Source organism: Acidipropionibacterium thoenii DSM 20276 (genome assembly GCF_000423445.1).
Lineage (GTDB): Bacteria > Actinomycetota > Actinomycetes > Propionibacteriales > Propionibacteriaceae > Acidipropionibacterium > Acidipropionibacterium thoenii.
This window is the reverse complement of record NZ_AUHZ01000018.1, coordinates 1-42,685: the sequence shown is the minus strand read 5'-3', so window position 1 is coordinate 42,685 and position 42,685 is coordinate 1. Positions and strand designations below refer to the sequence as shown.

32 protein-coding genes and 1 pseudogene are annotated in these 42,685 nt (G+C 65.1%); 11 read left to right on the top strand and 22 right to left on the bottom strand.

Translation table 11 applies throughout. The features are described from left to right. The 8 genes from G554_RS17620 to G554_RS18520 form a co-directional block, all read right to left on the bottom strand. The coding region (locus tag G554_RS17620) for a transposase (RefSeq protein ID WP_425393348.1) at window positions 1-239 on the bottom strand (239 nt) is incomplete at its 3' end. 100 nt (window positions 240-339) lie between these two features. Beyond that, window positions 340-543, bottom strand: a complete 204-nt coding sequence (locus G554_RS16740) for a hypothetical protein (protein ID WP_027587426.1) — start codon at window positions 541-543, stop codon at window positions 340-342. A gap of 868 nt (window positions 544-1,411) precedes the next feature. Continuing rightward, window positions 1,412-2,899, bottom strand: a complete 1,488-nt coding sequence (locus G554_RS0107510) for an SCO6880 family protein (RefSeq protein WP_027587425.1) — start codon at window positions 2,897-2,899, stop codon at window positions 1,412-1,414. After that, a complete protein-coding gene (locus tag G554_RS0107505; protein ID WP_211220428.1) occupies window positions 2,896-4,401 on the bottom strand; it encodes a TrbL/VirB6 family protein in 1,506 nt (501 codons plus the stop codon). Before G554_RS0107505 ends, G554_RS0107510 begins: the two co-directional genes overlap by 4 nt. Before the next feature lie 51 nt (window positions 4,402-4,452). Beyond that, a complete protein-coding gene (locus G554_RS0107500; RefSeq protein WP_036925045.1) occupies window positions 4,453-4,773 on the bottom strand; it encodes a DUF6112 family protein in 321 nt (106 codons plus the stop codon). A gap of 276 nt (window positions 4,774-5,049) precedes the next feature. After that, window positions 5,050-8,238 (bottom strand): hypothetical protein, encoded by a 3,189-nt coding sequence (locus G554_RS17615; protein WP_154654218.1) that lies wholly within the window; start codon window positions 8,236-8,238, stop codon window positions 5,050-5,052. A gap of 132 nt (window positions 8,239-8,370) precedes the next feature. Continuing rightward, the gene (locus tag G554_RS0107485) at window positions 8,371-8,637 is read right to left on the bottom strand and encodes a DUF6112 family protein (protein WP_027587421.1); all 267 of its coding nucleotides are present in this window, start codon (window positions 8,635-8,637) and stop codon (window positions 8,371-8,373) included. 5 nt (window positions 8,638-8,642) lie between these two features. Next, the gene (locus tag G554_RS18520; protein ID WP_281167956.1) at window positions 8,643-9,449 is read right to left on the bottom strand and encodes a M23 family metallopeptidase; all 807 of its coding nucleotides are present in this window, start codon (window positions 9,447-9,449) and stop codon (window positions 8,643-8,645) included. Here G554_RS18520 and G554_RS18370 point away from each other — a divergent pair. Next, window positions 9,420-9,657, top strand: a pseudogene (locus G554_RS18370) (hypothetical protein); the annotation flags it as partial. The gene G554_RS18520 and the pseudogene G554_RS18370 sit on opposite strands and share 30 nt — an antisense overlap. A gap of 610 nt (window positions 9,658-10,267) precedes the next feature. Here G554_RS18370 and G554_RS0107475 read toward each other — a convergent pair. From G554_RS0107475 to G554_RS17815, 9 genes are all read right to left on the bottom strand, one after another. Then, on the bottom strand, window positions 10,268-10,957 hold the full coding sequence (locus G554_RS0107475) for a hypothetical protein (protein WP_027587420.1): 690 nt from the start codon (window positions 10,955-10,957) through the stop codon (window positions 10,268-10,270). Between the two features lie 45 nt (window positions 10,958-11,002). After that, window positions 11,003-12,049, bottom strand: a complete 1,047-nt coding sequence (locus tag G554_RS15315; RefSeq protein ID WP_051232684.1) for a ParB N-terminal domain-containing protein — start codon at window positions 12,047-12,049, stop codon at window positions 11,003-11,005. Then, a complete protein-coding gene (locus G554_RS0107465) occupies window positions 12,046-12,942 on the bottom strand; it encodes a hypothetical protein (protein WP_051232682.1) in 897 nt (298 codons plus the stop codon). The genes G554_RS15315 and G554_RS0107465 overlap by 4 nt, the downstream gene beginning before the upstream one ends. A gap of 102 nt (window positions 12,943-13,044) precedes the next feature. Then, window positions 13,045-13,590, bottom strand: coding sequence for a hypothetical protein (locus G554_RS0107460; RefSeq protein WP_051232680.1), 546 nt, complete (start codon window positions 13,588-13,590; stop codon window positions 13,045-13,047). After that, window positions 13,587-14,402 carry a DUF2637 domain-containing protein gene (locus tag G554_RS15310; RefSeq protein WP_051232678.1) on the bottom strand — a complete coding sequence of 272 codons (816 nt, stop codon included), beginning with the start codon at window positions 14,400-14,402 and terminating at the stop codon, window positions 13,587-13,589. The genes G554_RS0107460 and G554_RS15310 overlap by 4 nt, the downstream gene beginning before the upstream one ends. Window positions 14,403-14,419: 17 nt before the next feature. Further along, complete coding sequence (locus G554_RS15305) at window positions 14,420-15,337, bottom strand: bifunctional DNA primase/polymerase (protein WP_036925028.1); 918 nt, start codon at window positions 15,335-15,337, stop codon at window positions 14,420-14,422. Further along, window positions 15,334-16,419, bottom strand: coding sequence for an ArdC-like ssDNA-binding domain-containing protein (locus G554_RS17610; RefSeq protein WP_027587417.1), 1,086 nt, complete (start codon window positions 16,417-16,419; stop codon window positions 15,334-15,336). The genes G554_RS15305 and G554_RS17610 overlap by 4 nt, the downstream gene beginning before the upstream one ends. 194 nt (window positions 16,420-16,613) lie before the next feature. Next, window positions 16,614-17,006, bottom strand: coding sequence for a helix-turn-helix transcriptional regulator (locus G554_RS18675; RefSeq protein ID WP_027587416.1), 393 nt, complete (start codon window positions 17,004-17,006; stop codon window positions 16,614-16,616). A 297-nt stretch (window positions 17,007-17,303) separates the two neighbouring features. After that, entirely contained in the window at window positions 17,304-17,630 is a 327-nt protein-coding gene (locus G554_RS17815; RefSeq protein WP_161626473.1) for a TfoX/Sxy family protein, read from the bottom strand. 49 nt (window positions 17,631-17,679) lie between these two features. Here G554_RS17815 and G554_RS18670 point away from each other — a divergent pair, with 49 nt between their 5' ends. Next, entirely contained in the window at window positions 17,680-18,297 is a 618-nt protein-coding gene (locus tag G554_RS18670; protein ID WP_161626472.1) for a helix-turn-helix transcriptional regulator, read from the top strand. Here G554_RS18670 and G554_RS17195 read toward each other — a convergent pair whose 3' ends face one another. Further along, window positions 18,298-18,681: a VOC family protein gene (locus G554_RS17195; RefSeq protein ID WP_084648396.1), complete on the bottom strand. Its 384-nt coding sequence runs from the start codon at window positions 18,679-18,681 to the stop codon at window positions 18,298-18,300. Window positions 18,682-19,131: 450 nt separating this feature from the next. On the opposite strand from G554_RS17195, the gene mobF reads away from it, so the two are divergent. Continuing rightward, a complete protein-coding gene (gene mobF, locus G554_RS18515) occupies window positions 19,132-22,683 on the top strand; it encodes a MobF family relaxase (protein ID WP_281167955.1) in 3,552 nt (1,183 codons plus the stop codon). A 45-nt stretch (window positions 22,684-22,728) separates the two neighbouring features. Here mobF and G554_RS0107430 read toward each other — a convergent pair whose 3' ends face one another. Then, window positions 22,729-25,722: a DEAD/DEAH box helicase gene (locus G554_RS0107430; RefSeq protein WP_161626471.1), complete on the bottom strand. Its 2,994-nt coding sequence runs from the start codon at window positions 25,720-25,722 to the stop codon at window positions 22,729-22,731. 385 nt (window positions 25,723-26,107) lie between these two features. Between G554_RS0107430 and G554_RS15295 the strand changes: the two genes are divergently transcribed. After that, on the top strand, window positions 26,108-26,494 hold the full coding sequence (locus G554_RS15295; RefSeq protein ID WP_051232676.1) for a hypothetical protein: 387 nt from the start codon (window positions 26,108-26,110) through the stop codon (window positions 26,492-26,494). Between the two features lie 190 nt (window positions 26,495-26,684). Beyond that, the gene (locus tag G554_RS0107420) at window positions 26,685-29,249 is read left to right on the top strand and encodes an AAA family ATPase (protein WP_027587413.1); all 2,565 of its coding nucleotides are present in this window, start codon (window positions 26,685-26,687) and stop codon (window positions 29,247-29,249) included. A gap of 52 nt (window positions 29,250-29,301) precedes the next feature. On the opposite strand, the gene G554_RS0107415 is transcribed toward G554_RS0107420, so the two are convergent. Next, window positions 29,302-29,628, bottom strand: a complete 327-nt coding sequence (locus G554_RS0107415) for a hypothetical protein (protein ID WP_245569992.1) — start codon at window positions 29,626-29,628, stop codon at window positions 29,302-29,304. Between the two features lie 320 nt (window positions 29,629-29,948). Between G554_RS0107415 and G554_RS0107410 the strand changes: the two genes are divergently transcribed. The 3 genes from G554_RS0107410 to G554_RS0107400 all read left to right on the top strand — a co-directional run bounded on the left by G554_RS0107410 (window position 29,949) and on the right by G554_RS0107400 (window position 33,146). Beyond that, on the top strand, window positions 29,949-31,037 hold the full coding sequence (locus G554_RS0107410; protein ID WP_027587411.1) for a DUF4238 domain-containing protein: 1,089 nt from the start codon (window positions 29,949-29,951) through the stop codon (window positions 31,035-31,037). Window positions 31,038-31,490: 453 nt separating this feature from the next. After that, window positions 31,491-32,234 (top strand): hypothetical protein, encoded by a 744-nt coding sequence (locus G554_RS0107405; RefSeq protein ID WP_154654215.1) that lies wholly within the window; start codon window positions 31,491-31,493, stop codon window positions 32,232-32,234. 87 nt (window positions 32,235-32,321) lie between these two features. Further along, window positions 32,322-33,146 (top strand): abortive infection family protein, encoded by an 825-nt coding sequence (locus G554_RS0107400; protein ID WP_154654214.1) that lies wholly within the window; start codon window positions 32,322-32,324, stop codon window positions 33,144-33,146. 246 nt (window positions 33,147-33,392) lie between these two features. Here the strand turns inward: G554_RS0107400 and G554_RS15290 are convergent, their stop codons facing one another. Continuing rightward, window positions 33,393-35,561 (bottom strand): recombinase family protein, encoded by a 2,169-nt coding sequence (locus tag G554_RS15290; protein ID WP_071162171.1) that lies wholly within the window; start codon window positions 35,559-35,561, stop codon window positions 33,393-33,395. 444 nt (window positions 35,562-36,005) lie between these two features. Further along, window positions 36,006-37,793 (bottom strand): hypothetical protein, encoded by a 1,788-nt coding sequence (locus tag G554_RS0107390; protein WP_154654213.1) that lies wholly within the window; start codon window positions 37,791-37,793, stop codon window positions 36,006-36,008. A 302-nt stretch (window positions 37,794-38,095) separates the two neighbouring features. On the opposite strand from G554_RS0107390, the gene G554_RS0107385 reads away from it, so the two are divergent. The 3 genes from G554_RS0107385 (at window position 38,096) to exaC (ending at window position 42,552) form a co-directional block, all read left to right on the top strand. Beyond that, window positions 38,096-39,613 carry a C69 family dipeptidase gene (locus tag G554_RS0107385; protein WP_027587407.1) on the top strand — a complete coding sequence of 506 codons (1,518 nt, stop codon included), beginning with the start codon at window positions 38,096-38,098 and terminating at the stop codon, window positions 39,611-39,613. 334 nt (window positions 39,614-39,947) lie between these two features. Beyond that, the gene (locus G554_RS0107380) at window positions 39,948-41,003 is read left to right on the top strand and encodes a zinc-dependent alcohol dehydrogenase family protein (RefSeq protein WP_027587406.1); all 1,056 of its coding nucleotides are present in this window, start codon (window positions 39,948-39,950) and stop codon (window positions 41,001-41,003) included. A gap of 25 nt (window positions 41,004-41,028) precedes the next feature. Further along, window positions 41,029-42,552 carry an acetaldehyde dehydrogenase ExaC gene (exaC, locus tag G554_RS0107375; protein WP_027587405.1) on the top strand — a complete coding sequence of 508 codons (1,524 nt, stop codon included), beginning with the start codon at window positions 41,029-41,031 and terminating at the stop codon, window positions 42,550-42,552. The last annotated feature ends 133 nt before the right edge of the window (window positions 42,553-42,685 follow it).

Below are 42,685 nucleotides of genomic sequence, written 5' to 3'. Positions count from 1 at the left end.
GCGAAAAAAGCCGAGGCTGAACGCAGGATCGAGTTCGCCCTGCGCAGCTCACGCACTTCCTTCTCCAGCTCGACCAGGCGCTGGGACTCGCTGGTCGTGGTCCCGGGACGGTGCCCCTCGTCGACCTCGGCCTGCACGACCCAGTTCCTCAGAGTCTCGGGATTGATCCCGAGCTGCTCGCCCACACGGCGAAACGTTCCCGACCTCGTCGATGGATCGCGCCGTGACTGAACTGCCATCCTCGTGGCTCTCTCCCGAAGCTCGTCGGGGTACTTCCTCGGTGCTGCCATGCTCCTCATCCTCCCGTGGATTCAGAGCCTCCACCAGACCCGGGGCGATTCAGAACGCGATGTCGCGGTGATCAGCATGAGCGCGCGACAGCTGGTCCAGCACCTGCCGCAACAGCCGCACCGACCCCGACACCTCACCCAACACCCGATATGTGTCAGCCGGATCCTCAAAGGCCCGGGTGGCGTGCGCCAACCCGCGCAATCCCTCATAGGCCTCAGCAGCATCAGCCACCGGATCAACAAACGTCGCCATCCCAACAGTCCTCTCTACGTAACGGCGGTACGCCTACGAGGGAGGTGTGCTTGCTGTGACTACCGAGGCAGGTTGAACGAGCAACTGATCCGTAGGACCAAGACCGTAATCTGGCTGTCATGACCGAACTGCTTGCAGCCCTGCTGGGTGCGATCGTTGGTGGGGCGCTGTCCGCTTGGGTGTCATCACGGCAGACCGCTCGTGTGCTGCGACATGAAACTGATTTGGCTTCTGAAGAACGCCGAGTAGCCAGCAAGATGCAGGAGGAGAGACGAATCTCAGAAGCTGCGGCTCATTTGATTGCTGCTTTAGCTGACTACTGGACCGTGACTTTGGACTCGCCAGACCAGATGCCCTGCTTCGTTCGAGTTCCAGCAACCGCTGACGTTCATCGAGATCGCCTCGGGCGCGTCGCGCAGCTAACCAATGCAGGAGCTAGGAATGCCCACGCACTCCCAGAAGAGGTCGGACAACGCTGGAAGGACCTGGTATGGCTGGTTCGCTTCGCACACTCCAACCAGCCTGACAGATCGGAAGAGGAACGCCGTCGCGACTATGCCGACTTGCGCACTTACTCTGAGTACGTCCGGCGCTCGCTCCACGCGCTCTCTGGAGACGGCTCCATGCCAGAGGCATTCGAGCCTCCTGACCCTCGTCGAGAGGGGACTCGCCCATGGGGTGTGAAGCCTCCGTCTAGGGCCAGAGAACCTGACCTGACGACTTGGAATCTATCGACGCAACTAGTTGGGAGAGTCACGTTCACCAGCGGGGAACAGCGTTGGTATGGGCCACGTGGATTTGAAGATCTCGGAGCGTCTGTGACCGCCTCTACTTTGGAGGACACGGACGATTCAAACGCCTAAGCTTCCTAGACTTGGCGGCAGAGGGGTAGGGCTGCGGCGGTGAACGCTTTGGCTTGTTGTCCGGCGAGGAGTCGGGTTTCGCAGTTAGCTTGAATGGCGGCTTGTTCGAGGACGGCGACGTGGGCGTCGAGGCCCTCGATCGTGGTGGCGGTGACGGTGATCAGGCCGGTGTAGCGCAGGATGCCGTGGCCGGCGGTGAGGTCGGCTTCTTGCTGGAGGACATCGTGGTACTCAGCCGTCTGGGAGGCGTCTTCGATCTGCCCGATTTTGGCGCGTTGGGCTTGGTCGGAGATGTGCTCGACCTTCTTCTTGCGGATGTCGCGGGCGGCCTGGTCGGAGCGCAGGGGGGTGCAGATCAGGGAGAACGACCGTTGGATCCCGCTGGAGAGCAGGATGGGTGAGAGGAAGCCTGGGTAGACCATGGAGCGCGGCCATTCGCTGATCCACAGCACGGCGTGGTGGGCGGAGTCAGTGCGGATCCGACTCCAGGTCTCGTTAACGGCGACCGGGCCGGCGGTGGCGAGGTCGTGGCCGATCTCGCCGTGGCGTTCCAGGGTGGCGGCGATGGCGGGGTCGTAGGCCGAGCGCAGGATCACGGCGATCTGGCCGGGGGTGAGCCATCCGGATGGGGTGAGGTCGGCTGAGCGGAGCGCGGCGGTGAGGGTGTTCATCTCTTGACGCAGGACGGCGGCGGCGCCGCGGATCCCGCCGCCGGCGGTGCGGATCTGCCTCGCCGCTGCCTTCATGTCAAGGGACAGCGACAGGGTGGTGGCGTGGCGTTCGCCGGCGGGTCCGGCGCGGTCGATGAGTTCGGCGTAGGTGGTGGCCGCCCAGCTGGTGTCATCGGGCTGGCCGTGGGTGGTCCACCATTCGGCGAGTCCGGTGCCGGAGTCGGGCAGGGTGCGTTCCAGGATTTGCAGGGTGGCGATCCTGCCGGAGCGGCAGACGGTGGCCAGGACGCGGCCCCAGGCGGTGACGCGGCGTTCTTGTTCGGCGGGGTCGAGGAGCACGAACGCGGGGTGGGTGATTTCGCACACCACCGTGAGCGTGTTCTGGTGGGGGTCGTGGATCATGCCCGCCCCCGTGGTCGGGTCCTCGTACTCGCGCAGCCGGGCTTGGTCGCCGGGCAGGGCGAGGGTTCCGGCGGGGCGTGGGGTGACGATGCGGCGCCGGTAGAGGAGCTGGCCGATGGTGGTGCGGTAGACCCACCAGCCGGCCACGGGCACCCACTCGATGACCGGCCGTCCAGCGACAGGGACCCAGGTGAGGAGGACGGCGGTGGCCCAGACGGGGGCGGTGTAGGCCAGCCACATCCCGCCCCCGGCATACAGAGCGGTGATGATGGTGGCGATCGCGATCCCGACGGTGACCAGCTGGGCCGCGGACAGGCCCAGCAGGATGCCGCGCCGGGTGAGCCGGGAGAACTTCACCGGCACCAGCTCCGAACCGGTCGCCTCCGGGTCGTGGCTGTTGTTCTTGTTGTGGCGGCTCATGGCTGCGGCTCCTTCCCTGCACTCGACGGCGGTGGCGGATTGTCGGCGGGTGGCGGGTTCGGTACTGGCACGGGCGGCGCGACCTGCTCACCCCCACCATGTGAGGAAGACCCCGGTGGCTGTGGGCTTGGGGTGCTGGGTGGTGTGGGCTCCGCACCGGCAGGTGGGGTGCGCTGTTGCGGTGGCGTTCCACCGGGCGCAGGGGCTGGAGATGTGTTCCCGCCACCATTCCCGCCGCCGTTGGTGGTGGGGGTGTGGTCGGCGGCGTCGGCCGCGGTCTCGGCCTGCTGACCGAGCTCGGCGCCGGCTTTCGGTCCCGCGGTGGCCGCGTCCTTGGCCACCTGCACCCCGATCACGGCTGCCGCCGCAGGACCGGCAGCGGCAGCAGACCCACCCGAGGCCGCCCCCGATCCGGAAGTCCCAGACCCAGCTGCTCCGCCAGTGCCAGCTCCGGCTTCGGTGCCGCCCTGTGAGGCTGAGGGGTTCGGGGTACTCGGTTTCGCCGGCTGCTTTCCACCACCACCGTTGCTGTCACCGCCACTGCCGTCGAGGACCTGCTGGGGGTTGCCCGGCTGGCGGTCGGGGAGCGGGATGGGGCGGTTGAGGGAGTTCTTGGCGTCTTGTTCGGCGCCGATCGCGTGGCACATGTCGAAGCCGACGAAGCTGATGAACCGATACGTCAGGTAGGGGGCGAACGCGGCCATCGCCATGAGCACCACCCCGGCCAGCGGGTCACTGATCGAGGACAGGTCCCCATCGATCGGGGCGGCGACCTGGGTGATCGCGACCAGGAACATCACGACCAGCACGAGCTTGGAACAGATCAGCGCGACCACGAACATCGCCCACTTGCTGATCCACCCCCTCGTGGCGTCCCACGAGGAGCCCGACAGGGCCAGGGGTGCGAACACGATCGCGACCAGCAGCAGGGCCTTGCGGACCAGCAGCGAGAGCCACACGATCGCCGCGGAGGTGATCGCGAGCCCGGCGAGGAAGATCGTGATGATCGCCCCGACCCCGGGGGCGGCGATATTGATCCCCGCCAGTCCACCGGCGAGGATCGTGATCTTCTCACCCATCGATTCGGTGGTCTCGCCGGTGGCTTGGACGATCCCAACACACAGCTGGTCGACCACCTCCAACAGCAGCCCAGTCAGCGTGATCACCACAAACGACCCCAACACGCTCTTGGCGAGGCCGAGGGCGGCGCGGGTGAGGGCAGTGGGGTCACGTCTGATGAGGCCGGTGATGAGTTGGAGGCAGAAGAACAGCAGCATCACGAACACCGCGATGCCGAACAGCAGGTTGTAGACCGACAGGTATCCGTCACTGGTGATGTCGACCAGGGTGGTGGCGTCGAAGACGTTCCACACGGCCTCGAACAACCAGCCCGCGGCCGAGCCCATGGCCTGGGCGAGCCAGTCGAGCGGGGCCGACACCAGTGAGGCGGCAGCCTCACCAGCGGTTTCGCAGACACCTGAGATGACGGGAAGATCGCACACACCCACCGCAATCACTCCTCACACACGCGGGTTGGAACGGTTGGGTAGGGGTTAGACGGACTGGCCGACGTTCCAGAAGAAGTTGATCAGCGTGACCGCGGCACCGCAGATGATCGCTGCCCCGCAGGAGACCAGGACACCGACCTTGCCGCGGCCGGCCAGGTGCGGGTTGGACGAGTTCGCGCCGAACCCCCACACGATCGCGGAGATGATCAGCGCCAGCACCGACAGGATCAGCCCGATCGTCATCACCGCCCCCACGATGTTGCGCAGCTGCGCGATCCCCGGCAGCCCATCATCATTCGGCGTGATGTCCACCTCCATCGGCAGCATCACCGGCAGAGACGACAGATTCGGCACAACACAGCTCATCAGATCAAACACAGCAAGCTCCTTCGAAGCAGACGGCCGTCCCGCTGCTGCGGGCGGGCCCTTGGTTGGGTCTGCCTGTCAGGTGCGCGGGTATGGCCGGGCTCAGGTGCGCGCACGCAAGTCTGCCGGTGAGGCATGGCCCATGCTGGCCAGCAACCTCTGAGTGAGACTCCGTCATCAGCGGTCAGCTCACGAACTATCCGGCCGAGCTCCTTCGCGGTTGATCTTGTCATTGGCCCTGGACGGTTACGTCAGAACGGCATCCGCAAAAGGCGGCTAGAAAAGCCAACCGAAGAGTTTGCGCCACCAAGGCGTCAAAGAGTTCTGATTGTCCGTGCATGACTGGTTCTTTCTAGTGGCCAGGGAAATCCAGCCGCTCAGACGCGGATCTGTGGAATGAGTAATTGCCAAATCTGCGTAGATGAGCGTCAAACCCCCATGGGCGCAAATTTTTTCCACGATCTGGGGTGGAATATCCTCGACGGTTACCCAGGGGGTGCCTTTCGCGTCAAGGATGTTGATCCCGTCCGTGGTGAGTCGGGCTAGCCAGCCAGGGGTGGGCTGCGGCGGTTCGTCGTGAGCGACTTCCGGAAGTCCTGCGCGCTCCATTCCTTGACGGACGGGGTCGAAGCGGCCTGAAGAGCTGACGGTGACGATTGCTGGCGCGTGCACCCAAAGCTCGGGTGTCGCGGGCCCGGTGTCTCGCCACCAGACGTTGAGTTGGTCGCCGCCATCGATACTGTGCGTAACGGAAACGGATGGTGGCGGATCGCTGAAGATCTTGCGGTAGCGCATGGATTCGCGCTGTTCTCGCAGGATCATTCCCAGTTGGGCCCAAGCATCCAACTGGTGCGTGCGCTGCTTGGGAGGCGGCAGTTTCCCAATTACGTCGGAGAGCGGCCCGGGGCCCTCCTCCGTGAAGGCCCTCAGGATCGCAAAGCGGTTCTGGTGATTGCTCTCGTCTAGCGCAGCGGAATTTTCATCCAGCCACACCACGAGCCGCACAGCTGAAGCAATGAGAAGCTCGGGGGTTTCCAGCGGACGCTTACTTGCTTCGATCATCAGTTCAAGCGCCACGTCAAGAAGGCCATCCACCAATTGATCGACGAGGGCTCCTTCCTCCAGAGCTTGGTTCGCGGCGCTCAGCACGGTATCCACCCCGGCCTGCCAGGCACTGTGCTCCACCAGCAGGAGTGCTGCCACTCTTTCGATGTGAAGCTTGTTGAGTAGAGTGTTTCCTGCCCCGCTCACTGCTGGTTCAGGTGCCCCTGGAGGCACCAAGGCGTCTAGCGCCTTTAGTGCGCGGCGAGCGCGACCCGGACTGGAGTCAGGCAGGCACGAATGCAATACATCCCGGATCGTGCGCAACGCATGTTGCGTGGCCACATCGCACAGAGTTTCCTCGTTGCACATTTGCAACACTGTTTCGGAGAAGAGCGCGACTTCGACAACCTCCTCAGCCTTATGAAGACGCGCGGCAGTGATGGCAATAACGGATAGGGTTTGAAGCTGCATCTGTACCCACGTCGCATGGTCGCGAACCAACTCCAGCTGGTCCTGCCGGACCTGGAAGGCCACGCGTGACCAGAGGCGGGCGATCGCAGCCTGCGAGGTGATAAAGGCCAACTGCGCGAAGTTGTGCATAGACACGCTGGCCAAGGTCAAGGTTTCAGGGCTGTCTTTGAATACCTCGACCGTCTGTCGAAGGAAGTAGTCGATGGGGTGAATCAAGGCAGTACCTTCACGAAAGCGCCCATCCTCGGTCAGCTGTCGCACCCATTTGTCGCAGGTGCTTAGGATGGCCCATATCTCGGGCCCGTTCAGTGGGATGCCTTGTTTCGCCATAACTAGCTGGACGAAACCGTGAATTGTTAGAACTTCATCCAAATCGTGGGGCCGATCTGGCGTGAGGAGCTCTTGCCTAATGAATCCGGAGGAAAGGAGGTCTTCCACTGCCTTTTGAGTCATTCCAACCTGAGCGAGGGCGTCAAGTAGCAGGCGGCGGGGAACGCGGCTTCCACCTGTAACCAATAGAAATGAGGCCAGTTTCCTCGCTTCTGGAGATAGTTCCCTCCAATCAGCTAGGATCACTTGGGCTGCAGTTCGAGGATATCCATGTGGGAGCAATTCCTCACTGTCCAGGTCGAGGCGATCCAATCGGTCAGTAAACTGCAACATGGCTTCTTTCGGGCCGCCATGTCGAGCAATCCAGCCAACAGCCAGCTCCAGAGCCAAGGGCCATCCAGCGAGCGCTCTTGATATGGCATCACAAGCGGATAGCTGCTGGGCTGACCACGACTCGACTGCTTGCCCAAACCGTCGAGCCACAAACCGTCGCGCCTCGATCTCGTCAAATGCATCCAGTGAAGTTGTCGGCGCGAGAGAGTCCGGCCAGGTCGCCACTCGTGTGGTTATGAGGACTTGTCCATAGCCGCTGCGTGGTATCCAGGGGTAAACTTCCTTGAAAGAGGAAGCTCCATCTAGGACTAGCAACCAAGGTACCGGCGATCCCGACAAAACATCCACGAGATCGCGTCTCGGCATGTCGGTGGGAGCAATCGCTGCCCCCAGTTCTTGAAGTGCCATCGGAACTTGTGATTCGAGCACCCCTAGTGAACTCGCGTCTAGCCATAGGACGAAAGCCACGTGTTCCAAGAGTGATCGAGCATGTAGATAGGCGGCTGCGGATTTTCCGCTACCGGACATGCCTTTCAAGACCGCGATCTTGGGGGCGCCGTCATATAGAGAGCCGACGGGGAGGTTTTCCCTAAGGAATCGAGAAGACTTCTCTCTCTCGATGTAGTTTCCGACTGGGACCTGAATGCACTTCCCCCAGGCTCGTGATCCAAGGGCGCTAGATAGCAAGGGATTTGAACCTGTTAGGATCTGGCGAATGTCATCGCGGGACAAGCGTTGGTTATGTGTGTTGGAGCCGGCCTCGTGAACGCGATCAATGAGTTGACGCAGAATCAGATACTGCAGTTCGCGGCCAGTTCCGCCCTCTCTGGTGGTGCGCAAGCGTCCGATGGTTCGCAATAGCTTCTCGGCCCCCTGATGAAGTGGTTCCTGATGGGAGGTGAACCGCTCGCCTTGTCTGAGGAGTGTGCAGTCCTGCCGTTCCAGTTCTGTTTCGAGTTCAGCAGTCTTGATTCGGTTGGTGAGAATCTCGCGTAGTCGAGCTTTAGGGTGTTCGCGGCGCAGCCCGTCTAGTATTCGCCGGGTTTCGTCGATTCCGATGGTAGTTGAGGAGCTCGACAGAGACGCCTTTACCTGTATGACGCGGTCAGGCGGGCTGCTTGTTGACAATCGAACAATTATGTCTGCTGAGTTCTGGTCGACAGGGTCAACGTCGATTGACCAGTCAGACGAAGAATTGGCGTACAGTTCCAGCAGCAAGTCAACCGTGGTTAGGTACTGGTACCTGAACCCGAATGCAGCCGCAACACCGCCGCCAGATCGTTTCATGGCGCCCACCCTACGTGGAGCGGCCAGGGCATGGGTAGCCTTCCGTCGCCCACGGCATTGGTCAGGACTTCGTGCGAGTTACGTTGGCTGAGACGCAGTCATTTCAGGGCGAGGCCTCTGAAATGATCGTGTTCAGAACTGGTCGCCAAGCGCGATGAGCCAGTTGAGCCAGGTGATGCCGGCGCCTGCGAGGGTGGATGTGCCGAGGGCGACGAGGAGTCCGGTGCGGGCTTTGGTGGCGGTGGTGTGGTTGCCGTTCGCTGTGGCGATGGCCCAGGTGATGCCGGAGATGAGCATGGTGAGGACGGCGGTGACGAGGACGAACGTCAAGAGGGCGCCGATCACGTTGTGGAGGGTGGTGTTGTCGCCGAGGGCGTCGAAGTCGGGGTAGATGTTCACGGGTATCAGCTACCTTCTTTGACGGTGATGTGGACGTGGTCGTAGTGGCCGCCGGTGACGTCGTTGGGGTCGTGCATGCCGCCGCCGTTGTAGGGGCGCCAGCCTTCGGCGTCGCGGGCGAGGGACCAGATTTGGCCTTGCCAGATGAGGTACTCGACGCCGAGGGTTTCGGCGTTGTCTTTGAGCCAGTTCGTCAGTGCCCACCCGGTTTCGAGCTGCTGGGGAGTGGGTCGGGTCCCGATGGCGTTGCCGAACGTGACGTCACAGGCTCGTCCGAGGGGGTGTTCGGATTTGGTGCCGGGGCGGGGTGAGTAGCAGGCCCAGGAGCTGTCGGGGTATGCGGTGAGGGCTTGGGTGTAGACGTGGAGCATACGGGCGGTGATCTGTCCGTCGGTGGTGGGGTCATCGACCTTGCGGTCCGGGTCCCCGGCATCGGGCCCTTGGGGCGGCGCGGGCTGCGTCGCGGCCGGGTTGCAGCCTTCCTGCTCGACCGGCGTGGTGGGGGCTGGAAGGTTGCCGGTGGTGTATTCGTCGAGCCAGGGCTGGGGGTCGGTGAACTCGCCGTCGCTGCCGCCTTGGCGGAGTTCGAAGTGCAGGTGCGCGCCGGTGGAGTAGCCGGCCGAGCCGACATCGCCGATGTGTTGTCCGGCGGTGACGGTGTCGCCGACGTTGACGTGAAAGCCGGTCTCCCACAGGTGGGCGTAGGCGGTGGCGACCTTCTGCCCGCCGATGGTGTGTTCGATGATGATCAGCCCGCCGTACCCGCCCGACATCGAGGCGTGGGTGACGATGCCGTCGGCGGCGGCGAGGATGGGGGTGCCGTCGGGGGCGGAGTAGTCCGCGCCGGTGTGGAGCTTGTTCTCCCCGGTGATGGGGTGGACCCGCATCCCAAACGGCGAGGTGGCGACCCAGGTGCCCTCCGGCAGCGGGAAGACCACACGCCCGGTCTCCGGTAGCGATGGACTGGTGGTGCTGGGGGTGGTGAGTGTGGTCAGGATCTGTTCGGCGACAGGCTCGTAGTTCGCGTACCGGTCGGGGTAGGCGGAGACTTCCACGGCTTGGGCGGCTTCGCCTTTCGACAGGGTCTGCCAGCCCGGGATGTCGAGCAGTCCGCGGGGTGAGGGGTGGTTGGGGCCAGTAGGGCCGCCGAAGAACGCGCGCCTGGTAGACGGGGTCCATGAGGTCGGCGACGGTGCCCCACCCGGCTTGGGGTCGCATCTGGAACAGGCCGAGGCTGTCGTGGTCGGAGGCGTCCCCGTCGTTGGGGTAGTTTCCGGAGTCGGGGTAGACGCTGGTGTTGGCCAGCATCCGCAGATTCGACTCGGTGAGCGCGGCCATGAGCGCGATCTGAAGCCCGTCACGGGTGACCCCTTCGATCCGGGAGCCGGTCTGGATGATGGTGGCAGCGTGGGTGAGCTGGGTGGTGTTCAGCGTGAAGGTCTGCCCGTCAGCGGTCGTCACGTCCAGCGAGTCCGGCACCGGCCCCACCACCCCGGGGCCTGAAGCACTTGCGGTGGTGCAGGAGGCGTTGGCGCCGGGGCTGAACATCATCCCAACCCCCAGCAGGAGCAAGGCGGGGCTGAACAGCACGAGCACGGCAGCGAGAACGGCGAGCTTCTTCACGGCCAGGTCACCGCAGCGGGTTGTCGAGATGCGACAGGCGCAGCAGGTGGCAGGTGTCGTAGGTCGGCGCGCAGACCACGAACACCGTGAACTCCACCTTGTGGGCCGAGGTGACCGGTTCACCGTTCCAGGTCCCGGCGCGGTGCCGGGTGCCCTCGATGGTGTAGGCGACCGTGCCGGGTGCGAGTTGGCCCTCGGGTGCCTGGGCAAGGGCTTCGCCCCACTGGTCGGGGATGTAGGCGCGGTCGATCGTTAGATGCTGACTGGTGCCGTATTCACGCAGGTCCTGCCAGGCGGTCCGCGAAGGCAGGTAGGCGGCGACGTCGGTGGCGAGGCCGGCTTGTTCGTCGCCGCTGGGGTCCCCGACGGCGAGGATCGCCGAGGTGTAGTCCAGCGGCAGCAGCCCGGTGGTGGTGTCCCACGCAAACAGTGTGGTCGCGACGTTGCGTGCGAACTGTTCCGGAGCAGCGCTCCGCGGCACGGGTGGCACCGCCGGCGCCCCCGAGGCCGAAGGCTTGGCGGTGGTGGTTGCGGAGGTTGACGGGCTGGTGGTGGTCGGTGACGTGCCCGGGGTGCTGGTGGGAGTGTGGGGTCCGGTGGCCAGGCCGTAGATCCCGACCCCGCACACCAGGGCCGTGACCGAGCCGGCAGCGATCAGCACGAGCCGGCGACGCGACGAACGATCAGAAGTGTCCATGCCCAGCAGGTGCACCCACCCACCCCACACACCAGCAGGCAGAAGCTAGATGGCGCGCAGCTGTGGACGCCCACCCGCCGCCTCGTCACCGAGCTCCCCGTCAAGGTCCTCGGGGTCGGATGCGGTGGCGTTGTCCGGGGTGGTGAGGGTGGCTTGGAGGGCGTCGGCGAACGCGATGGTGTGTTGGATGACGCGCAGGAACGTGGCGACCTGTTCGTCGGTGAGTTCGACGGCGAGCACGGCCGGGTCGTAGTGGATCCACCACTGATCCAGTTCGGTCCACGTCACCACGAACGCCCGTACCGGGTACTGCACCGGCGCGTCCTCGGTGTCGTTCTTGGGCTTCTTGGTCGGGGCGGGCTTCGGTCTGCCGGCGGATTGGATGCGGGCGAGGGCATCGGCCGCGGCCTGATGCAACGCCTCATCGCCAGCATCGGGGCTGGCGGTGTGGTTGCGGATGGTCTCGTAGACCGGATGGACCGGGCTGCCCGCATCGATCTCCTCCAACCCCTGCCTCGCTGCTGCCCGCACGTGTTCGGGCAGCGCCTCGTCGTTGGCGGCCTGTTCGAGGAAGCCGATCTTGTCCAGCGTCTTGTACGAGGCCCCACCGGGAATCATTCCGGCAGCCTGCTCACGAGCCTCACCGGTGGCTCCCGACGGTTCCGGAAATTTTCCGGGACCGTCGGTTCCGGGCTGGTTGTCGCTGCGGAACTGGGTCGCGGCCTTGCGACGCGCAGCATCCTCGGCCATGAGGGATTTCAGTTCGCGGTAGAGGGCGGCGGCTTCCAGCGCGGTGAGCGGCTTGTGCAGGACGTTGTCGTCTTGTTCGGCCAGCAGATGACCGAGCCGGTCGGAGATGCCGGAGCGGACCCACACGTTGACGGTGCGCCAGCCGAGCTGCTTGATTGCCGCCAGCCGTCGTGCCCCGCAGATCAGGACCCCGTCGGGGCTGACCGTCAACGGTTGCAACAACCCATCGCGCTCAATCGAGGCCGCCAGCGCATCGATGTCACCCAGGTCGGCACGGTGACGTCGGCCGACATGCAGGGAGTCGACGGTGCGGTCCAGCTCGATGTGCCCCGGGGTAGTCATGACCGCACCCGTTCCCGCCCCGGTATTGCGCGGACGATGGCGGCGACCAGGGCGTCATCACCCAACAGGTCTGCCAGGGTCTCCCCGAGCAGCAGGCGCAGCAGGATCCCGCGCCCGGTCGCTGTGGTGGCGTAGGCAGGTTCGGGATGGCCCAGCAGGACCCGTAGGAGGCACGTCCAGGCCGGGGCAGACAGGTCGAGCAGGGCGCGGGCGTGTTTGTCGCGCCGCAAGGCTTCGTAGGTGCCGCGCCGGGACCCGATCCGGGCCAGGGCGTTGGTGACGTGATCCACCCCGGCCCGAGCTGAGGCTTCCGGCCATCCCAGCAGCACGAACAACCGGGTCGCATCCGCGACTGCTGCCTGCACGCTCGAACCCACATCCGCGCTTGGCTCCGCATCCTCACGGTGGTGGGGGTCTGTGAGATGGAACGCGGGATGGTATTCGTACAGGGGTGTTTCGCGGTCGGAGAACCGTTCGGGGTCGTGGTGGGCGGAGATGTGGGCGCGGCGGGCCTGGTGGACTGAACACAGGAGCCCTTGGGCGCGTTCTTCGTAGATGCAGGTGATCCGCACCGCATGCGTGACCACCGCCCATGGGTCTGCGGCCTTCCTTGCCGCCGGGGTGCGCATCACATCAAACGCCGCCGACGCGGCCTCCCATACATCCAGGCCGTGTTTGCGCGCCAAGGGTGCGAACCGCTCCGCCGCGAACTCCAACAGCTCACTGGCGTGGGGGTTGTTGCGCCATCCGTGCTCGGCCAGATGCTCCAATAGGGCCCGCAGCCCCTCGCTGGTGCGGAAGTCCGAGCTGTCGGGGTGGGGTGTCGACGGCGTTGTCGACTCGCTCCGGGTCTCAGTGGTGGTGCCGGTGGTTGGTGTTGTGGTGTGGGTCATGGTGGTGCCTCCTGTCAAGCAGGTGCGCACCTCCACCCCAGATGTCGGCGGCAGTGTTGTCGTGGTGGTGTTGGCGAGAGTCGTCATTGCTGGTCACCACGCTCAGCTCATCCCCACTGCGGACCGACCCGACACCGACTGGCCTCGCCCGTGGCTGAACGCCGACAACGGCGCCAACCGCGCAGCCCGATCACCGACGCGCCGCGTACCTACCGTGATGCCGTGGCGGGTCTTCTGGCTCAGTGCGGTCTGGAAGTGGATGCCGCGGCCAGCGACTGTGGCGCCACGTCGGGCCAGCAGGTCGGTCGGACGCACCCACTCCACGCCCCGCCCCACCTGCCGACCCACAGGCCGGCCTGCATCCCGGGTGGTGCGGGCCTTGACCGCCTCCGGCACCCCCTCCGCACCCTCACCCAGCCCCGGAGCACCAGCGTCTGCTCCGTCGATGTCGGGGGCGAGCTGCTCATCGAGCTCTTCCACCGGCGCCTTGGGTGGGACAAAACCGCCTCGCTCACTCACTGTCTCCTGGTCGAGGTTCTCGGTGGGGTGGTCGGGGGTGGTCAGGGCGAGTTCTTCGGGATGGGGTGGGCCGTAGTCGTCGTGGACCGGCGGCTCCGAGGGGTGTTGCTCGTGTTCGTGGGTGCTCATGATGTCTCCTTCATCGATGGGTTGGTGTCAGGTTCAGGACTCCTCGTCGGTGTGGAGGTGAGCCAGCGGCCCACCGTGGACGGATGCACGCCCAGCTCGGCGGCAATCTGCTTGTTCGACCACCCCCGCCCCCGAAGCCCGGCAGCCCGCTCTCGCCGACCCACCCCAGCCGTCTCGGGAACGCCTCGAACGGTCTCCTCATCAGGAGCTGTCGGAGTCGAAGCCTCGGGCGCGGGCTTTGCCTCGACGTGCTTCATCGGAGACGGACCGGATTCCGGTGTGGTCGGTCGTTCATCGCCAAGGTCGACGGTGTCGCTGGCTTCGTGCTGTAGGAGTGCCGCCGGCATAGGCTCTGCCTCGATGCCCGGTCTTGGGGCTGGTGTGGGCAGGTCGTTCTGTTGGGCGATGGTTTGCCAGATCACGGTCTGCGTCTCGGGGCTGGTGGTGTGGGTGAGGATGACGGTGAGGTGGGTGATCGCCAGCAACACCACGGGCGGAACCGCCGCGATCGCTGCCGCCAACAAGGCCGGGACGTCGGCGTCGGCGGCGACGATGGCGTGCAGGGCGTTGGCGGTGACCGAGACGATGGCACCGCCGATCAACAGGGCCCAGGGATACCAGGCAGCCTTCTGCCCAGCCAGAGCGACCACGGCGACGGTGGCGACCACGATGATGCCGTCGACGATCAGCGGCCATGCCCACGCCTGACCTGCCCCGATGCCCGAACGGGCCGCGAGATCAGCTAGAGAGGTGAAGGACAGCCAGAGCGCCCCGATCGCGATGAACACCGTCCCCGCGACCGCTGTCCGCACTGCCCACCGCCGCGCCCTCACGCCAGCCCCCACCCCGCGCCCACCGGCACCCGCACCGGCGATGCTGCCGCTGGTTCGGTGGGCTTGGGTGCTGTGGACGTGGTGGGGTGGGCGGTGCGGTAGGCCGACCGGACGGTGGTGGCGATCTCCCGCGGACCCAACCCCGCCACAGTAGCCGCGGCGCCCAGCACATCCACTGCGGTGGTTGGTGTGATGTCGTGTTCCGCGGCCCGGCAGGCTGCCCAGAACAACCCCCGATTCCGCTCGCCCTCACTCAAACCCGCCACCCACGCAGCCAGCCGCGACACCACCACCCCAGGCTCGCTCTGAGCCATGCCGCGATCAGCAGCGCGCGGTCGCAGGGCGGGCCGGGGGTCGAGGAAGTCCCGCAGCGCGTCACTGTCGATCCCGCTCGCCGCGCCCCGCCGGACAGTGGCCAGCCGATACGAGCCGGCATCTGTGTGTGAGGGTGGGATGACGATGTAGCCGCCATCCCCGCGGAAATCCACGCCCGCGCTGGTCTGCGACGACCGCTGCACCACACCTGGCGTGGCCGGGTAGTAGCCATGCCGTCCACCCGAGGGGGAGACCACCGTGAACACCGGCACACCTGCCCGCCCCGCATCGAGGGCGCGGCGCATGCTCTCCCGGCCATCCACGTGCTCGCGGATGTCAACATCCACGACTACGACACCGGAGACCGCCCCGGTGGGAAGCCCGAGATTCGCGTCCGGCCATCGCGCCCACCACTCCTTGATCTGGGCGGGATCGGTGGTGGCGTCGTGGAACCCCCGTGCCGTGAGCGGGCGCTTTTGCCCGGGCGCGCACGGAAACACCGGCACACCCGCCGATGCGAGATCACCCGCCACCCGCCCCAGCGATCGATCCGAGCCAGGAGCGAGAAGCCGGGCCAGGTGGTAGAGGTTCGGGCTCATAGCGCCACCGCCTCACGCCCCGACACCACCCGCCCCACCGGCTCCGACACCGCTGGCGCAGGAGGGGCCTGCCGTGTCGCGGGTTCGCGAGTGGGGGTGTCGCGTTCCAGACCGGGCGGGGTGCCGTCGCCGACCTGCACCGTGTCGAGCTGCTCCAAAATCCCCAGCGCCGTCTTGCGGACCCGTTCCCCGGTGGCTTTGACCACCTCGACCGGGTCCTGGCCCGCCACCCGGGCCGCCCACGTCGACACGTACGGGACGGTGTAGCCGGAGGTGTCCATGCCATGCGCGGTACCCACCATCAACGCGACCGATTCGGCCTCGACCTCACTGATCCCACGATGCTGCCGCGCCTCACTAGCGTCCGGGCCATGCAACAGCACGTGTCCCAACTCGTGGGCCAGGGTCTTCACCTGCGCCGCCGGGTCCATGTCCTCACGGACCGACACCACCCGGTTGCTGTAGTCGGTCAGCCCGTTCGCCCCGAAAATCTCCGATGCATCCGCGACCAGCCTCAGCTCGAAGCCGGCCGTGGCGATTTGTGTGGCGAGGCCTTCCCACAACCCGGCAGGAGCCTGCCCCTCCAACAACCGCGGCGCCGGCGGCTCAGGGATCGGATCGCCAGCGGTCTGGGAGGCGTCCCAGACGTAGGCGGGGCGGACGCCGACCATCTTCGTGCGCACCGTCTCACCCGCACGCGGCTTCTCACCCTTACCCAGCCGCCGCCACGACTCAGCATCCTGCGGGGTCGCCGACGCGAACCTTCCCGTCACCGGCGCCAGAATCTGATACCCCGGCTGCCCCTTCGACACCTGACGGCCCAACTGCTGCCACTGCCGATAGCCCGCCACATGCGACGGCACCGGGTCCGGCACCAAGCCCAGCTCATGAGCCTCTTGGTGCTGCGTGAAAATCAGGATCGTGTTCGCGAACGACCGCGCACGGAACCGGGCCGCGAACTCCAGTGCTCGGGCCCAATCCTCACCCGAGACCAACTGCTCGACCGCACCCGTCAGCCGGTCATGCAGCGCATCAAGCTTCGCCTCCCGAACCGCCCGGGCATCCTCCACACTCCTAGCCATGCTGCCGGCCTCCTTCCGCGAACCTGCACACCGGGCCGAAGAACCGACCCGGTGACCATCAGGTACGCCGGAACCACCAGCAACAAGACGACGGACAACACAAACCCCTACAGTGACCGTCAGGAACCACAACGAACCCGACGTGTCACACCCGGACTAGCAGCAGAAACACTCTCCTGTCAGCTGGGACGGCTTCACATGGTCACATCCCCGCCGAGATTGCGACGATCCCCGATCTCAGCAGCTGTATCACCGGCTGGGATGGGTTGGCCGCACCACAAGCAGTGCCGCTCAGACGCGTCGTCTTGCCGGGCACGATACTGGGTGGGGGTGGCCCCAGCGATTCGCTTGAACTGCTCTGACGCGTGGCCCCGATCTCGCCAACCGACCTGCCGAGCAATCTCTAGGATCGACAGGCCCGTTTCTCGCAGCAGACGAGCCATCTCTTGAACACGCCGACGCGTCAGCCACGCAATCGGCGCCATCCCGATTTCCTCGGTGAACAGCCTCATCAAGTGTGAGCCCGACACGTGCGCCACCCGGGCCAGCTCGGCGATCGACCACGGATGTCCGAGATTCTGTTGCATAGCGTCAATCGCGGCCAAGACCTCCGAGCGTAGTGAAACGAATGCTGGAGCTGGGGTGCCTTGCCTAGAGTTCGGCCGATCGATCCCTGCAGAACTGCACGGGTCAGTATGACTTCTTCTCCGCTTGCGCCGATTCTCATGGGCGGGGCCGCTCAGCCCTTCTGATGCCGAGATCGCCCTATCGTCAAGAGCGCTCATCCGTGCATGATTCTCGCTCTTCTTCGCAGCTTGGCTCATCGCGGGCTAGTCGCATTGCACCCGGCCCTGTAAACTAGGAAGGTGCTCGCAGAAAGGGGGCTAGTTGCCTCTGCTGGCCAGCAGCAGAGTTGTTGCGACACGCTGAATTATGGCGGTCACACGGTCGGGATCATCAGGCACTGCGCCATCAGGAAGTCGCCACGTCGGTCGTGCCCCTGGGTAGGCAGTGTCAAGAGTGGCCCAGCCCTCTAACTCGTGGTCAGCTTGTGAGCGCTTTACGAATATGCTGCCGTCGCAAACCAGAGCAACAACTTTGCCTTCCAAATATACGCAATAGCCGCCGAACATGGCCTTGACGCTGGCATCCGCAGATTCGGAGAGTGCTTCCAGCAGGTCTTCGGCAACGGCGCGGGTTGCGGGGTCCACGGTTCTCTCCTGTCTTCTGGCTGGTTTCTCGAGGGGGTAAGATGACGCTGTGGTGAACGCGATACCGTTGGTCGAGTTGTGGGCGACCTGCGGGCCTGCCACCAGCGGCATCATCCCCCCTGATGGATCTATGGATCTTGTCACCGACGGCGATGTGGTTGTCGTTGCCGGGCCCGACTCGCGTGCAAGGCTCTTCAACCCAGCCGGGGTTCCAAGGCCCATGTGGGGTGCACGCTTTCACCCAGGACTCCTTCAGCAGCTCCTAGGGCTCCCTGCTCATGAGGTGACCGACCGGGTCGTTCCCCTGGCGGATATCGGCGGTCTGCGGATCGAGCCCTCAACTCTGCTGAGCATGTCGATGCTGCGCAAAACACTGGTACTGGAGCAGTGCGATCCTGCTCCACTTCGCGTCGCCGCCGAACTTTGGCAAGGGTGCGCAGTGGAGGCCGTTGCCCAGATGGCGGGGTGGTCAACGCGACACCTCCGGAGGCTGTCCGCGGACTGGTTTGGGTACGGGCCCAAGCATCTCCAGCGCGTGCTCCGTCTTCGACGGGCGCAAGTATTACTTGACCAGGGCTATGCGAAAGCAATGGTGGCTGCGGATTGCGGATACGCTGACGCATCACATCTCTGGCGTGATCGAATGGATCTCGCTGTCGTCTCCTGATCACAATGGGCAGAAGAGATCAACAGGGTTCCCGTCAGGGTCGGCTACAGTCGCATATCTCTGGCCCCAGAACGCGTCCCAAGGTTCTTGGACGGACATACTCCCCGTACTCACAAGCAGGTTATGTATTTCGTCAACGGAAGCAGGGGTTTCACACTGGAAGGCCAAAGCCACGGCATGTCCTCCTGTTGGGCGCGTCCAGCCTTCGTGTAGTTTCTGAATAAGTGCCTCAGAATCTAGCATCACCCGGACGCCGCTGCCAGCGAATCCAGCGTGGTCGTCGCCTGTGGCGCCGTCGCTGAGTTCGAGCCCTAGTCGAGAGTAGAAATCTATAGATTTCGCCATGTCCGCAACAACGATTGAGACGACACCAAGTGTAATCATGGTTCATGATTCTAGGGGTGCTCGCTCGTCAACAGCATGATGAAAACGGCCAAGCCCGCTGGAGCGTCCCATGCTCCCGTTCGACACCACTAGACAACTTGTCGTCACAGAGATTCCATCGAGGTTGGTCGACCGAACCACGGAACGCGGTCGGCAATCGCATCCGATACTCGATGAACGAGTGAGGACGGCAGCATCAGCGATCGGGCACCGGAACCCGCAAGTCAGCGCTTGTTGGTCAGCTTGGGCGGCTATGACCGGAGCCAAGCCCTTTACGTCTGGGCTGACGTCGCCACCGGAGCTGCCTGGGGCCGGACCACGTCATACTAGTCCGAACCGTTGTCTCGTCAGGCTGCCCTCGTCAGGCTGCCCTCGTCAGGCTGCCACGCCTCTTGCAGATCGAGGTTGGGAGGCTGCTGGCTCACCTGTGTGACGACTAGGTGAGGGGTGGTGTGGGTGACGGTGTCGATGCGGGTGATGTCGGCTGGCGATGGCTACAAGTACCTGCTGCGCACGGTGGCGGCTGGTGATGGTGACCGGTCGCTGTCGACTCCGTTGACCCGTTACTACGCCGAGGCGGGCACCCCGCCGGGGCGTTGGCTCGGTTCCGGCGTCACCGGCCTGGGGCACGGTGAACTTGCCCCGGGTGCGCAGGTGTCGGAGGCGCAACTTCAGTTGCTGGTGGGGATGGGGCGGGATCCGGTCACGGGTGATCCGTTGGGGCGGGCGTATCCGGTGTACAGCTCGACAGCGGTGCGGGTCGCGGATCGCGTCTCGCAACTTGAGCCGTCGCTGAGCCCGGTGGAGCGGGAACGCTCCGTTGCGCAGATTGAGGCGGAGGAGGCTGCGCGGGGGTCGCGGCGTGCGGTGGCGGGGTTTGATTTCACGTTCAGTGTGCCGAAGTCGGCGTCGGTGTTGTGGGCGGTTGCGGACGCGGGGACGCAGGCGTTGATTGCGCAAGCCCATCATGAGGCGGTTGCGGCGGTGGTTGCGTTCATGGAGCGCGAGGTTGCAGCCACCCGCACGGGTGCAACTGCTGGGGGTGGCGCGGTTGCACAGGTCGACGTCACGGGTTTGATCGCGACGGCGTTTGATCACTTCGATTCCCGCGCTGGTGACCCGCACTTGCATACGCATGTGGTGATCAGCAACAAGGCCCGCACGGTGTTGGATGGGAAGTGGCGGAGTCTGGATGGGCGTCCTATGCATGCCGCGGTCGTCGCGCTGTCGGAACTGCACGAGGCCGTGTTCGCCGATCACATGACCCGCACCTTCGGCGTGAGCTGGGAGTCACGGGAGATGGGCCGAGACCGGAACCCGTCATGGGCGATCACCGACGTCCCCGAACAGCTGGTGGCGGAGTTCTCGACCCGGTCCCGGCACATCAACGAGGCGACCGACGTGCTGATTGCTGACTACGTGACCCAGCACGGCAAGCGCCTGTCGCCGGCGACCATCATGAAACTGCGCGCCCAGGCCACGCTCGCAACCCGCCCGGACAAGCAAGTCCGCTCATTGGCGGAACTGACCGAACAGTGGCGCACCCGCGCCAGCCAGCAGCTCGGTATGGATGCCACCGTGTGGGCGCGCACCGTCACCGGCGGCGAGCAGCAGTTGCTGTTGCGGGCCGACGATGTGCCGTTGGATCTGATCGGGCAGGTGGGGCGCTCGGTGGTCGAGGTGGTCGGGGAGAAGCGTTCGACGTGGCGGCGCTGGAACCTGATGGCCGAAGCTGCACGCCAAACGATGGGGTGGCGGTTCGCCACCGTCGAGGACCGCGAAGTCATCACCGCGATGGTTGCCGACGCCGCGGAACAGGCGTCTCTGCGGCTGACTCCACCCGAACTGGCCACGAGCCCGGTGGAGTTCCGCCGCCCCGATGGCACCAGTGTGTTTCGTCCGAAGCACTCGACCGTGTTCTCCTCCGACACCCTCCTGGCCGCTGAGGACCGCCTCCTGCAACGGGCCCGCACCACCACCGGGCCAAGTATTGGCCTGACCACAGTGGAGATCATCACGAGCAAGCCGGACGCCGAGGGTCGGTTGCTCGGTCCAGACCAGGCCGCAGCTTTGGCGTCGGTCGCGGTCTCGGGTCGGGTGGTGGATGTGTTGGTGGGGCCGGCGGGGGCTGGGAAGACGACGGCCATGAATGCGCTGCGTCGGGCGTGGGAGACCTCGCATGGTGCCGGATCGGTGGTCGGGTTGGCCCCCTCGGCGGTGGCGGCGCAGGTGCTGGCCGAGGATCTGAGGATCGCCACTGAGAACACGGCGAAGTGGTGGACCACCCACCAACACACCGGCGCCACCTTCCATGCCGGGCAGCTCGTCATCATCGACGAAGCCTCCCTCGCCGGCACCCTCTCCCTGGATCGCATCACGCAGGCAGCGGAGGAGGCGGGGGCGAAGGTGCTGCTCGTCGGTGACTACGCCCAGCTCCAGTCGGTCGATGCCGGTGGTGCGTTCAGCCTGTTGATCCACGACCGCGACGATGCTCCCGAGCTGGTCGATGTCCACCGCTTCACCCATGCTTGGGAGAAGACCTCGTCCCTGGAGTTGCGGCACGGCCGCACCCCGGTCATCGACACCTACCTGGCACACGACCGCATCCATGATGGCGACGCCGAGGCCATGACCGACGCCGCCTACACTGCCTGGCGCCGAGACCGGCAGCAGGGTTTGGTGTCGGTGCTGATCGCCGAAACCCGCGAGAACGTCACCGCCCTCAACATTCGCGCCCGCGCTGACCTGATCCTTGACGGCACATTGAAGCCGGGCCCTGAAATCATCCTGTCCGACGGATCGGCAGCGGGCGTGGGTGACACGATCATCACCCGCCACAATGATCGGCGGCTGCGGAACCGGCACGGCTGGGTCCGCAACGGCCAAACCTGGACCATCACCGCCGTCCGCGACGACGGGTCGGTCACGATCCGCCCACCCGGGGCCCGGTTCGGCAACAGCATCGTCCTCCCAGCCAACTACGTGGCCGAGCACGTCGACCTCGGCTACGCCGTCACCGCCCACCGCGCCCAAGGCATCACCACCGACACCGCCCACGTCCTCGTCGAACCCACCACCACCAGGGAGAACCTGTACGTCGCGATGACCCGGGGCCGAGAATCGAATCAGGCTTACGTCATCCTCGACCGACCCGACGACCACGCCGCCCCGCACCCGGGCGACAACCCCGACGCCACCGCCCGCACGGTCCTCTACGGCGTGCTCCAACACAGCGGTGCTGAGCTGTCGGCGCACGAGACCATCACCGCCGAGCAGGACCAGTGGGGCTCGATCGCCCAACTCGCCGCCGAATACGAAACCATCGCCGCCGCAGCCCAACACGACCGCTGGACCACCCTGGTCCGCGGCTCCGGGCTCACCGACGATCAAGCCCAAGCCGTCATCGACTCCGACGCCTTCGGCGCCCTCACGGCCGAGCTGCGGCGGGCCGAAGCCAACCACCACAACACGGCTACCTTGCTGCCACGCCTCATCAAGGCTCGCGGGTTCGCCGACGCCGACGACATCGCCTCCGTCATCCACCACCGCCTCGCCAACGCCACCACCCGTCCCGCAGGATCGGGCCGCACCCGACAGGCACCGCGCTTCATCGCCGGACTGATCCCGTCCGCGGACGGTCCAATGGCCGACGACATGCGCAAAGCGCTCGACGAGCGACGAGAGCTGATCGAAGTCCGCGCGAACGCACTGCTCGATAGAGCTCGGATCGAAGGTGAGGAGTGGATCGCCGCTCTGGGGGCAGAACCGAAACGTGCACGAGCCGCGCAGACCTGGCGGCGGGCAGCGCGCACCGTGGCGGCTTACCGGGATCGCTACGGAATCACCGGACCGACTCCGCTCGGCGCTGAGGGTGAGAGCGACGCGCAGAAGATCGCGCGAGCGCGCGCCGCAGCAGCCATCCAAACGTACGTCCAGGGCGAGCACGTGCCAGGCGGTGATCGTCGATCCGCCAGCCGAACCTCGCCCGACCTCAGCCTCTGAAGCAGGTCGTGTCCGGCCGCCTTGCTCGCTGTCGAGGGTGAATGTTCATGAACTCGCGATCACGCGTAACTTCATTCCATGCGTTTCGTCGAGGAAGCGATCTGTCGCTCCGAGGAGTGCTCGCATGTCCTCACTTGCCCCCGACTTGGACATTCCAGGCTGGATGATGGCGACGGTGACCTGCAGAACGCGGTAGCGCGCTTCACTGACGATGGTTGCTAGCGTCTCGATATCCCCGACAATGAGGCCACTCCTTCCGGCTGCTTGGCGCTTCTGCTCTCGCCGGAAAAGTCGCTTGGTGAGCAACTCCGGCATCGACTTCGCCCGATTAGTCTTCATCGATTGGCCACAGACGTCGTACAGGTCCTCGATCCTCGCGCCCGGCTGATCTTTGGACGAATACTTGCAGTGTGCTAGCAGCACCTCTAGCCCGTCGTCGGTTCGACGTAGAAGAGCAATGTCGGCTAGTTCACCTGTGCCGTCGTCATCGAGCACGATTTCCCACTCTTCCTCGGCCGAGAGTGCTTGGATCGCGCGATGTTGGATGGTGGCCGGGTCACGTTCGGCGCCTTGGGATTCACGTTTGATGTTGACACCAGACCAGTCGATCGTTTCGATAGCGTCGATCGGGAGGAGTCGCCGTTCGCGGTCCGGTTTCAGCAGGAAGCCCTGCTCGACCAGGACGAGCTCGTCCTCGAATGTCACGAGGAGGCCGTGGGCCGTGAGGAACGCCGCGAGGCTGCCCGTGCCAGACGAAGTGACGATCTGTCCGTCGTGGGTAACAGGGCGGATCGTCGGCGGATCGTCCTCGTAGAATTCGAACTCAAACTCAAGCGCCCAGGACGGTGTCTTGACCTCGAACCGCAGTGGTTGGTCCGCCGTGTGATCGGTGAGGGAAAGCTCCGTGTCGAGGAGCGAGAACGACTGTTCGTTGTAACTCACTTTCCGTCGATCGCTGAACGTTGCAACGAGTTGATACGGCCACTCGATCGACAGGGGAACGTATGGCGGCCGCTCTCGCGCGGGCTCCGGCAGTAGGAATCCCGACATGACGGAGTCGAGCGAGATGGAGGTGTCGGTGATGGTTGGGCCAACCTGGCGCGCCCACCGGACCCAGTCGTGAATGTCGCGAGCTTGCTCGTGACTCCAGACGCGTCCCTTTCGAGATGCTCCGAAGCTGACGGCCCGTTGGTCAGAGAAGCCGTGCGCGAAGATGTTGGTCTTCATCTTCGTGCCGCCTTCGCCGCGCCATGCGTGGAGTACGTCCTGGCCTACATGCATGGAGAAGCGGCGATTGCGGCTGACCGAGTCGAGGAGGCCGACGTTGGTTGGGACTCGGCGCTTGACCTTGGACAGGATGCGGTACAATTTCTCGCCCTTGACCAGCGCCACACTGTCACCGCCGACAGCTTTCGCGATGTCCTCGTGCATTGAGTCGTTGTTCGTGCTGTTGATGTATAGGAATCCTGCCGCGTCATCGACATGAACAACGTGGAGGTGGTGGACCAGTTCGTTGAAGCTGGCGAAATCTCCCCATCTGACAGGTGTGGCCTCGCGCGAGACCCACCAGACCACCTTGTCCTTGTTGTTGATGCCGAGCCGAGTGGTCAGCAATCGATCGTCGAATAGGTCGTAGATGCTCTCCGGATTCCAGGTGAGCGACGTGGCCGCCTGATAGGTGACGGTACTCATCTTCGGATGAATGCTGCGCATGGCGACTTCGCGTGGAACTGACCCGAAAGCTAGCTCGAAGTCCGTACGATCCTTCTCCTGCCCCACTCCGTGTTCGGTGAGATCCCGAATGACCTCATTCCAGTCGGCGTCCTCGCCGTAGAGCTTGCGAAGACGTTCATCGACTCCCGCAACCTGTAGCGGGACGAACGCAGATGCTTCTCCAAGAGAGTCGTCACCAACCCGGGTAAATCGCCCAACAAACTGCAACGTGACCGCAAGACTCTTCTGCGGATCGTGGATCGCCGCGATCTTCAGCGCCGGCAGGTCGAAGCCCTCGCCGAGCATGTTGACGCACACAACGATGCGGCTGTCGCGGTTGAAGAGCTTGTCACGGTGCTTACGACGGGTCGACTCCGCCATCCCTGTGTCGATGCGAACGGGACCGAACTCGGAGCCAATCTCCTCGTACAGCTTGATGATCTCCTTCGCCCGTTCGACCGATCGAACGCGTGCCATCAGAAGATGGTCGACTCCAGATTCGAGGTCCGCCCGCAACTGCTCCACCGCCGCGATAGCGACCGCCCGGTCGGGGTCAGTCAGGTCGATCACTGAGTGGTAGTTGATTCGGGCGAAGTAGCCATGAACTTGCGCCAGCCGGAGGGGGTAGGCGTATGCGATGCGGCCACCCAGGTGCCGGCCGTCCTCGCGGTAAGGCGTTGCCGTGAACTGCACGACCTCGCGGCCGCCGAAGAGGTCGACCACTTCTTTCCAAGTACGGGCGCCCAGGTGGTGGGCCTCATCGACAAACAAGCGGCGACACGACTGCGCGAGGCGTGTACGCGCCTCATCCGAGCATGCGTTCAGCGCCTGTGCCGTAGCCACGACTACATTCGCAGGCGTCAGAAGGCGCTCCACCTGGTCGACCGTCTGAAGCCCACTCTTGACGACAAGGACGACGGGGCACATGAAGTCGTCAACGACAGCACCGACGGCGGGTAGAACCCCAAGCGTCGCGAACTTCTCCGCGATCTGGGTCCGAAGTGCATCAGACGGCACTACCACGAGCGTCCGAGACGGCGAATGGCAGTAAGCGGCAAGCATCGTCTCGGTCTTGCCCGTGCCGGTCGGCATGACCACAGTGATCGGTGCGTCCTCTTCGGTGGAGCGGTAGGCCAAGATCGCATGCAACGCACCGAGTTGAGGGTGCCGAAGACCGGCGCTCGACTCGGACTCCTCAACGAAGCGGAACCGTCCCGCCAACGACGCGGCTACGGTCTCGCTGTCCCGCGGCTCGTCTGCGTGCGCGCCAGGACCCTCGCGAAGCCACCACAACTCGTTACCGTCGATGTCATGTCGCTCGATCACAGCGGGCACCCCCCCTTGTTCCAGGTCCGCGAAGTGCCTTCGGGCCGTGCCGACGCACAACTCCTCCGTTCCAAGTATGGCTGCTGATGGTGATCGGTCGCGGCCCATGAGGCCGTGTCGCGCAGGGGAAAGCCCCTTCGTGCGCGGGACCGCCATCGATCCAGCGCAAGTGCGCGACGGTGCCGTGGCGCAGTCACGCGTCCGACCACCCCGCCACCTGGGCGTAGCCCGGTGAATGGATGGGTTCCGCGTGTCCGGGCTCGGGCGTACAGTGGAGACCGAGGCAGGTTCTCCTCGATTGCGGGTCCTTCGGGACGGCCCAGCCTGGGCGCTCATACACGTACTGCCTCCTCGACGGAGAGACACGTGCGACGAGAGGCCCGCCATGATCCGCCTGATCTGGACGCTCAGCGCCCACACCCGCTACTACCTGCGCCGCTACATGCCGACCAATCGGCTGCTCGATGCGATCCGCCGCCGACCCAACCTGAAGTGGGGCATCCCCGCGATGCTCCTCGCCGTGCCCTACCTGCTGATCGCGAGCATCTGCACCAACGCCCTCGCTGACGGTGCCCCAGGCTGGTTGCATCTGGTCGTGTTGTGGGCGGTGTGGAACACGATGAAGTTCATCATCATGGGACCGGTCAGCCTCATCCTCGCGCTCCGCGCCCGTCTCCGAGAGGCTGGTGCACGTCGCCGGGATCGAACACGTGAGCCCCTGAGCCGGACTCCGCGCAAGGAGGAACCGACTACCTACGTCGCGGCGCGGTAGCCCTCGCCAGGGCAGGCCTCACTTGATCGGCGTGCGTAGTCACGCTCGCGACGGTCCGGAGACCGGCTGCGAACCAGCACGCCCTATCAATGCGTTGGTTGTCCCTTCGCGCGCCTGCCGATCGCTCTAGACTTGACCCTGAGTAGCACGGTCGCTCCCGACTTCGCACTCGCGGCGAGGGAGGATGACGGTGACAGACGCGACGCCACCTCAACGGGTAGACCCGCGCGACCTGCTCAGCGAGTGGGCGAACACCTCCGACGAGTGGGTCCGCTACATCGTGAGGCACGTCCTCAACGGCGGCGGTCCGCTCGGAAGCGAGGAGCAATCCGGAGCGTACGTCCTGTTTCGTCAGGAGAAGGCCTTCGATACACGCGAACTCCCCACGGAGGAGCCGCTGGTCACCCTCGAACGCGAGGATGAGGCGATCGAGCCCCTGACCCTTACCTCGCTCTCCGATGTCGTTGGTGTTAACGCCTTGGTAGAGGGCGGAGTCATCGAACCGCATGCCGGCCTGACGATCTTGTTCGGAGAGAACGGCACGGGCAAAACCGGGTACTCCCGCATCTTCAAAGCCCTCGCGGCGAGCCGCACTGCCGATGTGATTCTCGGCGACATCGAAGCGGCATCGCCGCAGCCCCAATCAGCACTCATCGGTTACACGCTCGGCACTGAGACGAAGGCCTACACCTGGACCGGACAACAGGGCGTCGCACCCTTCACCAGGATGTCCATCTTCGACAGCCCTTCTGTCAGCTTCCACGTCGATGACGAGCTTGAGTACGTCTACGTGCCAGCAGCCCTGGCACTGTTCAATCACGTCATCGCAGGCATCAAGTCGGTACAAGCCCACATCGACGAGGCCGTCGAAGACCTACGATCTGGGTCCACAGGGCTTCTGCCTCGCTTCCCACGCACTGCCGCGGTTTACCCGCTCATCGAGACGCTGGGAGCGTCCACTGATCTGGAACACCTGAGGTCGCTCGCCGACCCCGATCCCGACGTCGAGACACGTATCGGCGACCTGCGCCGCACGGTCGCCGCGCTGGAGGCGGACACCATCAGCGCTGAGATCAAGCTGCAACAGCGAGTCGAACGCGTCTTGACGCAAGCTTCCAACGCGGCCACCGTGATGGCTGACTTCAACGTGGAGGCATACGGCCGCGAACGCGACACCCTCCACGGATTTGAAGAGGACTACCGCGCCTTCCGAGCCGCCCTGTTCGAGGCAGCCGACCTGCCGGCCGAGCCCGACGACACCTGGAGCACGTTCATCGAGGCCGGCGAGGCATACCAAGCACATCTCATCGCGGTCGGAGCACACGACGCCGATCGGTGTCTGTACTGCCGGCAGCCTCTGAACGAAGCGGCGCGATCGCTGATCGGCAAGTACTCCGAATACCTCGAAGACAAGATCACCACCGACATCGCCGCTTCAAAGGCGCGGCTACACGCACTTACAGAACCGGTCACCTCGATCCAGGTCAACGACGTCTCTACCTTCGCCGACGAGTACGCAGATACCGAGGACAAGCCCCACTTCCACGTTGAACTCGACCGGACCCTGAGCACCATCGCGGAGCTATCCGAGCAGCTTCTCGCCGCTTCCGCCGTGAACACAGCGCTGACCGCACACGCCGGCACAGATGCGATAGCGCTCGGCTCGGCGTTGGAGACCGCCAAGCAGGCCCTCGGTGAACTGAGGACACAGGCAGCCACACGGGCTGACACCTTGGCCGAGAAGAAGAAGGAGCTTGTCGAGCTAGAGGCCGCAGCAGAACTCACGAGGTCGTGGTCGCTCATCGAGTCACACGTACGCGACGCCAAGCAGGCTGACCGGCTCACGCTGCTCGCCAAGCCCATGCCTGGGCTTCTGCGCGCTGTAACCGGGCTGGCCAAGACCGCAAGTGACCAGATGATCAACGAGAGCTTCGATGCGCTTTTCAACGAAGAGTGCGCGGCACTTCGCGCGCCCGCGCTAAACGTGGAGTTCGTCGGCCGCCAGGGGCGCGCACAACGCCGCAAGATCCTCAGCGGGAAACATAAACCGTCCAAGGTGCTCTCCGAAGGAGAGCAGAAGGTCCTCGCAATAGCGGACTTCCTCGCCGAAGCGCGCCTTGCCGGAATCACCGCGCCGGTCATTTTCGATGATCCTGTCTCAAGCCTCGACCATCGCCGCATCAACGAAGTCGCGCAGCGTGTCGCGTCACTCGCTGACACGACACAGGTCATCGTCTTCACCCACGACATCTTCTTCGCCAGCACGCTGCTTACGCTCATGGAAGCAACAAAGCGCTGCTCCTACTTCCAGATCACCGATGAAGAGGGCAAAGGAAAGATCACCCGAGCGACAGGACCCCGCTGGGACAGCTTGAACAACATCAAGAAGAACATCAACGAGACCATCCAGGCAGCAAAGTCACAGGACGGCGATGCGCGGGCGGCACTGGTCCGCACGGGTTACGACTGGGTGCGCGCGTGGTGTGAGGTCTTCACCGAGACGGAACTACTCCAGGGCGTCACGCAGCGCTATCAACCCAACGTGCGCATGACCAACTTGCCCAAGATCAAGTCCGAAGCACTTCCCGCTGCGATCGATACCGTAAACCGCATCTTCGAGGAAGCATGTCGGTACATCGACGGCCACTCACAACCCCTGCCTAGCCTCGGGGTCAGCCCTACACTCGCCGGACTCGAAGCCCACTGGGCCGAGCTGACCGAAGCGCGAACCGCATACAACGCAGCGACCCCATAGGTCTCCTCAACGACACGCCCACCGCAGTAGCCCGACACCCCGCCCCAGCCAGTCATGCCGATGCTCGTGCCCGTCTACCGCTGGCGCGGATGGGCACATCGACGTTTGCCAGGGCGTGCCTAACCGCCTGCTGACTGACCCCAAACCGCAGGCCGACCTCCATTAGACTCAACCCGTCGACGTAGAGTTCGGCGGCTTCGGCTAGGTGGCACTCATCGAGACCGCGCCTGCGGATCGGGACCGAGCGGCGGACCAGATGCGCAGTAGCCGTGCGGCTGTGCACGCCGAACCGCTCACCCAGTTTCACCAGCGTCGCGTCGGCCTCGTTGAGGGCCACCAGCTCGTCCACCTGCGCCGGGCTCAGAAAGGTTTGAGTCATCCCAACTGCGCGCACCATCCGCCCTCGCGAGTTCACCACGGACGGCGCCAGCGGCCTCCGGTCCCGTCGGTAGACCCCCGCGACCTGCGAGAAGCCACCGTTTTCAAGGCCGGGCAAGGATTCTCGAACTCTCTATGGAGGTCCACCCCACGCACACGGCTCGAACCTTTGCCGTCATCGATGGGTCGGATCGGGTCTTGTTGCTGCTTTGAATCCAGGTGAGGGCGTCATTGAGATGCATCGTGTTGGACAGGGCCATCTGCATGGTCTGCCGATAGTCTCGTTGCCGGGTTCAGGCCAAGTCTGCGAGGAGGCACTGCATGGCTAAGGATCACTTCATCCCGGCGGCCCTGCTCGGGCGTTTTTCCGAAGACGAGAGTGGACCGCTTCGTCAGCGCAGGCTTCACGTCGTGAGTCGCCATACCGCCGGCCGGGTTACGACGGCGGCTTCCATCGGGTACAAGAAGCGTCTGTACGGCGTCGACCAGGACTTCTTCCAGACCTCGCAGGGGCGCGCCATCGACAAGTTGTGGGACGCGTACGAGCCGCAGTTGCCCAGGGTTCTGGATGATCTCATCGCCGGAACCCTCAGCGCCTCGGACTGGATCCGAATCCTCGTGCCCTTCGTTGCCGCAACCTTCGCTCGGGATCGCTCATACGAGGCGAGAGTTGTCGCGCGTCTGAAGGAGGAGGGCGTAGAGGACCCGCAGACTGAAGCTCCCGATTTGTTTGACAAGACGAATTTGAATTTGAATCGCTTGGTCGAGATGAACAGGTTCGCTGCACGAGCGATTGTCTGCGAATGGTACGTCTTCGAACTGGATGGGGATATTGTCATCCCGGATCTCGGGTTTGGCTTCGACTTGCTCTCCGACCCCGACGAGGAGCCGGAGCGCGTGGGCTTCATGCTGCCGGTGGGTCGTCGCCACATCCTGGAGTTGATGCCTGTGACAGAGCGTGTCCTCGCGACCCGATCCGTCGACGGGACGTGGCAGGTGCCCCTAGTGCACGCTCGGTCGGCCGGGTCTTCGGTCGACCTGAACCGCTATCTATGTCAGTGTGCGCAGGACTTCGTCGCAGGTACAGAAGCTGCTACCGAGTCGATCTCCGCCGCGGACTTGTCGACTTTCGGCCCCTCCCAAATCGAGAAGGTCCTAGGCCAGTGGCCCTTCAATATCGACACCTTGGTTCTTGCGGGTCTTCATGCGCCAGTGGACAAGCTCCTGCATGACGAGCCACTGGATCTCGACGAGTGGTTGCTGGACCGGTTCGAGGGCGTGACAGAGCTCGACTCCCGTATCGACTTCCGGTTCGCCCGAACCGCGCGGCGCTTCCCTGTGAGCTGCTTCTTGGCCACCGACGGATCGACGATCCGGGTGAGAGCACACTCGAACGATCAACGCAGGTAGTCCACCATGCCACCCCGACCCGTCAACGACGCCCAGCGTGAGGTGCTCGACTGGCTCGCCGCCGGAGGCTCCCAGGACCCGCCGCGGCCGGAGATGAAGCTGAGCGCCGCCGCGCTGACGGCGCGCGGCCTCGTCAAGGTCCGCCGCCCGGGCGGGAAGTGGACGGCCGAGCTCACGGAGACGGGCAGGTACTACGTCGAACACGGCAGGTACCCGGGTGAGGCCGAGAGGCCACCGGCTCCACGAACACGCCGTGCAGGGAGTCCTGCAAGACCAGGGACTCCGGAGCCCTCCCCGGCGCCGGCTGAGACGCGAGAGCCAGTCGGAGTGCCGCAGGAGCCCCAGGAACAGGTTCCGCTGCGCCAAGTCGTCCGGCGACCCCACCCGGCCGTCAAGGAACTCAGGGATCGGCCGGGCCGGCTTCCGATGCCCCTGCGAAGGCGCTGCGTCCTGGTGGCCCACTCTCTCGTCACCGAGGCGCTGGCTCGCGGCTGGACGGTCACGCCCGTGGAGGCGCGCCGCGAGCCCGATGGTTACCGCGGCACCTACCTGCACTATGCGAGCCAAGCGTTGCTCCTGCTTGATGCCGGGCACGCGACGGTGGGGATCGTGTTCAGCGAGGTGACGAAGCGGCGGCCGCACGAGGACACGAAGGAGGAGGCCGCGCGCCGGGCGAAGGGCCAGTACGTCTGGGCACCGAGGTACGACTACGTCGGTGACGGCAGACTGCGTCTTCATCTGACGGACCGCGACGGACGGAAGACCGGGGCCTCGTGGACCGACGGCGCGCGCGTCAAGGTCGAGGAGCGGCTGGCTGACGTGATCGCCGCTGTCGAGGCCGCCAGCGAGCGCGCAGTGCAGATGGAGCAGGAGCGCCGCCGCCGCGAGGAGGAGGAGAGGCTTCGCCGCGAGGAGGCCCACCGGGTCGAGCAGCTGCGCCGCGGCTACGAGGAGTGGGAACAGGCGCTCCACGCCGGTGCCGACGCGTGGGCCAGGCACCGCGAGATGGCCGCGTTCGTCGACGAGTTGGAGCGCGCCATCGGCGAGGAGGGACACCCGTTTGTCGAGTGGGCCCGCAGTCACCTGGCGGCGGTCGACCCGCGCCGAGTGCTGCCGTCGGGCGACGTGCCCACGTGGACGCACGAAGAGCGAGCACGGCACGGCCGGTATGAACCGAAGCCGACGTACCGCTGGTGAGGCGATCCGCTTGCCGGAACCGAACGCGTCGTCCTGAGACACTGGTCGGGATCGTGCCGTCGTATGGCGCCAGACGAGGGGAGTTCCGTGATAGGTCAGCTGCTATCGGACGAGGTCGCCGCCTCGCTGGGTAAGTTCTTCTTCGGCGGCGCGGGCCCGAGCCACGCGACCCTCACGAGGTGCTTCACGGCGTGTGGTCTATCGGACGAGGACCCCTACGACGTCGCTACCGGCACGCCGAACAAGGAGCACCGAGTGCTGCTGCTGTGCCGGACAGCCCGGCGACGTCCGGGTGACGTGGCCGCGAAGGCACTGGATCAGCTGCTGACGGCGCTGCGCGTCGATGGCGCGTTCAACAGCTCGGACGCGCAGACCAAGGAGCGGGTCGCGACCCTGCAGCGCGCGCTCCTGGCTCAGGGTGCTGTGCTGGACGACGAAGGGCGGCTCCAGCACGAGCAGCCGCTCGACCTGGAGACCGGCGGAAGACAGGCCCTCGACGAACAGCTCGCTCGGTTGCGACGGAACGTCGAGGATCCGGGGGCCCTTCTGGGTGGAGCGAAGGAGCTCTTGGAATCGATCTGCAAGTTCGTGCTGGAGGAGCAGATGATGCTCCCGACAGGGAAGCTCGACTTCGAACCGCTGCTGCATCTGGCGATGGAGCGGCTCGGACTCCAGCCCCAGCTGGTCGACGCCTCGCAGCCTGGCGGCAAGCAGCTCCGCGCCATCTACCAGTCGGCCAAGACAACGGCCTCGACGATCAACGAGCTGCGCAACCTCCAGGGCACCGGCCACGGGAGGACGCTGCCCACGGGCATCAGCAAGGAGACCGGCCGCTACGTGATCCGCGAGGCAACGCACGTGGCGGAGCTGCTCCTGACCACGCATGATCGGCAAATGGGTCGCGCCTCCTGACAGCGATCCCGGAAGGCACGCGCTAGGACAGCATGGTCTGTTGGTCGCCGGTAGGTCGTCGGTGTGCGACGGTCTCAGCCGCAGTCCTCGCCGCGGTCGTCAGTCGTGCGCTGCGCTCCCTCCCCCTCGGTCGGGGCGGGGAGTGGTAGGCGTGCAGCTACCTCCCCCCAGCGACGAGAGCTGCACGCTCCGCCTGGACCTTGAGGTTACGTAACGTGTCTCGGATGCCTAGGCGCGGGTTGATCCTCAGCGATGGGCCTGCTGCACTTTCGGGAGTGCGCCGCGGCCGTGCGTGTCACGCATCACGACGCCGGCGATGATCAAGTGTATGCGGACTGTCCCGGCTGTGTAACCGAACCTGTCGCCCACACGCTCCAGTGAAGCCCCTTGCTCATATATGGACCGCATCAGCCGAATCTCGCTGCTGGACGGTGAGTGGTGCCGGAGGACGACACCGCGTTCCCGAAGGAGACGAGAGAGCCGCTCATGTCCAAGACCAACTTGCCGGGCCACAGCTTTCAGAGACCCGCCCGCTGCGTAGGCGGCCTCTGCTCGTTGAAGGACGTCTTCGGATGCTCGCGGCGCCCGCTGCGGTTGGCGCCTCCGACGGTGCGACGTGTGCCGTCCAGCGCGGATCGACTGGTGTGCTCGCACCATTTGAATCTCCGGCGGGGCAAGTTTCGACAAGCCTCCCGCTAGGTCCACCAAAAGTGACATCTTCGAACCCTGCCCCGCAGACCAGCGGGCAGGGTTCGAAGTGTCTTCAGGGTCAGACGCTTCGACAGAGACAATCCGTGTGTGACCAGGGGCGACGCAGTCCAAGGCCGCTCGAACGGCCCCGTCGGGCTGGTAGCGGATGGCCTCCTCGTCGTCGAGGATGATCTTGTCGAAGAGGGCTCGGTTGAGGATGCGGCGTTCAGCAGGTTCGCATCGCGCGTAGACGTCGCCGAGATCGGTGAGGATGTCGGCGAGCTGGTCGAGGCCCTCACGGGCGTCCTCGTAGCTGGTGGCGAGGTTCTCCAGCCGGTGTTCGATAGCGTCGTGAGTGGTGCGGATGCGTTCCTGCTCGGACTTGAGGAGGTCGAGCGGGATGGCGTCGGCGTAGTGGGCTTGGACGAGCTTGAGTCGCTCGGCGTCGAGCTTCTCCTTCTGGGCGGTCAGGAGTGCACGTTCGTCGTCGGTGGTGGCTTCGAGCTGGTCGAAGACGGCTCCGAGGACTTCGCGGACACGATCGGCCTCGTCGGGGGTGAGGCCGTTGGCGCCGTAGGTGGAGTCGATCCGGTCCTCGATGCGGTCGGTGAGGATGGCGGACCGCGTGCAACCGTTCTTCTTGCGGCGCCCGGAGCAGGTGAAGTACTCGTAGGTGATGCCGGACTTGCCGGTGGGGCATTCGATCATCATCTTCGCCCCGCACGAGCAGTAGAGCGTTCCCTTGAGGTAGTGGTCGTGGGTGCGGGGCTTCTCTCCGCGCTGGTTCTTGGCGGCCAGTTCGGTCTGGACGCGTAGCCATGTCTCGGTGTCGACGAGAGGGTCGTGAGCGCCGTCGTAGGTGACGCCGCGGAACGTGACGCTGCCTTGGTAGTAGGGGTTGGTGAGGATCTTGTGCAGTGCCTTCGTCGTCACGGGCTTCGACGGGAAGGACGGCGTCGGCATGGTGGTGAGTCCTCGGGCTTCCAGCTCGGCGGCGAGGGAGGAGAGGGTCCAGTCGCCGGTGGCGTAGGCGGTGAAGGCAAACGTGATGAGGTCTGCCCGCTCGGGATCGACGGTGACGTCTCGGATCTCGTGGCCCTTCGCGTCGGTGGTGCGCACGTTCAGGTACCCGAGGGGTGCTTTGGCAGGAGTGCCGCCCATGCTGGCTTTCTGGGTCATTCCTTTGAGGACTTCTTGAGCGAGGTTCAGGGAGTAGAACTCGGCCATGGAGGCGAGGATGCCGTGCATGAGCATCCCTGAGGGCGTCTCGTCGATGTTCTCCGTCACGGAGACCAAGCTGATGTTCGCATCCCGAAGCGTCGCGTGGATGATCGCGTCGTCGAGGCGGTTGCGAGCCAAGCGGTCGACCTTGTTGATGATGCAGTACTGGACGGGGTTCTCGGTGACGTAGTCGAGCATGTCCTGGAGGGCGCGGCGTTGCGCCGTCTTGGCGGACTCGCCAGGCTCGATGAACTCCTTGACGATGACGGCGCCAAGCTGGTCAGCCTTTCGCTGAGCCGCCTCGCGCTGGGCGGGGATCGACAGGCCCTCTTCAAGACCGTTTCGCGTGGCCTGGTCCTTGGTGGAGACCCGAAGGTAGCTGATCGCAGGGACCAGACCATTCGTGTCAGTCGCGCCCGTGGCCCGCTGGATCTTGGCGGCGGTGGCGGCGAGCTTGCGCAGCTCGCCCATATCGATTCCGGACGGGAGGGACGTGAGAGTCATGGTGACCGCCTTTCACGGACCCCTGAGAGGGGTCTTGTGGGGCGCCGGATGGCGGTCACGTCAAGAAGCAGGAAGAAAACCCCGAGTGCGGGGCTTAAGAGTCTGGTGCCAACGACGCCGGTTCGTTGAGCTTACCCAACAGTCTACCGGGCGCTGACGAGAAGATCCCGGACGTAGGAACCGGCGTTCCCGGCGCCCGTCAGGGCTGAAAGACGGCGTGTTGGGAGGAGATCCTCCACAGGGAGGGCACAGGGTGCCTGGATGACGCCCCGCGGTTCGTAGGGCCCTTCCCCGAGCACGCGGCGCAGGGAACGTCGTCCGCCGGCCTCGACCTGCACGCCCCACCAGCTACGGGCCTCGTATACGAAAACATGGTGGAGTACGCGAGAACGCTATGAAGAGGTAGACGCGATCAGGACCGGAGTCACGCGGTAGTGCTCCGCATCAGGTCTCGTCGCTGCGCGTGACGATCTCCATGATGATCATCGCCCCGCGCAGCACGGCGGCCTTCAGACCTGCCGGGACTTCCAGCTTTCCTGATGCGTCACGGGACATCAGGCCGAGGCGTTCCAGCCGGGCCGCCACCTGGAGCGCACGCGGCCGGCGAATCGCGCTCATCGCGTCGGAGGGGTTCTCGATACCGAGCTCGGGCGCTGCCGCCGCGATCACAATTCTTGATGCCAGGACCGCGACCGCTGCGCTGCTGCCGAATTGGTCATCATCGAACATCCGGTCGCTGAGGAGGAATGAGACGAACAGCCCGTTGAGGGCCTCGACATCCTCGATCGGGGGCTCACCTCCGTCCGTCCAGGGGCCGGATGCGGGGCCGGGGCGTACCCGGGTGGCCGTGGTCTCGATGATGTCGCACTGCAGGAGGGCCTGCCACCAGGCCCACAGGACCGCGACATCGCGCATCGAGGTGGCATAGAGCGTCTCCGGTTCTGGCAGCGGTTCATCGGTGCCGAAACCGGACGGCAGGGCATGGGCCAGGGGAGGAAGCTTTCGGACGCCCTCGGCTCGGACCCCAAGCAAGGCGGCCACCGGCTCGATATCGACCAGCCGAAGGTTCCCGGACTGACTGATAGCCCTGCTGGTGCTCAGCCATCCGAGGAACGCCGGGACCGCAGTACTCACCCGGGTCTTCATCAGAGCGGCGTGGCGCACCCGGGGATCGGTCGCTGTGGCGTTCTCGATGACGTCGGCGAGCCGGTCGCCCCCATTCCCGGCGGAAAGGGCGTCCTCGACGATGTCGTGGGCGTGATCCCAGTTCTCCGGGCGTCTGGAGATCTCCCACTGGAAGTGGATGTACTCGTCGAGAGTGAGCAGGCAGGACATCATCGAGTCGTAGGAGTCCGGCCCCTCGCCCGAGCCCATGTCGAGCAGGAGGTCCACGGCGGTCTCGATGTCGTGGGGGTTGCGCAGATCGGCACCGGATGTGCGTGCCAGGCCGAAGATCGCCCGCATGGCGGTCGCCTCGTCCTCGACTGTGGGTGCCACGATGTGGGGTTGCCGAGCGAGCCATTCCTCGAACTCGGCCAGAATTCTTTCATCGGCCGGTGTCGTCCCGTCGGTCTCTGCTGCCCGTCCGGTGCCGGCTACTACGACGTCTACCGAGGTGTATTCGGGATCGGCGATGAGGAGTTCGCGGCAGGTGGCGGTCACGCTCCTGCGCTGGCGTTTCGCGATCGCGGAGATCGACGCCGCGATGAGTGTCGCCCCGCCCTCGAAAAGGTCGAGACCGCCATGGGTGATGGTGAGCTCGTCCAGAGAACTGAAGGCGGTGTTGCGTCTGGCGGCGGCCAGCAGATCCGTGGCTGAGGCCCGGACGGAGCGACGCCGGGAGGCGATCCGGGCCGACGAGAGGGCGGTCCTCAGTCGTCGATCGGCGTACCAGGAGTCGAGCAGGCCGAGGGTGACGCCGATGACATGGGAGATCGCGGGATGGTCCTCTGTCTCGTCAGTCTCCACGCCGTCCAATACCGCCTGTGCCTCGTCGGCCCGTCCGGCCGCAGTCGCCTCGGTGAAGCGGCGCAGGACGGCCAGAGCCTGGGTGCGATGGGCGCCGGTCGGGGTGAACAGTTCCATATTCCGGCGCTCCACGGCCGGGCCCAGAGCGGCCTGGAGGGCGTCGATATCGACGCCCTTCGGGTCACTGAGGTCGATGCCCTCGGCGGCCAGGAGAGGGGCGAGTTCGTTGAGAATGCTGTCGGCGAGGCCCGGAACATGCGTCACGCCGGGCGGCATTTTGGGAGGCTCCGGCTGATCGGAGCTGGAGAACCAGGACATGTATCGAGCGTAGTGGGTTGTCGTTCCGAGTCAGCCGATCTGACGAAGCTGTGTTCGGCTATGCCCAGGTGGGAGATTTCTCCCAACACGCCGTCCCGGCGCCCGCCAGGGCTGAAAGACGGCGTGTTGGGAGGAGATTCTCCACAGGGAGAGCACAGGGTGCCTGGATGACGGGCTGTCGCCCGGGCCTAGAATCGGGCGGTGTGCCGAACCGGTCGGTCACGGCCACGAGCGAAGGGACGAGGAACGTGGGCTGCACAACCATCCTGGTGGGCAAGAAGGCGAGTTACGACGGGTCACCGCTGGTGGCGCGCAATGAGGACTCGAGCAACGGCGAGTGGAACCCGAAGAAGATCATCGTCGTCCCCCCGGCCGACCAGCCGCGCAGCTACACCAGCGTCATCGGCCACCTCACCATCGAGCTGCCCGACGACCCGATGCGATACACCGCGGCGCCGAATGCGATCCCCGACCAGGGGATCTGGGGCGCGGCCGGTATCAACGCGGCCAACGTCGCGATGAGCGCCACCGAGACCCTCACCACCAATGAGCGCGTGCTGGGTGCCGATCCCTTCGTCGAGTACCGGCCCGCCAGCGGTCGTGAAGGGGCGCCCGACTACATCCCCGAGAAGATCGGCGGGATCGGCGAGGAGGACATGCTCACCATCGTCCTGCCCTATATCCGCACCGCCCGCGAGGGCGTGCTGCGGCTGGGCGCGCTGCTCGAGGAGCACGGCACCTACGAGATGAACGGCATCGCCTTCAGCGACTCCGACGAGATCTGGTGGCTGGAGACGGTCGGCGGCCACCACTGGATTGCCAAGCGGGTGCCCGACGACCAGTACGTGACGATGCCCAACCAGCTCGGCATCGACTCCTTCGATCTGGATGACGCCCTGGGCGAGGGCCGCGAGCATCTGGCCAGCCCCGACCTGGCCCAGTTCATCTACGAGAACCATCTCGACCTGTCGCTCGGCGACACCTTCAACCCGCGCGACGCCTTCGGCTCCCACTCCGACTCCGACCACGTCTACAACACGGCGCGGGCGTGGAACATGCAGCGGCTGCTGAACCCCCACGCCGAGGACTGGGACGGCCCCAGCCCCGAGCACACCTGGGCCTCGGACGACCTGCCTTGGGGCCGGGTGCCCGAGCGCAAGCTCACCATCGAGGACGTCAAGTACGTGCTCAGCCTGCACTACCAGGGCACTGTCTACGACCCCTACTCGAGCATCGGCACCGAGGAGCAGCGTCACCTGCTGCGGCCCATCGGCATCAACCGCCACTCGCAGCTGTCGATCCTCCAGGTGCGGCCGTACAAGCCCGAGTCCAGCCGGGCGATCCAGTGGGTGGCCTTCGCCTCCAACCCCTTCAACACCCTGGTGCCGATCTTCACGAATGTGGAGCGCACTCCCGAGTGCCTGGCCAACACCACCGAGAGGGTGTCCACCGACAGCCTCTACTGGTCCTCGCGGATCATCGCCGCGCTGGCCGATGCGCACTTCAACGACATCATCCCTGAGATCGAGCGCTACCAGGAGAAGACGCTGGCGGCCGGGCACGCGCTGGTGACGCAGACGGACAACCGGCTGTCCCAGGCCGCCTTGGTGGAGGTTCCCGAGGACGGCGCCCTGCGAGAGCAGCTGGCCGACGCCAATGACGACATCGCCGAGTTCGTCCGGGTCGAGACCGACGCCCTGCTGGGGAAGGTGCTCTTCGACGCCAGCAACCTCATGATGAACCGGTTCTCCCGCTCGGACTTCTGAGGGGCCACTGGTCCGGCGCTGCGGCACGCGCATATTGCTAGCTGGAGGGCGGTTTCCGAGATCTCTGTCTCGGAAACCGCCCTCCAGCTAGCAATATGCGCACAGTGTCGACTTCACGAGCGGGTCGAAGAGCCCTCGAACCCCGATTTGGCTACGGCCTACATGAGAGCTACCGTGCAGGTGTCAACTAAATGGTCCGACCATTTGACCCCGGGGGTGAGTCACCGGGGGGTCGGCCGATGAGGAATCCCAGGTCACGACGCTGTGACGATCAGAGGCTGCGCGGCCCGGGCAAAAAAGAGGATCCCTAGCAGAAAAGAAGTGACCCGTAGCCATGAGGGCAGCGGTAGTTGAGCAGTACAAGAAGCCACTCGTCGTTGAGAATGTGCCTGATCCGGTCGATGATGCCGGTGGGGTGATCGTCGATGTCAAGGCCTGCGGAGTCTGCCGTAGCGACTGGCACGGATGGAGAGGGGAGTGGCCCGGGTTCACCGGCGGTGACCTGCCCCACACATTCGGCCATGAATTCGTCGGAGTCGTCTCCGACGCCGGGAAGTCCGTGACCCAGTTCAAGGTCGGGGATCGGGTCATCATTCCGTTCACCCTGGGATGCGGGCACTGCTGGTTCTGCCGGACCGGCCATTCCAATGTGTGCCCCGACATCACGATGCCGGGATTCACCTATGACGGCGGTTTCGCCGAGTACGTCCACGTCCCGAACGCCGACTCGAACGTCGTCCCGCTTCCCGACGCGGTCTCCTTCCAGGAGGCTGCCGGAATGGGCTGCCGGTTCATGACCGCCTACCACGGCGTCGTGGAGGTCGGGAAGGTTCACCCCGGCGACTGGCTCGTCGTCTACGGGGCCGGCGGCGTCGGGCTGTCGGCCACCCAGATCGCCAGCGGGGCGGGTGCCAACGTCATCGCCGTGGACATCGCCGACGACAAGCTCGACCTGGCACGCAAGGTCGGTGCCGTCGAGACGATCAACTCCAGCACCACCGAACCGATCGAGGCCGTCCGAGACATCACCGGCGGCGGGGCGGATATGAGCGTCGACGCCCTGGGCATTCCGACCACTCTGCGCAATGCGGTCGGCTCGCTGCGGCGCCGCGGCACCCACGTCCAGATCGGCATGACGCCGGAGGGCGAGGGCGGCGAGGTGGCCCTGACCATCAACGACCTCATCACCAATGAGATCGACTACCGCGGCTCCTTCGGGATGCCGACAGTCGAGTTCCGGTACCTGCTGGATCAGGTCTCCACCGGGAAGCTCCACCCCGGCGATCTGGTGACCCGCACCATCGGGTTGAGCGACGTCAACGAGGCCCTCGACAACATGACCACCTACAAGACCGTCGGGACGAGTGTCGTCACCGATTTCACGCACTGAGGCAACAGCGGAAGAAGCATTCGACATGACGACATACACGCGACCGAATACGCAGGGGAGCCTGCTCGATTTCGCGGTCGAGTACCAGAACTTCATCGGTGGGGAATTCGTGGCGCCGGTCAAGGGGAATTACGGCGAGGTGAGGACGCCGGTCACCGGGCAGGTCTACACCTCGGTGGCGCGCTCCACCTCGGAGGACGTCGACCGGGCCGTCGACGTCGCGTGGAAAGCGTTCCCCGCCTGGTCGCGCGCCTCGAACGCCGAGCGCGCCGAGGTGCTGTGGAAGATCGCCGAGCGGATCGACGAGCACCGCGAGGAGATCGCTCTGGCCGAGACCTGGGACAACGGCAAGCCCATCAGGGAGACGCTCGGCGCAGACATCCCGCTGGCCGCTGACCATTTCCGGTACTTCGCCGCGGCGATCCGCGCACAGGAGCAGGTCTCCACGCAGATCGACCACGACACGGTCTCCTACCAGTTCCGCGAGCCGCTGGGTGTCGTCGCGCAGATCATCCCGTGGAACTTCCCCATCCTGATGGCTGCGTGGAAGATCGCACCGGCCCTGGCCGCGGGAAACACCATCGTCATGAAGCCGGCGTCCGAGACCCCGATCTCCCTGCTCATCCTGGTGGAGAGGATCCAGGACCTGCTGCCGCCCGGAGTGCTCAATATCGTCGAGGGCAAGGGCTCGGAGATCGGCACCGTGCTGTCGCGTCACCCGAGAATCCGTAAACTGGCCTTCACCGGGTCGACGGAGGTGGGCCGCGATATCGCACTGGACGCCGCTCAGCTGCTGATTCCAGCCACCCTGGAACTGGGTGGGAAGAGCCCGAACATTTTCTTCGACGATATCGCCGATCACGACGACGGCTTCTACCAGAAGGCCCTCGAGGGGTTCAATCTCTTCGCCTTCAACAAGGGCGAGGTGTGCACCTGCCCGTCCCGCGCCCTGGTGCAGAAGTCGATCTTCGACTCCTTCGTTCCCCGTGCCGTCGAGCGGCTGGGCACCGCGAAGCAGATCAATCCCCTAGATACCGACTGCCAGGTCGGCCCGCAGGTCTCGGCGCGCCAGCGCGACAAGATCCTGGATTGCATCAGGATCGGCAAGCAGGAGGGGGCCACCGTCCGTGCGGGCGGCGGCCCGGGGGAGCTGGACGGCGATCTGGCCGGCGGCTACTACATCCAGCCGACCGTGCTGGAGGGAGAGAACTCGATGCGCATCTTCCAGGAGGAGATCTTCGGGCCCGTTCTGGCCCTGACCCCCTTCGAGGACTACGACGACGCGATCCGGATCGCCAACGACACCAGCTACGGGTTGGGTGCCGGCGTCTGGACCCGCAACGGCAACCGGGCCTATCGGGCCGGGCGGGCCATTCAGGCGGGCCGGGTGTGGACGAACTGCTACCACATGTACCCGGCCGGAGCCCCCTTCGGCGGGTACAAGGAGTCCGGCATCGGGAGGGAGACCGACCGGGTGATCCTCAACGCCTACCAGCAGATCAAGGACCTTCTGGTCTCCTACACCGAGGCCCCTCAGGGGCTGTTCTGACCTCTCCTATGCGCTGACGCAGAAGGCGTCCGACAATCTGGCTCTTCAGGATCCAGGGTGTAGTTGTGGCTTGACTGTGTGTGGATCGGTTGTCACTTCGCTGTGAGGACGGGGTGCGTGGGGGAGGGCCCTG

Coding starts and splice junctions, on each gene's coding strand:
- G554_RS0107475 (WP_027587420.1), bottom strand. CDS start 10,957: ATGGACACTTCTGATCGTTCGTCGCGTCGCCGGCTCGTGCTGATCGCT.
- exaC (WP_027587405.1), top strand. CDS start 41,029: ATGACGACATACACGCGACCGAATACGCAGGGGAGCCTGCTCGATTTC.
- G554_RS15290 (WP_071162171.1), bottom strand. CDS start 35,561: ATGACTCTCACGTCCCTCCCGTCCGGAATCGATATGGGCGAGCTGCGC.
- G554_RS17610 (WP_027587417.1), bottom strand. CDS start 16,419: ATGGCTAGGAGTGTGGAGGATGCCCGGGCGGTTCGGGAGGCGAAGCTT.
- G554_RS15295 (WP_051232676.1), top strand. CDS start 26,108: ATGATCCGCCTGATCTGGACGCTCAGCGCCCACACCCGCTACTACCTG.
- G554_RS18675 (WP_027587416.1), bottom strand. CDS start 17,006: ATGCAACAGAATCTCGGACATCCGTGGTCGATCGCCGAGCTGGCCCGG.
- G554_RS0107465 (WP_051232682.1), bottom strand. CDS start 12,942: ATGACCCACACCACAACACCAACCACCGGCACCACCACTGAGACCCGG.
- G554_RS17195 (WP_084648396.1), bottom strand. CDS start 18,681: ATGATTACACTTGGTGTCGTCTCAATCGTTGTTGCGGACATGGCGAAA.
- G554_RS16740 (WP_027587426.1), bottom strand. CDS start 543: ATGGCGACGTTTGTTGATCCGGTGGCTGATGCTGCTGAGGCCTATGAG.
- G554_RS15305 (WP_036925028.1), bottom strand. CDS start 15,337: ATGAGCCCGAACCTCTACCACCTGGCCCGGCTTCTCGCTCCTGGCTCG.
- G554_RS17615 (WP_154654218.1), bottom strand. CDS start 8,238: ATGAAACGATCTGGCGGCGGTGTTGCGGCTGCATTCGGGTTCAGGTAC.
- G554_RS0107460 (WP_051232680.1), bottom strand. CDS start 13,590: ATGAGCACCCACGAACACGAGCAACACCCCTCGGAGCCGCCGGTCCAC.
- G554_RS0107380 (WP_027587406.1), top strand. CDS start 39,948: ATGAGGGCAGCGGTAGTTGAGCAGTACAAGAAGCCACTCGTCGTTGAG.
- G554_RS15315 (WP_051232684.1), bottom strand. CDS start 12,049: ATGACTACCCCGGGGCACATCGAGCTGGACCGCACCGTCGACTCCCTG.
- G554_RS0107500 (WP_036925045.1), bottom strand. CDS start 4,773: ATGAGCTGTGTTGTGCCGAATCTGTCGTCTCTGCCGGTGATGCTGCCG.
- G554_RS0107415 (WP_245569992.1), bottom strand. CDS start 29,628: ATGACTCAAACCTTTCTGAGCCCGGCGCAGGTGGACGAGCTGGTGGCC.
- G554_RS0107410 (WP_027587411.1), top strand. CDS start 29,949: ATGGCTAAGGATCACTTCATCCCGGCGGCCCTGCTCGGGCGTTTTTCC.
- G554_RS0107510 (WP_027587425.1), bottom strand. CDS start 2,899: ATGAGCCGCCACAACAAGAACAACAGCCACGACCCGGAGGCGACCGGT.